The 55,578-nt window shown below is 68.5% G+C and carries 50 protein-coding genes, 2 tRNA genes and 1 other RNA gene (1 of these 53 only partly in view); 25 read left to right on the top strand and 28 right to left on the bottom strand.

Translation table 11 applies throughout. From position 1 onward, the window contains the following. A protein-coding gene (locus AC3WQR_RS06585; protein ID WP_062473098.1) for a superoxide dismutase crosses the window boundary here: on the bottom strand, positions 1-188 show its beginning. 451 nt of this gene lie to the left of the window's left edge; 188 of the gene's 639 nt are visible here — the first part of the coding sequence; it begins with the start codon at positions 186-188; its stop codon lies beyond the left edge, outside the window. A 251-nt stretch (positions 189-439) separates the two neighbouring features. On the opposite strand from AC3WQR_RS06585, the gene AC3WQR_RS06580 reads away from it, so the two are divergent. The 4 genes from AC3WQR_RS06580 to moeA are packed head-to-tail and all read left to right on the top strand — an operon-like array spanning position 440 to position 4,887. Further along, entirely contained in the window at positions 440-1,729 is a 1,290-nt protein-coding gene (locus AC3WQR_RS06580; RefSeq protein WP_492741494.1) for a serine hydrolase domain-containing protein, read from the top strand. 49 nt (positions 1,730-1,778) lie between these two features. Continuing rightward, on the top strand, positions 1,779-2,918 hold the full coding sequence (moaA, locus tag AC3WQR_RS06575) for a GTP 3',8-cyclase MoaA (RefSeq protein WP_492741493.1): 1,140 nt from the start codon (positions 1,779-1,781) through the stop codon (positions 2,916-2,918). Positions 2,919-2,929: 11 nt separating this feature from the next. Next, positions 2,930-3,574 (top strand): molybdenum cofactor guanylyltransferase MobA, encoded by a 645-nt coding sequence (gene mobA, locus AC3WQR_RS06570; RefSeq protein WP_492741491.1) that lies wholly within the window; start codon positions 2,930-2,932, stop codon positions 3,572-3,574. Continuing rightward, the gene (moeA, locus tag AC3WQR_RS06565) at positions 3,571-4,887 is read left to right on the top strand and encodes a molybdopterin molybdotransferase MoeA (RefSeq protein WP_492741490.1); all 1,317 of its coding nucleotides are present in this window, start codon (positions 3,571-3,573) and stop codon (positions 4,885-4,887) included. The genes mobA and moeA overlap by 4 nt, the downstream gene beginning before the upstream one ends. A 22-nt stretch (positions 4,888-4,909) precedes the next feature. Here the strand turns inward: moeA and rnhA are convergent, their stop codons facing one another. Next, the gene (rnhA, locus tag AC3WQR_RS06560) at positions 4,910-5,359 is read right to left on the bottom strand and encodes a ribonuclease HI (RefSeq protein WP_139704073.1); all 450 of its coding nucleotides are present in this window, start codon (positions 5,357-5,359) and stop codon (positions 4,910-4,912) included. 66 nt (positions 5,360-5,425) lie between these two features. Beyond that, positions 5,426-6,187 (bottom strand): class I SAM-dependent methyltransferase, encoded by a 762-nt coding sequence (locus AC3WQR_RS06555; protein WP_223301333.1) that lies wholly within the window; start codon positions 6,185-6,187, stop codon positions 5,426-5,428. On the opposite strand from AC3WQR_RS06555, the gene gloB reads away from it, so the two are divergent. The 3 genes from gloB to AC3WQR_RS06540 all read left to right on the top strand — a co-directional run bounded on the left by gloB (position 6,186) and on the right by AC3WQR_RS06540 (position 10,391). After that, the gene (gene gloB / locus AC3WQR_RS06550; RefSeq protein WP_492741489.1) at positions 6,186-6,965 is read left to right on the top strand and encodes a hydroxyacylglutathione hydrolase; all 780 of its coding nucleotides are present in this window, start codon (positions 6,186-6,188) and stop codon (positions 6,963-6,965) included. The genes AC3WQR_RS06555 and gloB overlap by 2 nt on opposite strands. Next, positions 6,962-8,566, top strand: coding sequence for a transglycosylase SLT domain-containing protein (locus AC3WQR_RS06545; protein ID WP_492741487.1), 1,605 nt, complete (start codon positions 6,962-6,964; stop codon positions 8,564-8,566). Before gloB ends, AC3WQR_RS06545 begins: the two co-directional genes overlap by 4 nt. Positions 8,567-8,630: 64 nt before the next feature. After that, on the top strand, positions 8,631-10,391 hold the full coding sequence (locus AC3WQR_RS06540; RefSeq protein ID WP_095950227.1) for a monovalent cation:proton antiporter-2 (CPA2) family protein: 1,761 nt from the start codon (positions 8,631-8,633) through the stop codon (positions 10,389-10,391). A gap of 27 nt (positions 10,392-10,418) precedes the next feature. On the opposite strand, the gene AC3WQR_RS06535 is transcribed toward AC3WQR_RS06540, so the two are convergent. From AC3WQR_RS06535 to dnaX, 7 genes are all read right to left on the bottom strand, one after another. Then, positions 10,419-11,252: an ABC transporter permease gene (locus AC3WQR_RS06535; RefSeq protein WP_062473112.1), complete on the bottom strand. Its 834-nt coding sequence runs from the start codon at positions 11,250-11,252 to the stop codon at positions 10,419-10,421. After that, on the bottom strand, positions 11,249-12,064 hold the full coding sequence (locus tag AC3WQR_RS06530) for an ABC transporter ATP-binding protein (protein ID WP_095745549.1): 816 nt from the start codon (positions 12,062-12,064) through the stop codon (positions 11,249-11,251). Before AC3WQR_RS06530 ends, AC3WQR_RS06535 begins: the two co-directional genes overlap by 4 nt. A 52-nt stretch (positions 12,065-12,116) precedes the next feature. Further along, positions 12,117-13,154: an ABC transporter substrate-binding protein gene (locus AC3WQR_RS06525; protein WP_062473116.1), complete on the bottom strand. Its 1,038-nt coding sequence runs from the start codon at positions 13,152-13,154 to the stop codon at positions 12,117-12,119. A gap of 138 nt (positions 13,155-13,292) precedes the next feature. Next, the gene (locus AC3WQR_RS06520; RefSeq protein WP_062473118.1) at positions 13,293-13,685 is read right to left on the bottom strand and encodes an MAPEG family protein; all 393 of its coding nucleotides are present in this window, start codon (positions 13,683-13,685) and stop codon (positions 13,293-13,295) included. Between the two features lie 51 nt (positions 13,686-13,736). Further along, positions 13,737-14,327, bottom strand: coding sequence for a recombination mediator RecR (gene recR / locus AC3WQR_RS06515; protein WP_062473120.1), 591 nt, complete (start codon positions 14,325-14,327; stop codon positions 13,737-13,739). A gap of 7 nt (positions 14,328-14,334) precedes the next feature. Next, a complete protein-coding gene (locus AC3WQR_RS06510; RefSeq protein WP_007836669.1) occupies positions 14,335-14,667 on the bottom strand; it encodes a YbaB/EbfC family nucleoid-associated protein in 333 nt (110 codons plus the stop codon). Positions 14,668-14,741: 74 nt separating this feature from the next. Further along, entirely contained in the window at positions 14,742-16,589 is a 1,848-nt protein-coding gene (gene dnaX / locus AC3WQR_RS06505) for a DNA polymerase III subunit gamma/tau (protein WP_492741484.1), read from the bottom strand. 114 nt (positions 16,590-16,703) lie between these two features. Between dnaX and ffs the strand changes: the two genes are divergently transcribed. Together ffs and AC3WQR_RS06495 are read left to right on the top strand one after the other, a co-directional pair. Continuing rightward, an RNA gene (ffs, locus tag AC3WQR_RS06500) (signal recognition particle sRNA small type) lies at positions 16,704-16,800 on the top strand. A 105-nt stretch (positions 16,801-16,905) separates the two neighbouring features. Next, positions 16,906-17,334, top strand: a complete 429-nt coding sequence (locus AC3WQR_RS06495) for a GNAT family N-acetyltransferase (protein WP_492741483.1) — start codon at positions 16,906-16,908, stop codon at positions 17,332-17,334. A gap of 12 nt (positions 17,335-17,346) precedes the next feature. On the opposite strand, the gene AC3WQR_RS06490 is transcribed toward AC3WQR_RS06495, so the two are convergent. From AC3WQR_RS06490 to AC3WQR_RS06480, 3 genes are read right to left on the bottom strand one after another with little or no spacing between them, the layout of a single operon-like run. After that, positions 17,347-18,585, bottom strand: a complete 1,239-nt coding sequence (locus AC3WQR_RS06490; protein WP_492741482.1) for a TIGR03862 family flavoprotein — start codon at positions 18,583-18,585, stop codon at positions 17,347-17,349. Beyond that, positions 18,582-21,854 (bottom strand): UvrD-helicase domain-containing protein, encoded by a 3,273-nt coding sequence (locus AC3WQR_RS06485; protein WP_492741481.1) that lies wholly within the window; start codon positions 21,852-21,854, stop codon positions 18,582-18,584. Before AC3WQR_RS06485 ends, AC3WQR_RS06490 begins: the two co-directional genes overlap by 4 nt. Beyond that, complete coding sequence (locus tag AC3WQR_RS06480; RefSeq protein ID WP_492741480.1) at positions 21,851-24,406, bottom strand: PD-(D/E)XK nuclease family protein; 2,556 nt, start codon at positions 24,404-24,406, stop codon at positions 21,851-21,853. The genes AC3WQR_RS06485 and AC3WQR_RS06480 overlap by 4 nt, the downstream gene beginning before the upstream one ends. A gap of 160 nt (positions 24,407-24,566) precedes the next feature. Here AC3WQR_RS06480 and trxA point away from each other — a divergent pair, with 160 nt between their 5' ends. After that, positions 24,567-24,899, top strand: a complete 333-nt coding sequence (trxA, locus tag AC3WQR_RS06475) for a thioredoxin TrxA (RefSeq protein WP_042578306.1) — start codon at positions 24,567-24,569, stop codon at positions 24,897-24,899. A 182-nt stretch (positions 24,900-25,081) separates the two neighbouring features. After that, the gene (rho, locus tag AC3WQR_RS06470) at positions 25,082-26,347 is read left to right on the top strand and encodes a transcription termination factor Rho (protein ID WP_062473130.1); all 1,266 of its coding nucleotides are present in this window, start codon (positions 25,082-25,084) and stop codon (positions 26,345-26,347) included. 54 nt (positions 26,348-26,401) lie between these two features. Here rho and AC3WQR_RS06465 read toward each other — a convergent pair whose 3' ends face one another. Next, positions 26,402-27,469 (bottom strand): oxidoreductase, encoded by a 1,068-nt coding sequence (locus AC3WQR_RS06465; protein WP_492741479.1) that lies wholly within the window; start codon positions 27,467-27,469, stop codon positions 26,402-26,404. Positions 27,470-27,666: 197 nt separating this feature from the next. Between AC3WQR_RS06465 and AC3WQR_RS06460 the strand changes: the two genes are divergently transcribed. The 3 genes from AC3WQR_RS06460 to AC3WQR_RS06450 all read left to right on the top strand — a co-directional run bounded on the left by AC3WQR_RS06460 (position 27,667) and on the right by AC3WQR_RS06450 (position 31,107). After that, entirely contained in the window at positions 27,667-27,927 is a 261-nt protein-coding gene (locus AC3WQR_RS06460) for a type B 50S ribosomal protein L31 (protein WP_056580149.1), read from the top strand. Positions 27,928-28,017: 90 nt separating this feature from the next. After that, positions 28,018-29,745 carry a hypothetical protein gene (locus AC3WQR_RS06455; RefSeq protein ID WP_492741478.1) on the top strand — a complete coding sequence of 576 codons (1,728 nt, stop codon included), beginning with the start codon at positions 28,018-28,020 and terminating at the stop codon, positions 29,743-29,745. A gap of 3 nt (positions 29,746-29,748) precedes the next feature. Then, positions 29,749-31,107 carry an MATE family efflux transporter gene (locus AC3WQR_RS06450; RefSeq protein ID WP_492727247.1) on the top strand — a complete coding sequence of 453 codons (1,359 nt, stop codon included), beginning with the start codon at positions 29,749-29,751 and terminating at the stop codon, positions 31,105-31,107. A 16-nt stretch (positions 31,108-31,123) separates the two neighbouring features. Here AC3WQR_RS06450 and phoR read toward each other — a convergent pair whose 3' ends face one another. Genes phoR through pstS form a run of 7 tightly spaced genes read right to left on the bottom strand, consistent with a single transcriptional unit; the run spans position 31,124 to position 37,787 of the window. Beyond that, entirely contained in the window at positions 31,124-32,461 is a 1,338-nt protein-coding gene (gene phoR / locus AC3WQR_RS06445; protein WP_492741477.1) for a phosphate regulon sensor histidine kinase PhoR, read from the bottom strand. Positions 32,462-32,505: 44 nt separating this feature from the next. Then, positions 32,506-33,198: a phosphate regulon transcriptional regulator PhoB gene (gene phoB, locus AC3WQR_RS06440; RefSeq protein ID WP_062473140.1), complete on the bottom strand. Its 693-nt coding sequence runs from the start codon at positions 33,196-33,198 to the stop codon at positions 32,506-32,508. A 31-nt stretch (positions 33,199-33,229) separates the two neighbouring features. After that, entirely contained in the window at positions 33,230-33,931 is a 702-nt protein-coding gene (phoU, locus tag AC3WQR_RS06435) for a phosphate signaling complex protein PhoU (RefSeq protein WP_062473142.1), read from the bottom strand. A gap of 16 nt (positions 33,932-33,947) precedes the next feature. Then, a complete protein-coding gene (pstB, locus tag AC3WQR_RS06430; protein ID WP_056580144.1) occupies positions 33,948-34,733 on the bottom strand; it encodes a phosphate ABC transporter ATP-binding protein PstB in 786 nt (261 codons plus the stop codon). Positions 34,734-34,750: 17 nt separating this feature from the next. Continuing rightward, positions 34,751-35,635, bottom strand: a complete 885-nt coding sequence (pstA, locus tag AC3WQR_RS06425) for a phosphate ABC transporter permease PstA (RefSeq protein ID WP_095950235.1) — start codon at positions 35,633-35,635, stop codon at positions 34,751-34,753. Beyond that, positions 35,632-36,714, bottom strand: a complete 1,083-nt coding sequence (pstC, locus tag AC3WQR_RS06420; RefSeq protein ID WP_307586803.1) for a phosphate ABC transporter permease subunit PstC — start codon at positions 36,712-36,714, stop codon at positions 35,632-35,634. Before pstC ends, pstA begins: the two co-directional genes overlap by 4 nt. Positions 36,715-36,752: 38 nt before the next feature. Next, positions 36,753-37,787: a phosphate ABC transporter substrate-binding protein PstS gene (gene pstS, locus AC3WQR_RS06415; protein ID WP_062473144.1), complete on the bottom strand. Its 1,035-nt coding sequence runs from the start codon at positions 37,785-37,787 to the stop codon at positions 36,753-36,755. A 249-nt stretch (positions 37,788-38,036) separates the two neighbouring features. Between pstS and AC3WQR_RS06410 the strand changes: the two genes are divergently transcribed. Then, entirely contained in the window at positions 38,037-39,557 is a 1,521-nt protein-coding gene (locus tag AC3WQR_RS06410; protein ID WP_095745557.1) for a Ppx/GppA phosphatase family protein, read from the top strand. Between the two features lie 6 nt (positions 39,558-39,563). Here the strand turns inward: AC3WQR_RS06410 and AC3WQR_RS06405 are convergent, their stop codons facing one another. The 4 genes from AC3WQR_RS06405 to AC3WQR_RS06390 all read right to left on the bottom strand — a co-directional run bounded on the left by AC3WQR_RS06405 (position 39,564) and on the right by AC3WQR_RS06390 (position 44,378). Then, positions 39,564-40,415, bottom strand: coding sequence for a hypothetical protein (locus AC3WQR_RS06405; RefSeq protein ID WP_492741475.1), 852 nt, complete (start codon positions 40,413-40,415; stop codon positions 39,564-39,566). Positions 40,416-40,643: 228 nt separating this feature from the next. Beyond that, entirely contained in the window at positions 40,644-41,105 is a 462-nt protein-coding gene (locus AC3WQR_RS06400) for a SixA phosphatase family protein (RefSeq protein WP_492741559.1), read from the bottom strand. Positions 41,106-41,136: 31 nt separating this feature from the next. After that, the gene (gene ppk1 / locus AC3WQR_RS06395) at positions 41,137-43,464 is read right to left on the bottom strand and encodes a polyphosphate kinase 1 (RefSeq protein ID WP_492741474.1); all 2,328 of its coding nucleotides are present in this window, start codon (positions 43,462-43,464) and stop codon (positions 41,137-41,139) included. Then, positions 43,461-44,378 carry a GNAT family N-acetyltransferase gene (locus AC3WQR_RS06390; RefSeq protein WP_307635617.1) on the bottom strand — a complete coding sequence of 306 codons (918 nt, stop codon included), beginning with the start codon at positions 44,376-44,378 and terminating at the stop codon, positions 43,461-43,463. Before AC3WQR_RS06390 ends, ppk1 begins: the two co-directional genes overlap by 4 nt. 158 nt (positions 44,379-44,536) lie before the next feature. Here AC3WQR_RS06390 and AC3WQR_RS06385 point away from each other — a divergent pair, with 158 nt between their 5' ends. The 7 genes from AC3WQR_RS06385 (at position 44,537) to AC3WQR_RS06355 (ending at position 49,314) form a co-directional block, all read left to right on the top strand. Then, positions 44,537-46,216, top strand: a complete 1,680-nt coding sequence (locus tag AC3WQR_RS06385) for an FAD-dependent oxidoreductase (RefSeq protein ID WP_492741473.1) — start codon at positions 44,537-44,539, stop codon at positions 46,214-46,216. A 26-nt stretch (positions 46,217-46,242) separates the two neighbouring features. Next, entirely contained in the window at positions 46,243-46,506 is a 264-nt protein-coding gene (locus AC3WQR_RS06380; protein ID WP_159276589.1) for a UBP-type zinc finger domain-containing protein, read from the top strand. 102 nt (positions 46,507-46,608) lie between these two features. Then, positions 46,609-47,313 (top strand): glutathione binding-like protein, encoded by a 705-nt coding sequence (locus tag AC3WQR_RS06375; protein WP_492741472.1) that lies wholly within the window; start codon positions 46,609-46,611, stop codon positions 47,311-47,313. Between the two features lie 35 nt (positions 47,314-47,348). Beyond that, positions 47,349-47,425, top strand: a tRNA-Pro gene (locus AC3WQR_RS06370). Between the two features lie 330 nt (positions 47,426-47,755). Beyond that, a complete protein-coding gene (locus AC3WQR_RS06365) occupies positions 47,756-47,941 on the top strand; it encodes a hypothetical protein (RefSeq protein WP_139140528.1) in 186 nt (61 codons plus the stop codon). Between the two features lie 559 nt (positions 47,942-48,500). Then, positions 48,501-48,577: transfer RNA gene (locus AC3WQR_RS06360), tRNA-Arg, on the top strand. Positions 48,578-49,026: 449 nt separating this feature from the next. Further along, complete coding sequence (locus AC3WQR_RS06355) at positions 49,027-49,314, top strand: hypothetical protein (protein WP_143599021.1); 288 nt, start codon at positions 49,027-49,029, stop codon at positions 49,312-49,314. 23 nt (positions 49,315-49,337) lie between these two features. On the opposite strand, the gene AC3WQR_RS06350 is transcribed toward AC3WQR_RS06355, so the two are convergent. Continuing rightward, a complete protein-coding gene (locus tag AC3WQR_RS06350) occupies positions 49,338-49,685 on the bottom strand; it encodes a hypothetical protein (RefSeq protein WP_492741471.1) in 348 nt (115 codons plus the stop codon). 188 nt (positions 49,686-49,873) lie between these two features. Between AC3WQR_RS06350 and AC3WQR_RS06345 the strand changes: the two genes are divergently transcribed. Next, positions 49,874-51,475, top strand: a complete 1,602-nt coding sequence (locus AC3WQR_RS06345; protein WP_492741470.1) for an MORN repeat-containing protein — start codon at positions 49,874-49,876, stop codon at positions 51,473-51,475. A gap of 52 nt (positions 51,476-51,527) precedes the next feature. Here AC3WQR_RS06345 and AC3WQR_RS06340 read toward each other — a convergent pair whose 3' ends face one another. Together AC3WQR_RS06340 and AC3WQR_RS06335 are read right to left on the bottom strand one after the other, a co-directional pair. Then, positions 51,528-52,067, bottom strand: coding sequence for a hypothetical protein (locus tag AC3WQR_RS06340; protein ID WP_492734803.1), 540 nt, complete (start codon positions 52,065-52,067; stop codon positions 51,528-51,530). Positions 52,068-52,144: 77 nt separating this feature from the next. Further along, positions 52,145-52,603 (bottom strand): hypothetical protein, encoded by a 459-nt coding sequence (locus AC3WQR_RS06335; RefSeq protein ID WP_492741468.1) that lies wholly within the window; start codon positions 52,601-52,603, stop codon positions 52,145-52,147. Positions 52,604-52,829: 226 nt separating this feature from the next. Here AC3WQR_RS06335 and AC3WQR_RS06330 point away from each other — a divergent pair, with 226 nt between their 5' ends. Continuing rightward, the gene (locus AC3WQR_RS06330; RefSeq protein WP_492741467.1) at positions 52,830-53,231 is read left to right on the top strand and encodes a hypothetical protein; all 402 of its coding nucleotides are present in this window, start codon (positions 52,830-52,832) and stop codon (positions 53,229-53,231) included. A gap of 179 nt (positions 53,232-53,410) precedes the next feature. Next, positions 53,411-55,390, top strand: coding sequence for a YadA family autotransporter adhesin (locus tag AC3WQR_RS06325; RefSeq protein ID WP_492741466.1), 1,980 nt, complete (start codon positions 53,411-53,413; stop codon positions 55,388-55,390). The last annotated feature ends 188 nt before the right edge of the window (positions 55,391-55,578 follow it).

Genomic DNA, 55,578 nt, shown 5'->3' with positions numbered 1-55,578 from the left:
AGTTCCTCGACACCGGCGATGAGGGCTTCGACCGGCGTGTCCGCAAGCGGCGTGTCTTTCAACGCCGCATTCAGGTTGTTCACGTAGGTCTGGTGGTGCTTGCCGTGGTGGATTTCCATCGTCTGCGCGTCGATGTGGGGTTCGAGCGCGTCGAAGGCATAGGGCAAGGCTGGCAGGGTGTACGGCACGGTTCGGAAGCTCCTTGTTGGAAGAGAGCCCTTTGCGTGGTGCTTGTGCTGCGTACTCAGGCGTTCAAATGATAGTAATTCTCATTGTCTGCGTCAAGATATCGGCACCATAGATGCCGCCAATCAGCCAGCTCGTCGCGTGCCGCCCTGCGGCCCATCCACCGATACACTGCCCCGCGACCGGTTCGAACGGACGGCGTCAAGACCGTCCTGCCGGTTCCATCCATCCACCACCGACGGAGACAACACGCATGACCTTCCTGAAGCGCCGCGCCCTGGTGCGCACGGCCTTGCTCGGCCTGAGCCTCGCCCTGCCGCTGCTCGCCACCGCCCAGTCGCTGCCCACCGCCCGGCCCGAGTCGGTGGGCCTCTCGAGCGAACGCCTGCAGAAGCTCACCGACGTGCTCAAGGCCGACGTGGCCGCCGGCAAGATCCCCGGCGCGGTGCTGCTGGTCGCGCGCCAGGGCAAGGTCGCGTGGTTCGAACCCGTCGGCAAGCTCGACGCGGCAGCCGGCACGCCGATGCCGCGTGACGGCATCTTCCGCATCTACTCGATGAGCAAGCCCATCACCACGGTCGCCGCGATGATGCTGGTGGAAGACGGTCGCATGAAGCTGGACGACCCGGTCGCGATGTACCTGCCCGAGTACGCCCGCATGACGGTGGGCATCGAGAAGCCCGGCGCCGACGGCAAGCCGGTGCTCGAGACCGTGCCCGCGCGCCGCCCGATCACCGTGCAGGACCTGATGCGCCACACCTCGGGCCTGACCTACGGTTTCTTCGGCCCGGGGCTGGTGAAACAGGCCTACAACACCGCCAACCTCGCGGAAGGCGATCCGACCAGCGCCGAGTTCTCGCAGCGCCTGGCCAAGCTGCCGCTGGCCTACCAGCCCGGCACGACCTGGGACTACAGCTACTCGACCGACATCCTGGGCCGCGTGGTCGAGGTGGTGTCGGGCCAGTCGCTGTACCAGTTCGAAAAGACGCGCCTGTTCGACCCGCTGGGCATGAAAGACACCACCTACTACGTGCCCGAGCCCGCGCGCCAGCCGCGCATCGCCGAGCCGCTGCCGAGCGATCGCAGCTTCGGCGTGGGGGCCGACCTGAACGACCCGCGCATCGTGCGCAAGTTCGAATCGGGCGGCGGCGGGCTGGTGTCGACCGCGTCCGACTACGCGCGCTTCCTGCAGATGCTGCTCAACGGCGGCACGCTCGACGGCACGCGCTACCTCGGCCCGCGCACGCTGGCGCTGATGACGACCGACCATTCGAACGCCGGCGCCGGCATCGTGCCCGGCCCGCTGTACCTGCCGGGCCCGGGCTACGGCTTCGGCCTGGGCTTCGCGGTGCGCCGCAACGACGGCGAGGCGCCCTACCCGTCCGGCGGCGGCGAGTACAACTGGGGCGGCGCGGGCGGCACCTACATGTGGGTCGATCCGAAGAACGAGCTGTTCGTCGTGCTGATGCTGCAATCGCCCAAGTACCGCACCCACTACCGAAGCCTCGCGCGCAACATGGTCTATGCAGCAGTGCTGAAGTAGCCCGCATGGCGCGCGGTCGCGGGCCATGGCGCAAAATCGGCATCGCCCCATGAAGAAAAGCAGCAGCACCGTCATTCCGATCGCTCAGGCCGCCCACGCCGTCGTGGCCGCGCCGGACATCGCCGTGCCCGCCACCGGCCTGCTGGCCGACCGGCTGGGCCGTCCGCTGACCGACCTGCGCATCAGCGTGACCGACCGCTGCAACTTCCGCTGCAGCTACTGCATGCCAAAGGACGTGTTCGACAAGGACTACCAGTACCTGCCGCACAGCGCCCTGTTGAGCTTCGAGGAAATCACGCGCCTGGCGCGCCTGTTCGCCTCGCACGGCGTGCACAAGATCCGCCTGACTGGCGGCGAGCCGCTGCTGCGCAAGCACATCGAGGGGCTCATCGCCCAACTGGCCGAGCTGCGCACGCCCGGCGGCGACCCGCTCGAGCTCACGCTCACCACCAACGGCTCGCTGCTGAAACGCAAGGCCGCCGCGCTGAAAGCCGCCGGCCTGCAGCGCGTGACCGTGAGCCTGGACAGCCTGGACGACGCCGTGTTCCGCCACATGAACGACGTCGACTTTCCGGTGGCCGACGTGCTGGCCGGCATCGACGCAGCCCTGGCGGCGGGCCTGGGCCCGATCAAGGTCAACATGGTGGTCAAGCGCGGCACCAACGAGCAGGAAATCTTGCCGATGGCGCGCTACTTCCGCGAGCACCACGGCGGCAAGGTCGTGCTGCGCTTCATCGAGTACATGGACGTCGGCGCCACCAACGGCTGGCGCATGGACGAGGTGCTGCCCTCGGCCGAGGTCATCGCCCGCATCGCAGCGGAGTTTCCGCTCGTGCCGCTCGAAGCCACCACGCCCGGCGAGACCGCCCAGCGCTGGGCCTATGCCGACGGCGGCGGCGAGATCGGCGTGATCAGCAGCGTGACCCAGGCCTTCTGCCACGACTGCAGCCGCGCGCGCCTGTCGACCGAGGGCAAGCTGTACCTGTGCCTGTTCGCCAGCCAGGGCCACGACCTGCGACCGATGCTGCGCGACGGCGCGAGCGACGGCGACATCGCCTCCGCCATCGGCCACATCTGGCAGGGCCGCGCCGACCGCTATTCCGAGCTGCGCGCGCTGCGCGGCCCCGACGACAGCGCCCCCGACGCGGCGGCGCCCCGGCGCGTCGAGATGAGCTACATCGGCGGATGAGGCCGCCAGCCATGGGTACCGCACCGGCCATCGCAGCGGCCGACATCACGGGCCTCGTGCTCGCCGGCGGGCGCGGCACCCGCATGGGCGGGGTCGACAAGGGCCTGCAGCTGCTCCAGGGCGAAGTGCTCGCCGCGCACGCCGTGCGGCGCCTGCACCCGCAGGTCGGCCGCGTACTGATCAATGCCAACCGGAATTTCGCCGCCTACGAAGCGCTGGGCGTGCCCGTGTTCGCCGACAGCGTGCCCGACCACCCCGGCCCGCTGGCCGGCATGCTGAGCGGACTCGAGCACTGCCCCACGCCCTGGCTGCTCACCGTGCCCTGCGACACGCCGCGCTTTCCGCCCGACCTGGCGGCGCGGCTGGCCGAAGCCCTGGCCGCCGAGGGCGCCCACGCGCGCATCGCCATGGCCGCCGCGCCCGAAACCGAGGCCGACGGCCGCACGGTGCTGCGCCGCCAGCCGGTGTTCTGCCTGCTGCACATCGAACTGCGTGACAGCCTGCGCCGCTTTGTCGAGGAAGGCGGCCGCAAGGTCGGCGCCTGGACCGCGCAGCACAACGCCCTGACCGTTCCCTTCGACCGCCCCGGCGACGCGCCCGACGCCTTCTTCAACGCGAACACGCTGGCCGACCTGCAGACGCTCGAACAGCCATGAGCCGCATCGCCGCCATCGCCGCCGACCTCGCGGACTACGACGCGGGCGACCTCGACGTCGACACCGTCGCCGCCTTTCTCGCGCGCCTCGTCGCGCCGCTGGCCGTGGCCGACGCCGAAGAGGTCGCGCTGCGCGACGCGCTCGGTCGCGTGCTGGCGGACGACCTCGTTTCGCCCGTGAGCGTGCCGCCGCACGACAACTCGGCCATGGACGGCTACGCCTTCGACGGCGCGCTGCTGCCGGCCGATGCGCCCATCGACCATTCGCTCACGCTGCGCGTGGCGGGCACGGCGCTGGCCGGCTCGGCCTGGCGCGGCACGCTCGGGCCGAACGACGCGGTGCGCATCATGACCGGCGCGATGATGCCGGCGGGCCTGGACACCGTGATCCCGCAGGAGTTCTGCAAGGTCGACGGCGACCAGGTCTGCTTTCCGGCCCGTGTGCTGGGTCGCGGCGACAACCGGCGCCTGGCCGGCGAAGACCTGATGCAGGGCCAGCCGGCACTGCGGCGCGGCGAGCGCCTGTCGCCGGCCGCGCTCGGCATGGTCGCCAGCCTCGGCCTGGCGCGCGTGACCGTGCGACGCCGGCTGCGCGTGGCGTACTTCTCGACCGGCGACGAAATCCTCTGCCTGGGCGACACGCCGCGCGAAGGCGCCGTGTACGACAGCAACCGCTACACGCTGTTCGGCCTGCTCACGCGGCTGGGCTGCGAGGTGGTCGACCTCGGCCTGGTGCACGACGACCCCGCCACGCTCGCGGCCACGCTGCAGCGCGCGGCGCACGAGGCCGATGCCATCGTCACCAGCGGTGGCGTGAGCGCAGGCGCGGCCGACCACACGCGCGACGTGATGCAGCAACTGGGCGACATGGCCTTCTGGCGGGTCGCGATGCGGCCCGGCCGGCCGCTGGCGGTGGGGCTGATTCCGCGTCCGCGCGAGGCCACGGCCACATCGGCCGTGCTGTTTGGACTGCCGGGCAATCCGGTGGCGGCGATGGTCGCGTTCCTGGCCTTCGTGCGGCCGGCGCTGCTGCGGCTGATGGGCTGCCACGACGCAGCCTGCGCCCCGCCCCCGCTGCTGCGCGCGCGCAGCGCCGGGCCCATCCGCAAGAAGCCGGGGCGCACCGAGTACCAGCGCGGCGTCGTGCGCCAGGTGCCGGGGTCGTTGCCCGAGGTGCGGGTGGCGGCGCACCAGGGTTCGGGCGTGCTGAGTTCGATGCTCGAGGCCAACGGGCTCGTGGTGCTGCCTCACGAGCAGGGCCATGTCGACGCCGGGCAAGAGGTCGACGTGATGGTCTTCGAAGGGCTGATCTAGCCCCTGGCCCTGCCGCCGACGATCAGATCCGGCCCAGGGCCTTGTCCACGCCCTTGTTGGCCAGCATGTCGGCCCGCTCGTTGCCCGGGTCGCCCGAGTGCCCCTTGACCCAGCGCCACTCGATCTGGTGGCCGCCTTCGGCCACCAGCTTGTCGAGCCGCTGCCAGAGCTCGACGTTCTTCACGGGCTGCTTGGTCGAGGTGAGCCAGCCCTTGGCCTTCCAGCCGCGAATCCACTCGGTGATGCCCATGCGCACGTACTGGCTGTCGAGGTACAGCAGCACCTTGCAGGGCCGCTTGAGCGCGGCGAGCCCTTCGATCACGGCCGTGAGTTCCATGCGGTTGTTGGTGGTGTTGAGTTCACCGCCGAACAGTTCCTTCTCGGTGGGCCCCGACTTGAGCCACGCGCCCCAGCCGCCCGGTCCCGGGTTGCCCTTGCACGCGCCATCGGTGTAGATCACGACTTCGTTCAAACTGACTGTTCCTTTTTTCTCTAGCGTCATGCGGGCGATGCCGCCCGCGTCCATGGATTCGTTCGTTCACTGCTTGCTGCGGTGCACCTTGCCCGCGATGGGCACCGGCGCCGTCGCCCGCGCGCCGCTGCGGCGCCAGTCGGCGCTCAGCAGGCGCATGCCGCGCACGCGCTTCACCGCCACCAGGAAGTAGGCGGCGCCGAAGATCGGCCACCAGCGCTCGCCGGCGGCGTCCATCCAGCGCGAGCGCTCCAGCCAGGCGTCGCTGCGCACCGCCGGCCGGTAGATGCCGAAGCGGCCCGACTCCACCTCGAAGCTCAACAGGCGCAGCCAGTCGCGCATGCGCCAATAGCCGATGAACTCGCCGGCCTCGGGCAGGAAGGTCTCGCCCAGGCCCAGCCGGCGGTACAGGTGCCCGCGGCGCTGCCGCAGGCCCCACAGGCTGGTCGGGTTCAGGCCGCAGATCACCACCCGCCCCTCGGGCACCAGCACCCGCTCGACCTCGCGCAGCGTGGCGTGCGGATCGGGACTGAGTTCCAAGGCGTGCGGCAGCACCACGAGATCGAGGCTGTTGGCCGCGAACGGCAAGGCGGCGAAATCGGTCACCAGCGTCGCCTTGCCGGCCCGCACCGGGTCGGTCAGGGCCAGCCAGCGGTGCGGCATGCGGTTGGCGCGCAGCCCGTCGACCTCGGCGGCCCCGAGCTGCAAGGCGTGGTAACCGAAAACATCGGCCACCGCCTCGTCGAACTGGGCCTGCTCCCAGGCCAGGAGGTAGCGGCCGGGGGGGGTCGCGAACCAATCCTGCAAACCTATAATTTGACCGCTCATGACCCTTGTTCCGCTGCCCGCTTTTGCTGACAACTACATCTGGATGCTGCACGACGGGCACCACGCCATCGTGGTGGACCCGGGCGATGCCCAACCGGTGTTCGATGCGTTGGCGCACCACAAGCTGCAGCTGGCCGCGATTCTAGTCACGCACCACCACCCCGATCACACGGGCGGCGTGGCCGCGCTGCATGCGTCCACGGGCGCGACGGTGTGGGGCCCGGCGCGCGAGCGCATCCCCGAGCCTTTCACACCGCTGGTGCAGGGCGACATCGCGCAGGCCCTGGGCCTGCGCTTCGAGGTCATCGACGTGCCGGGCCACACGGCCGGGCACATCGCCTACTTCCTGCCGGCCTCGGCCGCGCAGGGCCCCGTGCTGTTCTGCGGCGACACCCTTTTCTCCGGCGGCTGCGGCCGCCTGTTCGAGGGCACGCCCGCGCAGATGCTCGCCTCGCTCGACGCCCTGGCGGCGCTGCCCGGCGACACGCGCGTGTGCTGTGCGCACGAATACACACTTGCTAACCTGAAGTTCGCCCGCGCCGTGGAACCCGGCAACGACGAACTCACTCACTACAACGCGCATTGCGAAAGCCTGCGCGCACAGGGGCAGCCCACGCTGCCCTCGCAACTGGCGATCGAACGCCGGATCAACCCCTTTCTTCGCAGCCGCGAAGCCACCGTCCTTCGAGCAGTGCGGGCCCATGCCGAGCTTTCCGCGGATGCCGCCGAAGCCGAGGTGTTCGCCGCCCTGCGCCAATGGAAAAACGACTTCCGATGAAATTTATCGTTGCCACCTGCCTAGCAGGCTCCCTGGTACTCGCGGGCTGCGCGGGCACGGACAACAGCGCTTCTTCCTCCACCAACGCCAAGGCCGGCGCCTCTGCCGGCGGCACGGGCGCCCGCCCCTCGGGCAGCGCCACGCCCATCTATCCGCGTGACTCCAACCTCAGCCCGCTGACCAGCGGCCAGGCGCGTTCGCAGAGCGTGGTCACGCTGGCACCGCCGGCCGACATGTGGGACCGCATCCGCCGCGGTTTCAAGATGCCCAACCTCGAGAGCGACCTGGTGCGCGACCGCGAGCAGTGGTACGCCAGCCGGCCCGACTACATCCAGCGCATGACCGAGCGCTCGAACAAGTACATCTTCCACATCGTCGAGGAGCTCGAGCGCCGCAACATGCCGACCGAGCTGGCGCTGCTGCCGTACATCGAGAGCGCCTTCAACCCGCAGGCCGTGTCCAGCGCGCGCGCCGCCGGCATGTGGCAGTTCATGCCCGCCACCGGCACCGACTTCGACCTGAAGCAGAACATCTTCCGCGACGACCGCCGCGACGTGGTGGCCTCCACCCGCGCCGCGCTCGACTACCTGCAAAAGCTCTACGGCATGTTCGGCGACTGGCAGCTCGCGCTCGCCGCCTACAACTGGGGCGAAGGCAGCGTGGGACGCGCCATCGCCAAGAACCAGCGCCTGGGCCTGCCCACCACCTACAGCGACCTGTCCATGCCGGCCGAGACCCGGCTCTACGTGCCCAAGCTGCAGGCCGTGAAGAACATCGTGGCCAACCCGCAGGCCTTCAACGCCGAGCTGCCGCTGATCGCCAACCACCCCTACTTCCAGACCGTGCCGCTCACGCGCGACCTCGACGTGGAACTGGCGGCCAAGCTGGCCGACGTGCGCATCGAGGACTTCCGCGCGCTCAACCCCGCCGCCCACAAGCCCGTGCTGATCGCGGCCGGCACCTCCGAGATCCTGCTGCCCTGGGACAACGCAGCGGTCTTCAAACGCAACTTCGACGCCTACACGCAGGGCCAGTACGCCAGCTGGACCGCCTGGGTCGTGCCCACCACGATGACGGTGGCCGACGCCGCCCAGCGCTCGGGCATGAGCGAGTCGGACCTGCGCGCGCTCAACAACGTGCCGCCGCGCATGCTCATCAAGGCCGGCTCCACGCTGATCGTGCCGCGCGGCGCGCGCGTGAAGGAAGACGTGGCGGCGGTCGTGGCCGACGGCGGCCACCTGAGCTTCCAGCCCGAGATCATCACGCGCCGCACCACCGTCAAGGCCGGCCGCTCGGACAACGTGGCGAGCATCGCGCGCCGCTACAACCTCAAGCCCGCGGCCGTGGCCGACTGGAACGACGTCAACCCCAACCACGCCTTCAAGCGCGGCTACAGCGTGGTCGTGTACCTGCCGGTGCGCGCCACGCCCGCGGCGCGTGTCGGCTCGGGTGCAGCGCCCGCGCGCGGCCGGGGTGCGGCGGTGGTCACGTCCAAGCGCGGCGGCGCGCCGGTGAAGGCCGCCGCACGCGGCAGCAGCAGCGCCAAGCAGGCGGTGGTGCGCCAGCCGCGCGGCGGCACGCCGTCCAAGCGCAAGCGCTGATCCCTGCCCTGCCGGCGGGCGGTGCCGGGCCCGGACAAGAAAAGCGACATCAGGAGGACAGGCCATGGCAGTCGAAGGAAGCGCGGGCGATCTCATCAAGGTCGTCACGTTGTTGGGGGCCGCCGTCGTGGCCGTGCCGCTGTTCAAGCGGCTCGGGCTGGGCTCCGTGCTCGGCTACCTGGCGGCGGGCCTGGCCATCGGGCCCTTCGGCTTCGGCCTCTTCACCGATCCGCAGACCATCCTGCACACGGCCGAGCTCGGCGTCGTGATGTTCCTCTTCGTGATCGGGCTCGAGATGCGCCCGTCGCACCTGTGGAGCATGCGGCGCGACATCTTCGGCCTGGGCAGCCTGCAGGTGGTGGTGTGCGGCATCCTGCTGACCGGCGTGGGCATGGCCTTCGGTTTCCCGCTCGCCGTCTCGTTCGTGTGTGCGATGGGCTTCGTGCTCACCTCCACGGCCATCGTGATGCAGCTGCTTGGCGAGCGTGGCGACATCGCCGCGCCGCGCGGCCAGAAGATCGTCGCCGTGCTGCTCTTCGAAGACCTGCTGATCGTGCCGCTGCTGGCCATCGTCGCCTTCATCGCACCGGTGGATGCGGCGCAGCAGGCCATTGCACCTTCGCGCTGGATCGGCATCGGCATTGCCGTGGGTGCGCTCGCGGCGCTGGTGGCAGCCGGCATCTGGCTGCTCAATCCGCTGTTCCGCGTGCTCGCCAACTCCAAGGCGCGCGAGGTGATGACGGCCGCGGCACTGCTCGTGGTGCTGGGCGCGGCGCTGCTGATGCAGGTCGGCGGCCTGTCAATGGCCATGGGCGCTTTCCTGGCCGGCGTGCTGCTCTCCGAATCGACCTTCCGCCACCAGCTCGAAGCCGACATCGAACCCTTCCGCGGGCTGCTGCTCGGGCTGTTCTTCATCGGCGTGGGCATGTCGCTCGACCTCGCGGTGGTGGCGCAGAACTGGCAGCTCATCGTCGCGGGCGTGATCTCGATGATGGTGGTCAAGGCGCTGTGCATCTACGGCGTGGCGCGGCTCGCCAAGAGCTCGCCTGCCGACGCGCTCGACCGCGCCGTGCTGATGGCGCAGGGCGGCGAGTTCGCGTTCGTGCTGTTCTCGTCGGCGCTCGCCGCCAAGGTCATCAGCCCGACGGTCAATGCCAACATGACGGCGGTGGTCGTGCTGTCGATGGCGCTCACGCCGCTGGTGGTGCTGGCGCATCGCCGCTTCGCGCCCACCGCGCAGGCCTCGATGGAGGGCGTGGAGAAAGCCGAAGAACTGGCCGGCAACGTGCTCGTCATCGGCTTCGGCCGCTTCGGGCAGATCGCGATCCAGGGCGCGCTGGCGCGCGGTGCGTCGATCTCGATCATCGACAACGACACGCAGGTGATCCGCGACGCCGCCGACTTCGGCTTCAAGGTGTACTACGGCGACGGCGCACGCGCCGACGTGCTGCACGCGGCGGGCGCGCACAACGCCCGCGCGATCATGGTGTGCATCGACAACCGCGCCGTGGCCACGCGCATCGCCGAACACGTGAAGGCCGAGTTCCCGCATGCGCACCTGATGGTGCGCGCCTTCGACCGCGAGCATGCGGTGGAGCTCGTGAAGCTCGACGTCGACTACCAGATCCGCGAGACCTTCGAATCGGCCATGGCCTTCGGCCGCCAGGGCGTGGTCGCGCTGGGCGCCACGCCCGAGGAAGCCGACGAGGTGATCGACGACCTGCGCCGCCGCGACAAGGAACGGCTGGTGCTCGAGATGTCCGGCGGCCTCTTCGCGGGACGCGCGCTGGTGCAGGTCAACACCGAGACGCGCCAGACCCACTGAAGGCACTGAACGCGCTGAACGCGCGGCTCAGAGCTTCTCTGTCTCGCCGCTGCGCGGCTGCCACTTCATGAGCCGCTTCTCGATCAGGCCCACGAGCCCGTCGAGCGCCAGCGCGAAAGCCGTGAGCACCACGATGCCGGCGAAGACCGTGTTCACGTCGAAGGTACCCTCGGCCTGCAGGATCAGATAGCCCACGCCGCGCGCCGAGCCCAGGTACTCCCCCACCACCGCGCCGACGAAGGCCAGGCCCACGGAGGTGTGCAGGCTGGAGAACACCCAGCTCGTGGCGCTGGGCAGGTACACCGTGCGCAGCAGCTGCCGCTGGTTGGCGCCCAGCATCTTCGCGTTGGCCAGCACCACCGGGCTCACTTCGCGCACGCCCTGGTAGACGTTGAAGAACACGATGAAGAACACCAGCGTGACGGCCAGCGCCACCTTGCTCCAGATGCCCAGGCCGAACCACAGCGCGAAGATCGGCGCGAGGATCACGCGCGGCATCGAGTTGGCGGCCTTGATGTACGGATCGAGGATCAGGCTCGCCGTGGGCGCCAGCGCCAGCCACAGGCCGCAGCCCAGCCCGAGCGCCGTGCCGATACCGAAGGCCAGCACCGTTTCGAGCAGCGTCGTGCCCAGGTGGCGGTAGATGTCGGCGTTGCCCTTCAGGCCTTCGGGAAACAGCAGGTTCGGCGGCACCTCGAAGGGCAGGAACCAGCTCCAGATGCGCCCCGCCACCACGATCGGCTGGCCGAGGAAGAACGCGATCTGGTCGTTGCGCGAAGCAACGTGCCACAGCACCAGAATCACGGCGAGCAGCGCGAGCTGCCAGAAGCGCGCATGGCGTGCATCGAGGCGCGGCATCATGCGGCCTTCCTCAGTTGCTGCGCGTAGCCCTTGAGCACCTCGTCGCGCAGCACCTCCCAGATCTGGCGGTGCAGCTCCACGAAGCGCGGCTGCGTGCGCACCTCGGCCACGTCGCGCGGACGCGGCAGGTCGATCACGAACTCGCCGATCGGCCGCGTCGCCGGGCCGGCCGACAGCACCACCACGCGGTCGCTCATCGCAATCGCTTCGTCGAGGTCGTGCGTGATGAAGAGCACCGCCTTCTTCTTCGCGCTCCAGAGTTCGAGCACTTCGTTCTCCATCAGCTGCCGCGTCTGCACGTCGAGTGCGCTGAAGGGCTCGTCCATGAGGATGATGTCGGGGTCGAGCACCAGCGTCTGCGCCAGCGCGACGCGCTTGCGCATGCCGCCCGAGAGCTGGTGCGGATAGCGATCGCCGAAGCCCGAAAGGCCCACGCGCGAGAGCCACGCCTCGGCCTGCGCGTGCGCCTCGGCATCGGGCACGCCGCGGTACTGCAGCCCCACCTTCACGTTGTCGATGGCGCTGCGCCACGGCATCAGCGCCTCGGTCTGGAACATGTAGCCGGCGCGCTTGTTCACGCCCGTGAGCGGCTGGCCGAAGACCTTCACGCCGCCCGACGACGGCTCGAGCAGCCCCGCGCCCACGTTCAACAACGTCGACTTGCCGCAACCCGTGGGTCCGACCACCGAGACGAACTCGCCCGCGCCGATGCGCAGCGTGGTGTCGTCCACCGCCGTGTAGCGCTGGCCCGGGTCGTCCTTCGAAAGGAAGGTGCAGCGGATGGAAAGGAGTTCGAGTGCGTAGTCGGACATGGCGCTCCGGAAGAAAAAACCCGGCCGAAGCCGGGTTGCTGAACGTTCGCAATCAGGCTTTGAACCTGTCTTTCGCACGCTTTGCAAAATCGTTGGTGTAGGTCCTGGCGAGGTCGATCTTGTCGGCCTTGACCGAGGTGTCGAAGCTCGCGATGGCATTGAGCGCCGTCTTCGGCCCTTCGGCCGGCACGAGGCCGTCGGTGGCGATGGACTCGCGCACCTTGTCGAACGACGCGAGGTACAACGCGCGGTCGCCCAGCAGGTAGGTCTCGGGCACCGTCTTGATGATGTCGCCCGGCCCCGCCGTCTGCAGCCACTTGAGGCCGCGCACGATCGCGTTGGCCAGCGCCTGGCAGGTGTTGGGATGCTTCTGGATGAAGTCGATCGGCGCGTACAGGCAGGCCGCGGGCATCGGCCCGCCGAACACCTGCTCGGTGCCCTTGAGCGTGCGCGTGTCGCTGATGATCTTCACGTCGCCCTTCTGCTCCAGCATGGTCATCACCGGGTCGGTGTTGCTGATGGCGTCGATCTGACCCGAGCGCAGCGCGGTGAGCGCACCGGCCGCCACGCCCACGCCGATGAAGCTCACGTCGCTGGCCTTGAGGCCGCCGCGCGAGAGCACGAGGTTGGCCACCATGTTGGTCGAGGAGCCCGGCGCCGAGACGCCGATCTTCTTGCCCTTGAGGTCCTGGATGCCGGTGTAGCCCGCCATGTTCTTCGTCGACACGCCCACCGCGATCTGCGGTGCGCGGCCCTGCAGCACGAAGGCCTGGAAGAACTGGTTCTTGGCCTGCAGGTTGATCGTGTGTTCGTAGGCGCCCGAGCAGACATCGGCCGAGCCACCCACCACCGCTTGCAGTGCGCGCGCGCCGCCGGCGAAGTCGGAGATTTCCACTTCGAGCCCTTCGGCCTTGAAGTAGCCCAGCTGCTCGGAGATGGTGAGCGGCAGGTAGTAGAACGCCGCCTTGCCGCCCACCGCGATGGAGACCTTGGTTTTCTCCAGCTTGGCCTGCTGCGCAAAGACCCGCGGCAATGCAATCGCTGCGGCAGCGACTGCGGAGGCGGAGATGAGGGTTCTGCGATGAAGCATGGCACGGTCCTGCGGGCTCTGTGATTCTGGTGAACTGAATCGAGCTTAGGCGTGCGCCCTGTGGGCCTGCATCGGGGTCATCCCGTGCGGGTTTTCACGTAAGCACGAAGGCCTCCTGGAGAAGCCTTCGCCAAGGCGCTATCGCGCCAGAAAAAGTATCGCGATATTGACGAGGAACGCGAGTGCCCAGACCGCGCTGCGCGCGCTCGGCGCGCCGCGGATGTAGAGCGCGAGATAGATCACGCGCAGCACCACGTAGGCCACCGCGAGCATGTCGAGCCGCGCCTGTGCCACGCCGAGCTGGTGCGCGATGAGCACCGCGCCGATGAAGAACGGCAGGCCTTCGAAGCTGTTGGCCTGCGCGCTGTTGGCGCGTGCGCGCCAGCCGCTTTGCTTGGCGGCCCAGTCGCGCGGATGCATGTTGTCGCGCACGCCGAAGCTGCCCGCCTTCGCGATCCATGCCGCAAGGTACGGCAGCCCGCAGGCGATGAACACGCACCAGTAGGCGACGGTGAGCAGGGAGAAGGTCATGGTGACGACAACGAAGAGAAAGAACGAACGCGGCCTGCGTGAGGCCGCGCGTCAGCGGCGATCGACCAGCGCGTGCGCGATGGTGCCCAGGTCGACGTACTCGAGCTCGCTGCCGGCCGGCACGCCGCGCGCCAGACGCGTCACGGTGAGCCCGTGCTGCTTGAGCGCCTCGCCGATCACGTGCGCCGTGGCCTCGCCTTCGGCGGTAAAGTTGGTTGCGAGGATGACCTCGCTCACCGTGCCGTCGCGTGCGCGGTCGAACAGCTTCTGCAGGCCGATGTCCTTCGGCCCGATGCCGTCGAGCGGGCTGAGCTTGCCCATGAGCACGAAGTAGTAGCCGCGAAAGGCGCCCGTGCGTTCGAGCGCGGCCTGGTCGGCCGGCGTCTCGACCACGCACAGCTTGGTGCCGTCGCGCCGCGAGTCCATGCAGACATGGCAGATCGGCGCTTCGGTGAAGGTGTTGCACAGCTCGCAGTGCCGCACCTGGCCTGCCGCCTGCTGCAATGCGCGCGCGAGCAGCTGCGCGCCCTCGCGGTCGTGCTGCAGCAGGTGGAAGGCCATGCGCGAGGCCGACTTGACGCCGACACCGGGCAACCGGCGCAGCGCATCGACCAGCGCATCGAGCGAACTGGCGTCTGCCATGCCTCGCTTAGAACGGCAGCTTCATGCCGGGCGGGAGACCGGGCATGCCGGCCGTCAGCTTGCCCATCTTCTGCTCGCTGGTTTCCTCGGCCTTGCGCACGGCGGCGTTGAAGGCGGCAGCCACGAGGTCTTCGAGCATGTCCTTGTCGTCGGCCAGCAGGCTGGGGTCGATGGTGATGCGCTTGACGTCGTGCTTGCAGGTCATGACGACCTTGACGAGACCGGCGCCCGACTCGCCTTCGACCTCGATGTGCGCCAGTTCTTCCTGGGCCTTCTTGAGGTTGTCCTGCATTGCCTGCGCCTGCTTCATGAGGCCGGCCAGTTGTCCTTTGTTGAACATCGTTGGTCCTGTCTGTGATGGGTTGGTGATGGAAAGAATACGGGTCGAAAAATGCGGCGACTGCGGCGCCGGCTTCAGAGGGGCTTCAGCGATCCGGGAACAATCTTCGCATCGAAGTCGCGCATCAGCATCTGCACCTCGGGGTCGCTGCGGATGGCTTCCTCGGCCACCCGCTGGCGCTCGTCGGCCGCCTGCTTGTTGCGGCGCGCCGGGCTGTCGACCACGCCGCCGATCTCGATGGCCAGCCTCACATTGTGGCCGAGGCCCTGCAGCGCCGCCGTGAGCTTCTCGCGGCTGGACGGCTGGTTGAGGGTTTCGCGCTCGATGCGCAACATCCACTGGTCGGTGTCGCGCGCCACCAGCTGCGACTGCAGCGCCAGTTCGCGCGCCAGTGCCGCGACGCTTTCGGCGGCGACGAGCTGCATGACCGTGGCATGCCAGAAGTCGCCCTCTTCGCTCGGCGGGATCGGGGTGTAGGTGCTGCGCTGTTCTTCTTCGCGCGGCACGTCGCGCTGGCCGGGCGGCGGTTGCACGCGGATCGGCACGCCGACGACATGGGCTGCGGGGGCGTCGGACGCCTCTTGCGGGGCAGGCCGGGGCATGGGCTGGCGCTGCAGGGCATCGACCACCGCGAGCCGCTGGCCGGCCGGCGCAGGCTGCGCGGGCGGTTGCGAAGGCGCGGCAACGGGTGCCGGATCGGGCACCGAAGGCCGGGAAACCGGGGCGGCTTCACGCGCGGGAGCCCGCGGCGCGGCGCCACCGGCGTCATTCAGAGTTTTTTTTTCCGTGGAGGCCGTCGCGGCGGCCGCATGGGAAGGCTTGAAGGCCAACAGCCGCAGCAGCACCATGGTCAGCGCCGCGTACTCGTCGGGCGCCAGGCCCAGCTCGCCGCGCCCATGCAGGCACAGGCTGTACAGCAGCTGCGTCTCGTCGGCGGGCATCAGCGATGCCAGGCGCGCCGTGTCGGCCGCGTCGGGGTCGGTGGCCGCATCGGCCGATTCGGCGCGCGAGGGCACGGCCTGCAGCACGGCCATGGCCTGCAGCACCGCCGTCATTTCTTCGAGCGTGGACGCGGCGGACATGCCGTCGCGGCGCAGCGCCTCGGAGGTGTCGACCACGGTCTTGCCGTCGCCTTGTGCCAGCGCCTCGATCAGGCGGAACACATGGCCGCGATCGACGCTGCCGAGCATCTGGCGCACGCCGGTCTCGAGCAGCTCGCCGTTGCCGAAGGCGATGGCCTGGTCGGTGAGCGAGAGCGCGTCGCGCATCGAGCCACGCGCCGCGCGCGCCAGCAGGCGCAGCGCCTGCGGCTCGGCCGGCACCTGCTCGGTCTGCAGCACGCTGGTGAGATGTTCGAGCACCGTCTCGGGCGCCATCGGCCGCAGGTTGAACTGCAGGCAGCGCGACAGCACCGTGACCGGCACCTTCTGCGGATCGGTCGTGGCCAGCACGAACTTGAGGTACTCGGGCGGCTCCTCGAGCGTCTTGAGCATCGCGTTGAACGCGGTGTTCGTGAGCATGTGCACTTCGTCGATCATGAAGACCTTGAAGCGCCCCTGCACCGGCTTGTAGACCGCCTGTTCGAGCAGCGACTGCACTTCGTCCACGCCGCGGTTGGAGGCCGCGTCGAGCTCGGTGTAGTCGACGAAGCGGCCCGAATCGATGTCCTGGCAGGCCTGGCACACGCCGCAGGGCGTGGCCGTGATGCCGCCCTGCCCGTCCGGGCCCTGGCAGTTGAGCGACTTGGCCAGGATGCGCGACACCGTGGTCTTGCCCACGCCCCGCGTCCCGGTGAACAGATAGGCGTGGTGCAGGCGCTGCGTCGTCAGCGCGTTTTCCAGCGCCTGGACCACATGCCCCTGACCGACCATCTCACCGAAGGTTTTCGGACGGAACTTGCGAGCGAGCACGAGATAAGACATTGCGGGCATTCTAAAAGGCGCGGCGGGGGTCACTTCACGCTTGTTTCCCATCCACCGTCGAAATGATTCACGCCCCGGCCAAGGGGGCAAATCCGCGCGGTTAGAATGCAGGCTGACGGGCCTCCCTGCATGGTGAAGTGGCCAACCGGGTCAGGTGGGGAACCAAGCAGCCCTAACTGCGTAGTCAGTGCCAGGGGTAAGGCTCGTCAACCTAACATCCAGAAGCCGTGAGTTCCTTTGCAGAGAACTTACGCGCCGTGTCCAGGGGTTACCGACCCCGGACACCTCAAATTCCCAGAACTTCGCGCAGCCATCCATGAACTTGGACATCCGGCCCGCCCGCCTCAGTGATCTCGAAGCGTTGGTGCGCCTCGACACCGTGGCCGCGCACGATGCGCGCCGCGCCGTGCAGATCAAGGGCTGGATCGAGGATCGCTTCTGCCATGTGATCGAGGTGGATGGCGAGGTCGCCGCCTACGGCGTCCTGCACCACCACTTCTTCGACTGCGGCTTCATCGAGATGCTGATGGTCGGCGAGCAATTTCGCCGCAGGCGGCTCGGCCTGCGACTCATCGATCACTTCCAGTCGATCTGCGAACGCCCCAAGCTCTTCACCTCCACGAACCGCTCCAACGCGGCGATGCACTCGCTGCTGAAAGAAGCCGGGTTCAGAGAGAGCGGCCACATCGAGAACCTCGATGCGGATGACCCCGAGCAGGTGTTCTTCTGGCCCTGCGAGCGCTGAGCAGGCCTGCGGCTATAGCCCCAGCCGCTGGATCGCGCCGCGCGCCGCAGCCGCGCCGCTGGCCATCGCTGCCGTGAGCAGGTAGCCGCCGGTCGGCGCTTCCCAGTCGAGCATCTCCCCTGCCGCGAACACGCCGGGCAGCGCCGTCGCCATCAGGGCCGGATCGAGCGCATCGAAGCGCACGCCGCCCGCGGTGCTGATCGCCTCGTCGACCGGCCGCGTCGCGACCAGCTTCAGCGGCACCGCCTTGATGGTGGCCGCCAGTTGCGCCGGGTCCTGCATCGCTTCCTTGCTCAGCGCTTCGTGCAGCACGCCCGCCTTGATGCCCTCGATGCCGAGACGGCTCTTGAGGTGGCTGCTCAGCGAGCGAGCGCCGCGTGGATGCTTCACCGCGGCGAGCACCTGTTCGGCGCTGCGGTCGGGCAGCAGGTCAAGCAGCAGCGTCGCACTGCCGTTCGCTGCGATCTCGTCGCGCAGCAGCGCCGACGCCGCATAGACCAGGCTGCCTTCGATGCCCGTGGCCGTGGCGACGAATTCGCCCTTGCGCGCGAAATGGCGCCCTTGGCTGTCGGTGAAGGCGATCGCGACCGACTTGAAGGGCTGCCCCGCGAAGCGGCTCGAGAAATGCTCGCTCCAGCCTGCGCCGTCGAAGCCGCAATTGGCGGGCAGCAACGGTGCCACCGCCACGCCCTGCGCCTGCAGCCACGGTGCCCACGCGCCGTCGGAGCCCAGGCGCGCCCAGCTCGCGCCGCCCAGGGCCAGCACCACGGCATCGGCCTTGGCGGTGACCTCGCCCGCCGGCGTCGCGAAGCGCAGCGCGCTCGCATCGAAGGCCGCGTCGCCCACCCAGCGATGCCGCATGTGGAACTGCACGCCCGCGGCGCGCAGGCGATGCAGCCAGGCGCGCAGCAAGGGCGCGGCCTTCATGTCGGTCGGGAACACGCGGCCCGAGGTGCCGACGAAGGTCTCGATGCCCAGCCCGGCCGCCCACTCGCGGGCCTGTTGCGGACCGAAAACCGCGAGCAACGGCTCGAGTTGCGCGCGGCGCTCGCCGAAGCGGGTCACGAACACCTCGAAGGGCTCCGAGTGCGTGAGGTTGAGGCCGCCGCGGCCGGCCAGCAAAAACTTGCGGCCCACCGAGGGCATCGCGTCGTACACGTGCACCTGCGCGCCGGACGCGCTCAGTACTTCGGCCGCAATCAGGCCGGCAGGTCCGCCGCCGATGACAGCGACGGTAGAAGAAACAGTCATTCGAGATTCACCAGTTCGCCCTGCCCGGTCAGGAACGCGGCGCGCACCGTGGCACCGGGGTAGGCATGTTGCACGGCAGCGCGGTAGCGCTGCATCTGTGCGATCAGGGCCGCGTCCCGTTCGGGGCGCGCGGCCGATTTGTAGTCGAGGATCCACCATGCGCCGGTGGCGCGCTCGCGCACCAGCCGGTCGATGCGCAAGGTATCGCCCTCGTGGACCAGCGTGACTTCGTTGCCATGCCAGTCGATGCTGCGATCGTCCCACACCCAGGCCCCGGCGCCCGCGCGGATGCGCTGGGCCAGCGCCGCGGCGCCGCGCGCCTGCTGCGGATCGAGCATGAATTCGCGCGCAGCCGCCCGCACATGGGCCGGTGGCAAGGCTTCGCCGGGCACCGCCCATTCGAGCAGCCGGTGCATGGCCTGGCCGAACGCGGCGGCGCGCGCGTCGACCGTGGCGTCTTGCGTCTTTTTCTTTTCGGGCGGCGCACCGATTGCAGCCACGAGCGGCGCGGGCAGGCGCTTCATCGCGAAGGTGCCCACCCCGGTCTCGCCGGCGGCGGACGCTTCGACCAGCGGCTCGTCGGCCTCGGTCGGCTCGCACAGCGGCTCCAGCCGCGCCCACCAGCTGCCCTCGTTGGCGCGCGACGGCTTCACCGACGACAGCACCAGCCGCTCGCGCGCCCGCGTGGTCGCCACGTAGAGCCCGTTGAGTTCTTCGCGGTGGCGCGCGCGCTGCTCCTCTTCGAGCAACGCGGCGGCGCAGGCCGGCGGGGTCTTCTCGCTGGCCAGGAACACGAAGCGCGTCGGCGCGCTGTCGCTGCCCTTCCACTCGACCAGCACGCCCATGGTCTGCGCGCGCGGCGGTGGCGCGTCGCAGTCGAGCATCAGCACGGTATCGGCTTCGAGGCCCTTGGCGCCGTGCACGGTCAGCAGCTGCACCGCCTCGGGCGCGGCCACGGTGGGCGCGCGCACGCCGCCCGCGCGCAAGGCGCGCACCAGGGCATAAGGCGTCGCGAAGCGCGCACCGTCGATGTCGAGCGACGCGGCGACCAGCCCGCGCAGGTTCGCCAGCGCGCTCTGGCGCAAGGCCGCCGGCACGGCGGCGCCGAACTTCGCGAGCACGTCGCCATCGTGAAAGATCGCGTCCAGCGCGTCGTGCGGCGGCATCGCCATCAGCCAGCGCTGCCAGCGGCGCAGCTGCACGCCCGCCTCGGTCAGCACGGGCGGCAGGCCTTCGCCCTTCTGGATCAGCGAGAACCAGCTGGCCACCGGCGTCTCGCGCTGGCAACGGGCCAGCTGCACCAGCGTGTCGTCGTCGATGCCGAACAGCGGCGACTTGAGCGCACGCGCCAGCGACAGGTCGTGCGCGGGCGACACCAGCGCGTCGAGCAGCGCGACCACGTCCTGCACCTCGGGCGCGTCGTTCAGGTCGTTCTTCTCGGGCTGCTGCACGGGGATGTGGCGGCGGCGCAGCGCGTCCTGCATGGCCGACAGCCGACTGCGGCGGCGCGCCAGCACCATGATCTGGCGCGGCGGCGTGCCGTCGGCGATGCGTTGCGCGACCCAGCGCGCGGCCTGTTCGCATTCCTTCTGCAGCAGTTGCTCTTCGGGCAGCACGCGCGGCGTGACGAGGCTGTCGCGCCAGTGCAGCATGCCGTCGTCGGCCGGCACGGCGGCCGCCGTGGTGTCGAGCGCGTCGCGGTCGATGGCGGGCAGCTTCAGCAGCTCGCCGTCGTCGCCGCGCTCGGTGGTGTGGGCGCGGTAGCCGTCGAACTCGCCAACCGCCTGCGCGGCCAGCATCGCGCTGTTGACGAGGCCAACCACGGCGCGCGCGTTGCGGTGCGTGTGGTCGCAGTTGAGCCGTTCGCCGCCGAGCCCTTCGCGCACGAACTTCTTGGCGGCGATGAACACCTGCGGCTCGGCGCGGCGGAAGCGGTAGATGCTCTGCTTGGGGTCGCCCACGATGAACACGCGCGGCGCACTGCTGCCCGCACCCGTGTAGGCGCTGAGCCAGCCGTAGAGCGCCTGCCACTGCAGCGGGTTGGTGTCCTGGAACTCGTCGATCAGCAGGTGCGCGACGCGCGCGTCGAGCCGCTCCTGCACCCAGCCCGACAGCGCCGACTGGCCCAAGAGCAGCTGCGCGGCCTGCTCGACGTCGTTCATGTCGACCCAGCCGTGCGCGCGCTTGACCTCGCCGAAGGCGGTGATCAGCAGGCGCGTGAGCCGCGTCATGCGCTGCTGGTAGAGCCAGGCCGCGTGCTGCGCCTGCGCCGCGCACAGCAGCTGCAGTTCGGTCTCGGCCTCTTGCGCCGCGGGGAATTTCTGCAGGTTCTTGGTGAGCCGGTCTTCGGTGGCGACGAAGAAGGTCTTGCGCAGCACGGCGAGCGCATCGGTCAGCGCATCGGTCGCGGGCTCACTGGTGCCGAACACGTCGATGATGGCTTCGGCCGCCTTCTGCGGTGTCTTGTTGGCCTCGCGGCCGAGGGCGGCGGCGCGGTCGAGCCAACGACGGCGCACGGCCTCGCCGCGCAACGCGTCGGTCGGCACCTCCAACCCCTGCAGGGCCGGGTACAGCACGTCGAACGGCGTCACCGCATCCTGGGGGTCGGACAGCGAGAACTCGACCCGCTTCGACAGCGCTTCGCCCAACGCCTTCGCCGTCTGAGAGCGGCCGTGCGTGGCGACGACCGCGTAGTAGTCGGCCAGCGCGCGCGCGTCGCCGGTCACAGCCTCGAAGAACGGACGCCAGGTGTGGTTGCGCGCCTCGGCATCGTCTTCGAGCAGCTCGTAGTTCGCGGGCAGTCCCAGTTCGCGCAGCACGGCGAGCGGCGCGTTGCGCAGCAGGCCCGCGAACCACGCGTGGAAGGTGCGGAACTGCACCGGGCGCCCGCCTTCGAGCAGCCGCCGGTAGAGCCCCTGCAGGCGCGGCACGGCCGCCTGCGCGGCCTCGGGGGTCATGCCGCGCATCACGAGTTCGCGCTGCGAAGCGGCGGGATCGAGTTCGGCGAACAGCGCGAGCCATTGGTCGAGCCGCTCGCGCATTTCGCCGGCTGCCTTCTTGGTGAAAGTGATGGCCAGGATCTCGTGCGGCTCGCAGGCGGAATCGCCCTCTTCGAGCAGCGCGCGCACGATGCGCGACACCAGCATCCATGTCTTGCCGGCGCCCGCGCAGGCCTCGACCGCGACCGAGCGCCGCGGATCGCAGGCGACGGTGTAGAAGGCCTCGCGCGCGACGTGCCGGCCGTTGTGTTCGTAGGCAGCGCCGTTCATGGCGTGACCTCCCAGAAATCCTTGCGGCACAGGCCGCGCGCGGCGCAGAAATCGCAGACGCTGCCCTCGCCCAGCGGCGGCAGCGGCGCGCCCTGCGCGATGCGCGCGAAGTCGTCGATGATGCCGGCGACCAGCGCATCGCGCGCCTCGACCACGGCGGGCTGCTCGACGGTCTGCGTGCCGGACGACTTCTCGCCCACGTTGACGTAGGCCGCTCGCAAGGTGTCGTCAGCCACCAGCGCCGCGTAGAAGGCGAGCTGCGTGTCCTCGGTCGGGTCCTTCACGCGCTCCTTGGTGACGGAGGCGGTCTCGGTCTTGTAGTCGATCACGAAGGGCTGGCCGTCGGCCGTGCGGTCGACGCGGTCGAGCCGGCCGACCAGCCGCAGGGTGCCCAGGGGCTGCTCTTTCCAGGGCTCGGCCTCGACGAAGACCGCCCCGTCTGCTTCATGTTTCGCGAGCCAGTCGAGGTAGCCGTCGCGCACCGCCGGCCACGCGGCGGCGAAGGGCAGGAACTCGGCGTCGGAGTAGCCGAGCGTCTGCGTGACATCGCGCGCAGTGTCGGCGAGCAGCGTGGCGCGCGCTTGCGCATCGCTTGTCGGCGCGTCGCGCAAGGTCTCGTGGAACTGCCCGAGCACCGCGTGCAGCCAGTTGCCGAAGTCGCGCTTGTCGACCTCGGCATCGAGCTCATCGGCGGTGCGCAGGCCCAGCTGGCGCAGCGCGAAGAAGCGATAGGGACAGCGGCGCAGGTCTTCGTAGACGCTGGTCGACACATTCGTGAGCGGCAGCAGCGCGCCCGAGGGCGTGGGCCGCAGGGTCGGTGTGACGGCGACGTCGCGCGGCGTGCGCGGATCGACGCCCGGCTGCAGCGCGTGGGCGAGCTGCAGGGCCTGCACCAGCGGGCTCGGCCGCACGGGCTCGCCGCTGGCGTCGGAATGGCGCCAGACCAGGTCGCAGTTCGGGTTGCGCGTGGCCATGGCCCAGGCCGCGCGCTGCGCGGTCTCCAGCACCTCGCGCGAGGCCAGCCCCAAGTCGAGGCGCTGCGCCGCGCTCCAGTGGCCCGGCGGCTCGGGCGACGCGGGCATGCGGCGGTCGTCGCAGCCGGGAATGACGACGGCGCCGAAGACGCGGCCCAGCAGCTGGTACATCGGCAGCACGGACACCTTGGGCGCCTCGTCGCCGGCGGGCGGCACGAAGCTGGCGTCTTCGAGCACGTCGCGCGCCCAGGCCGTGAACTCGGCCAGGCTGTGGCGCCCGCCGGGAAATTCGTCTTCCTCGCCATGCGCGTCGGCATCGAGCCAGAGGGCGGCGATCACCTTGGCGCCCGCGAAGTCGGCGGCGAGCGCGTCCCACTGCTCGCCGGCCGTCAGCAGCTCGCGCAGTGCGCGGTGCCACTCGGCCAGGGAGCGCGCGCGCGCCATCGGGGCGCGGCGGGCTTCGATGGTGGCGGTGAACGTGCGCAGGCCTTCGTCCTGCGGCTTGTCGCTGCGCGCGATCAACGCGCACCAGGCCTGCCAGTCGCGCACGCCTTCGCGCCGCAGGCGCATTTCGAGCGACTGCACGGCGAACCCATCGACCTCGGCGCCGCTCTTGAGCCATTCGAGCACCTGGTCGGTGGCTGCGTCGTGCGCGCAAGCGCGCAAGGCACTCATCAGCGTGGCGGCGGCGCGCGTGGTGGACAGCTTCCAGCCGGTTTCGTCGTGCGTGACGATGCCCTGGGTGCTCAGCTGCGCACTGATGCGGCGGGTGAGCGCGCGGTCGGTGGCGACGAGCGCGACCGGCGCGCGACCCTCGGCCAGATGCTGCAGCACGCAGGCGGCGGCCAGCTGGGCCTCGTCCTCGGGGTCGAGCGCCACGTGCGCGTGGGCCGCAGACGGCGGGGCATCGGCGGGCACGAGCGGAATGCGGATCGCGCGGTCGCCCCACAGCGCGCACAGGGCCTGCGTGAGCGGATCGGTTTGGAAGCCTTCGAGCACGATCAGCGCATCGGCCTGCGTGCGCGCCGCGTCGCGCAGCAGCACGTCGGTGGCGTAGCCCGAGTTCGCGGCCCAGGCCACGGCGACGCGGATCAGCGCGCTCTCGATGCGGAACCACTCCGACTCGCTGCCTGCATCGGCCACCTTGGACGCCCCCTGGGCCCAGTCGCCGCCCCGCACCTCAGGCGCCACGGCGGATGCCAGCGGCGCCAGCTGGTAGGCCAGCTCGACCACGCGCCCCGCGAGCGCGAAGCGTTCGGCCTGGAAGCCCGATTGCGCGAGCAGGCCCTGGGCCGTGACCAGGTCGCGCGCCATGTCGAAGGCGATGTCGTAGCCGGACGGCAGGAACCCACCCGCGCTGCGCGCCCAGTTGTGCGTGGTCTCGAACCGCGGCACGAAGCCCGGGCTGCCGCAGCGCGCCCACATGCCGCGCGCGACCGCCATCAGCTGCGCATACGGCACCAGCACCACGGTGCGCGCCGCATGCAGCTGCCGTTCGCCGAGCGCGCGCACGATCCGCGCGACGACGCCGTCGGCGGGATCGCACCACAGGGCCTGGACGGGGTGGCCTTCGTTCATGTTCTATCGAGGGGGTTGAGGGGGTCGGCGGCAGGGCCGCAAAGGGCTTTGGCTATCGCCGCCATAGCCGGGCCGCATGGCACGTCACCCCTTGGTTTCTGTCACAATGACCAGCACTTTAGCTGCACCGAAACTCTCTCTGCGCACAAGGACACATCACATGGCCAGCGAACTGATCAAACACATCTCCGATTCTTCCTTCGAGGCCGACGTGCTCAAGTCCAGCCAGCCGGTTCTGGTCGACTACTGGGCCGAATGGTGCGGTCCCTGCAAGATGATCGCCCCGATCCTGGACGAAGTCTCGGCCACCTACGAAGGCAAGCTGCAGATCGCCAAGCTCAACGTCGACGAGAACCGCGACATCCCCGCCAAGTTCGGCATTCGCGGCATCCCCACGCTGATGCTGTTCAAGGACGGCCAGCTGGCCGCCACCAAGGTCGGCGCCATGAGCAAGGCGCAACTCACGGCCTTCATCGACCAGCAACTCGCCTGATGCATTTCTTCCGGCCAGCGCGCAATGCGTTGGCCGGGGCGATTTTCCTGTCATAATCGCCCTCAGTTCACCGGGCCTTTCATCAGGCAACCGGTTCGAGTTCCCCGGTTCGTGAGGCAGTTCTTGCCCCACATCAAACCTCCCCCCGTTCCCGATTCGATTACCCCTCCAGGGGTCGTTCCATGCACTTAAACGAACTCAAGGCACTCCACGTGTCTGAAGTCTTCAAGCAGGCTGAGGCGCTTGAGATCGAAAACATCGGCCGCATGCGCAAGCAAGAGCTGATGTTCGCGATCATCAAGAAGCGCGCCAAGGCCGGCGAACAGGTCTTCGCCGACGGTGTGCTCGAAATCCTGCCCGACGGCTTCGGCTTCCTGCGCAGCCCCGACACCAGCTTCACGGCCAGCACCGACGACATCTACATCTCGCCCAGCCAGGTGCGGCGCTTCAACCTGCACACCGGCGACATGATCGAAGGCGAAGTGCGCACGCCCAAGGACGGCGAGCGCTACTTCGCACTGACCAAGCTGGACAAGGTCAACGACGGCGCACCCGAAGCCAACAAGCACAAGGTGATGTTCGAGAACCTGACGCCGCTGTTCCCCAAGGAACAGATGAAGCTGGAACGCGAAGGCGTCAAGGGCGAAGAGAACCTCACCGGCCGCATCATCGACATCATCGCCCCCATCGGCAAAGGCCAGCGCGCCCTGCTCGTGGCGCCGCCCAAGAGCGGCAAGACGGTGATGATGCAGCACATCGCCCACGCGATCAGCGCCAACTACCCCGACGTGCACATGATGGTGCTGCTCGTGGACGAGCGCCCTGAAGAAGTGACCGAAATGCAGCGCACGGTGAAGGGCGAAGTCATTGCTTCGACCTTCGACGAGCCCGCAGCGCGCCACGTGCACGTCGCCGAAATGGTGATCGAGCGCGCCAAGCGCCTGGTCGAACTCAAGAAGGACGTGGTGATCCTGCTGGACTCGATCACGCGCCTGGCCCGCGCCTACAACAACGTCGTGCCCTCGTCGGGCAAGGTGCTGACCGGCGGTGTCGACTCCAACGCGCTGCAGCGTCCCAAGCGCTTCCTGGGCGCCGCGCGCAACGTGGAAGAAGGCGGCTCGCTGACCATCATCGGCACCGCGCTGATCGACACCGGCAGCCGCATGGACGAAGTGATCTTCGAAGAGTTCAAGGGCACCGGCAACTCCGAAATCCACCTGGACCGCCGCCTGTACGAAAAGCGCGTGTTCCCCTCGATCCAGCTCAACCGCAGCGGCACGCGCCGCGAGGAACTGCTGCTGGCCCCCGAGATCCTGCAGAAGACCCGCATCCTGCGCCAGCTCATGTACAACATGGACGAGATCGAGTCGATGGAGCTGATGCTCAAGAACATGAAGGCGACCAAGACCAATGTCGAGTTCTTCGACATGATGCGTCGCGGCGGCTGAGCGTCAGGCCCTTCCGCAAAAGCGCGTTGGCCCTCACGGGTCAACGCGCTTTTTTCATGGGCGCTCGATGCGGATGGCGCGGCCTTCGGCGGCGCTCTGGCGGCCGATGTCGAGCAGTTCCATCAGCGCGACGGCCTGCGCGGGTGGCACGGGATTGGGCCCCTTGCCGAGGATCGCATCGCGGACCGCCGCGTAGTAGGCGACGTAGTTGCCGGCCTGCATCGGCACCGCGCGAAAGTGCGGGGCGCCGTCGCTGCCCGTCAGCGTGAGTTCGCCGTCGAGCGGATCGCCCCCCCACCCTTCCGCCGGCGGCCGCTGGCCGGCGCGCAGCGCGTCTTCCTGCGTGTCGACGCCGTGCTTGACGTAGCTCCCGCGCGTGCCGTGCACGATGTAGCGCGGCGCCGCATGGGCCGCGAGCGTCGTGGCGTGCAGCACCACGCGCAAAGGCGCATGAGGGCCGCTCTCGTAGCGCAGCACGGCGTGGAAATAGTCTTCGACCCGCGCGCCGTCGCGCAAAGCGGCCGTGTCGAGCTGCAGCGTGTCGGGCCGACCGAACAGCTGCACGGCCTGGTCGAGCAGGTGCGAACCCAGGTCCACCCACAGGCCCGCGCCCGGCACAGGCTGCTCCCGCCAGCGCTCGCGAACCTCGGGACGGAAGCGGTCGAAATGCGACTCCAGGTACACCGGGCGCCCCAGATCGCCAGACGCCAGGACCTGCTGGAGCGTCAGGAAATCGGCGTCGAAACGCCGGTTCTGGTAGACCGAGAGCACGCGATTGTTGCGATATGACAACAACTCGAGCTCTCGCGCTTCGGCCACGTCGAGCGTGAAAGGCTTGTCGACCACCACGTGCTTGCCCGCCTCCAGCGCCGCTTTGGCCACGGGATGATGCTGGGCATTGGGCGTCGCCACCACCACGAGGTCGATGTCCGCCCGGGCCACCAGCGCAGCCACGTCGGGCACCACGGCCACGCTGGGCCAGTCGGCATGCACCTTGTGCGGCTGCGAGCTCGCCACGGCCGCCAGTTCGAGTCCCGGAACGGCCGAGAGCACCGGCGCGTGGAAGGTCTGGCCGGCGAAACCGTAGCCGACAAGGCCGGCGCGAAGGGGTGTAGAAGTCATGGGAGGGCCCGGTTTGCTCGCAATTGGGGCAGTATGCGATAATCATGGGCTCCGCGAAAAGTGCGGCTGGGCACGTCGCCCGGCTTCCTTGGCCTTCACTTCACGTCAAGACCTCAGGGCGGCGCGCCAGATTGCTGGCACGCTGGTGGCTCTCGCATCGACCGCGCATTGATTCCAACAGCGCAAAAGGAAACACCATGGCAAAAGAAGGCATCCACCCGAATTACCGCGAAGTTCTGTTCGTCGACATGTCGAACGGCTTCAAGTTCGTGACCCGTTCGTGCGCGAACACCAAGGAAATGGGCAAGACCGACGACGGCCGCGAGCTGCCCCTGTTCAAGCTCGACACCACGAGCGAATCGCACCCCTTCTACACCGGCACGCAAAAGTCGGTGGACAACATGGGTGGTCGCGTCGAGAAGTTCCGCAACCGCTTCGGCAAGACCGCTGCCAAGTAATCAGGCACGCGCTCTGGCGTCGAGGGCAGCCCGGTTTACCGCGCTGCCCTTTTTCTTTCCAATCACCCCTTCGCCTCTTCCGCCTCGCCCTTGAACCAGCCGACCCCCGCGATCGTTGCCCAGAATGCCGTACGCCGGCTGCCGCGCGTCGCGTTGCTGCTGCTGTGCGCAGCCTACCTGCTGCCGGGCCTGCTCGGCCGGGGCCCCTGGAAGAGCGCCGACATCACGGCCTTCGGCTACATGGCCGAGCTGGCCCGCAGCACCGAGGGCATCGCCCGCTGGTTCGACCCGCTGCTTCTGGGCATGCGCCCCGAGACCCCCGCGCTGATCCCGTACTGGATCGGCGCCTGGGCGATCCAGCTCGCCCCGTCGTGGGTCAACCCCGACCTGGCCGTGCGCTTCGTGTTCGCGCTGATGCTGTGGGGCACCTTCACCGCGACCTGGTACGCCGTCTATTACCTCGCCCGCACCCCGCGCGCGCAGCCCGTGGCCTTTGCCTTCGGCGGCGAGGCGCGCCCGACCGACTACGCCCGCGCCATCGCCGATGGCGGCCTGCTGGCGCTGATCGCCTCGCTGGGCCTGGCCCAGCTGGGGCATGAAACCACGCCCGCGCTGGCGCAGCTGTACTTCGCCTCGCACCTGTTCTATGGCGTCGCCGCACTGCCCTACCGCCGCGTCGGCCCGGTGATCGCACTCGTGGTCGGCACCCTCGGCATGACGCTGAGCGGCGGGCCGACGGTCGGCCTCGCGCTGGCGATCGGCAGCGCCGTGTACATGGCCTACGAACGCCACCAGCGCGCCACCCGTGCAGCGGAAGGCTACAGCGACGACGAGAGCCCCGGCTTCACCCTGCCCGCCCTGCTGACGATGCTCGGCATCACCGTGCTGGCCGCCGCGCTGGTCTTCGGCCTGGGCCTGGCGCAATGGAAGATCACGCTGGGCCACTCGCTGCTGTCCGACGTGCGCAGCCAGGCCAAGCTGCTGCTGTGGTTCACCTGGCCGGTCTGGCCGCTCGCGATCTGGACCCTCTGGCGCTGGCGCCGCCAGTGGCTCGAGCGCCACGTGGCGCTGCCGCTGTGGTTCGCGCTGGTGCCGCTGGCCGCCACCTGGACCACCGACTTCTCCGACCGCTCGCTGCTGCTGGCCCTGCCCGCCTTCGCCACGCTGGCGGCCTTCGCGCTGCCGACCTTCCGGCGCAGCGCCGCGGCGCTGATCGACTGGTTCAACGTGCTGTTCTTCAGCGGCCTGGCCGTGCTCGGCTGGATGTACTGGATCGCCATGCTGACCGGCGCGCCGCGCAAGCCGGCCGCCAGCGTGGCGCGGCTGGTGCCGGGCTTCGTGGCCGAGTTCTCGCCGGTCGCCTTCGTGCTCGCCCTGGCCGCCACGCTGGCCTGGTGCTGGCTGGTGCGCTGGCGCACCGGGCGCCATCGCGCCGCGCTCTGGAAGACGTTGGTGCTGCCGGCCGGCGGCACCGCGCTGTGCTGGATGCTGCTGATGACGCTGTGGCTGCCGTCCATCGACTACGCGCGCAGCTACGTCCCGCAGGTGCGCGCCGTGACCGAGCGCATCGGCCATCCGCGCTGCGTCGCCGAGCTGGCGCTGAGCCGGCCGCACGTCGCGGCGCTGCGCCACCACGGCAACCTCAACCTGCAGCCGCTGCTGCTGGGCAACGACTGCCCGTGGCTGCTCGTGAGCCCCGACACCATCGAGCGGCTGCACACCATCATCCCGCTGGAACAGTGGCGCTTCAGCGGCACCCTGCGCCGTCCCAGCAGCCCCGCGGACGACCTGCTGCTCTACGAAAAGATCGTGCGCTGACCCGTGAGCAGCAGCACGCACGGGAACGAACGCGGACTCATCGCACGGCACGCCGGCACGGTGCTGATCGGCCAGCTGGCCGTGATGGCCTTCGGCGTGGCCGACACCATCATCGCGGGCCGCTATTCCGAAGGCGCCCTGGCCGCGCTGTCGGTGGGCGCCGCCATCTTCGTCAGCGTGTATGTCTCGCTGATGGGCGTGCTGCAGGCGCTGCTGCCGGTGTGGGCCGAACTGCACGGCGCCAACCGGGGCAGCGAGATCGGCCGCTCGGTGCGCCAGTCGCTCTACCTCGCAGCCATCGCCGTCGTGGTCGGCATGACCGTGCTGCTGCTGCCCGGCGCCGCGCTGCGCTGGACGCAGGTGCCCGCCGACATGCGCGGCGAGGTCGAGGCCTACCTCGCGGTGCTGGCCTTTGCGCTGGCGCCCGCCCTGCTCTTTCGTCTCTTCAGCACGCTGAACCAGAGCCTGGGCAAGCCCAAGCTCGTGACCTGGCTGCAGCTGGCTTCGCTGCTCGTGAAGCTGCCGCTGTCGGTCTGGTTCACCTTCGGCGGCGCCGGCCTGCCGGCGATGGGGCTGGTGGGCTGCGCCTGGGCCACGCTGTGCGTGAACTGGGCCATGCTCGGCTGCGCGGTCTGGCTGCTGCGCCACGGCGCGTTCTACCGCGGCTACCAGCTGTGGGAGCGCATCGAGGCGCCCGACTGGCGCCAGATCCGACTGTTCGCGCGGCTGGGCGTGCCCGGCGGCCTCGCGGTGCTGGTGGAAGTGACCTCGTTCACGCTGATGGCGCTCTTCATCGCGCGCCTGGGCACCGCGGCCGCGGCCGCGCACCAGATCGCCTCGAACCTGCTGGCCGTGGCCTACATGACGCCGCTGTCGCTCGCCATCGCAACCAGCGCGCGCGTGAGCTTCTGGCTCGGTGCCGGCGACACCGTCCGGGCGCGCCATGCCTGCCGGCTGGGCTTCGAGCTCACCGCGCTGTTCGCGCTGCTCTATGCCGGCGCGATGGCCGTGTTCCGCACGCAACTCGCCAACGTGTACTCCGACAACCCCGCCGTGATCGCGATGGCGGCGGCGCTGCTGACCACCGTGGCGCTGTATCACATCGCCGATGCGTTCCAGACGCTGTGCGTCTTCGTGCTGCGCTGCTACCGCGTGACGCTGGCGCCGCTGGTCATCTACTGCGCGATGCTCTGGGGCATGGGCCTGGGCGGCAGCTACCTGCTGGCCTACCGCGGCCTGGGGCCGTGGCCGGCCATGCAGTCGCCACTGGCCTTCTGGCTCATGAGCGCCGCGGCGCTGGCGCTCACCGCGCTGTTGTTCGTCGCGCTGCTGCGCTGGACGATGAAGGCGCGGGCCCGCTGAAGGCCACGCGACTCGCTTACTTGGTCATCACGCGCGCTTCGCGCACGCGCGTCGCCGGGAACAGCAGCGCGAAGCGGCTGCCCTTGCCCACGGTGCTTTCGATGCGCAGCTCGGTACCGTGGCGCTGCGCGATGTGCTTCACGATCGCCAGCCCGAGCCCCGTGCCGCCGGTTTCGCGCGAGCGGCTGCGGTCGATGCGATAGAAGCGCTCGGTGAGCCGCGGAATGTGCTCGGCGGCAATGCCCGGCCCCGTGTCGCGCACGGCGTATTCGCCGCGCCCGTCAGGCAGCACCCGCCAGGTCACCACCACCTCACCGCCGCCGGGCGTGTAGCGGATGGCGTTGCTCACGAGGTTCGACATCGCGCTCTGCAGTTCGGTCGGCGCGCCCGACAGCTCGGACTCGGCCTCGGACGTGAACGTGAGCCGGTGCCCCTGCGGCGTGAGCCGGCCCGACAGGCCACGCCCCTCGTCTTCGCACTGCGCCAGCAGCGCGCGCATGCGCACCCACTGGTTGCCCGACGGCGCCGCGCTGCCTTCCAGCCGCGACAGCGTCAGCAGGTCGTTCACCAGCGTTTCCATGCGATGCGACTGCTGCCCCATCAGCGACAGGTAGCGCGTGCGCTCGTCGGCATCCAGCGGCAGGTTCTGCAGCGTCTCGACAAAGCCCGCCAGCACCGTGAGCGGCGTGCGGATCTCGTGCGACACGTTGGCCACGAAGTCGCGCCGCATCGCCTCGGCCTGCTCCAGCGCCGTGATGTCACGCGTGAGCAGCATGCGCCGGTTGCCGGCGTAGGGATGCACCTGCACCGACAGCCGCACCGGATGGCCGCGATGCTGTGCATGCACGAGACCGGGCGCATCGATGACGACGTCGCGGCTGTAGTTCCACGAGGCCAGGTAGGCCACGAACGCCGGGTCGCGCACGAGGTTCGCCAGGTGCTGCAGCAGGTCGCGCTCGGCATCGATGCCGAACTGGCCCGCCGCCGTCTGGTTGCACCACTCGATGCGGCCCTGCTCGTCGAGCAGCACAACGCCGTTGGGCGACGCCTGGATCGCGGCCAGGAACTCCTGCAGCCGGTCTTCGGCCTGCCGGGTCTGTTGTTCGCGGTCGCGCAGCAGCTTGCGGATGCGCTCCGAAAGCTCGCCCCACACGCCCGGCCCGCGCGACGGCAGCCCGGCCGCGTCGTTGCGCAGCACGCGCAGCAGGCGTTCGGCGCGCCAGGCATCGAAGCCCAGCCAGAGCACCGCGCCCAGCCAGGCGCCCAGCCAGCCGTACTTCCAGCCGAAAAGGCCGACAGCGCCCGCCGCAATTACGAGGGACGCTATTAAAAACATAGCAATACGAAAAGGCATGGCGGGCGATTATCCGCGCCCGCCGCCGAGGCTCACGGCGCTGCTCACACCGTGACTTGGGCCGTCAGCCGGTAACCCGCTCCGCGAACGGTTTCCACCATCGGCGCGGCCACGCCCAGCGACTCACGCAGGCGCTTGACGTGCACGTCGACCGTGCGTTCCTCGATGTAGACGTGGTCGCCCCACACCTTGTCCAGCAGCTGCGCGCGGCTGTGCACGCGCTCGGCATGCTGCATCAGGTAGGCCAGCAGCTTGAACTCGGTCGGGCCGACCTTCAGCGCCCCGCCCTGCCAAGTGACGCGGTGGGTGGAGGTGTCGAGGGCCAGTTCGCCGATCTCGACACGCTCGGTCACCACCTCGGGCGCACGGCGGCGCAGCACGGCGCGGATGCGCGCCAGCATTTCCTGGGTGGAGAACGGCTTGGTGATGTAGTCGTCGGCACCGGCATCGAGGCCGGCGACCTTGTCGGGCTCATCGCCGCGCGCCGTGAGCATCAGGATCGGGATGGCCTTGGTGCGCGGGTCTTTGCGCCACTGGCGCGCGAGCTGCAGGCCGCTCTGGCCCGGCAGCATCCAGTCGAGCAGGATCAGGTCCGGCAGGAAGGCGTCGATTTCACGCTGGGCAGCAGCACCGTCTTCGGACCAGATCGGCTCGAAGCCGTTGTGGCGCAGGTTGACGGCGATCAGCTCGGCGATCGAGGATTCGTCTTCGACGATCAGGACTCTTGGTTTCTTCATGCGTTATGGGGAGTCTTTGCGGCGACGGTCGTCACTGCAATGCCGACTCGATTTCCTCCATCGAAGTGTGCCGCACATCGGCGCCCTTGACGATGTAGATGATGAACTCGGCGATGTTCTTGGCGTGGTCGCCGATGCGTTCGATGGCCTTGGCCAGGAACAGCAGGTCCAGGCTGGCGGAGATGGTGCGCGGGTCTTCCATCATGTAGGTGACCAGCTTGCGCACGAAGCCGTCGAACTCCTTGTCGATGAGGTCGTCGTCCTTGAGGATCGACAGCGCGGCGGCCGTGTCCAGGCGCGCGAAGGCGTCCAGCGCGGTGCGCAGCAGGTTCGAGGCCAGGTCGGCGGCAATGCGCAGCTCGGTGGTGGGCAGCTGGCGGGCCGATCCGCTCTCGATGATCGACTTGACCATGCGCGCGATCTTGTTGGCCTCGTCGCCCACGCGCTCCAGATTGGCGGTGGTCTTGCTGATGGCGATCAAGAGGCGCAGGTCGCGTGCCGTGGGCTGGCGACGGGCGATGATCGACGACAGCTCGCGGTCGATCTCGATCTCCATCGCGTTGACGCGGTGCTCGGTCTCCATCACGCGGTCGGCGGCTTCGGCGTCGAACTGCAGCAGGGCGTACACGGCCTGGTGAATCTGCGACTCGACCATGCCGCCGAGCTCCATCACGCGCGACGAGACGCCGTTGAGTTCGCTGTCGAACTGGCTGGAAAGGTGTTTCTCGGTCATGGTGTTTCCTTTGACTTCAACCGAAGCGGCCGGTGATGTAGTCCTCGGTCTCCTTGCGCTGCGGCTTGAAGAACATCTGTTCGGTGGCACCGAACTCGATCAGGTCGCCGAGGTACATGTAGGCGGTGTAGTCGCTGCAGCGGGCGGCTTGCTGCATGTTGTGGGTCACGATGACCACGGTGTACTCGTTTTTCAGCTCGGCGATCAACTCTTCGATCTTCGCTGTCGAGATCGGGTCGAGTGCGGAGCACGGTTCGTCGAGCAGCAGCACTTCGGGCTTGATCGCGATGCCGCGTGCAATGCACAGACGCTGCTGCTGGCCGCCGGAGAGACCCGAGCCGCTTTGCTGCAGCTTGTCGCGCACTTCGGTCCACAGGGCGGCCTTCTTCAGGGCCCACTCGACGCGGTCGTCCATTTCGCTGGCCGAGAGATTTTCGAACAGCTTCACGCCGAAGGCGATGTTGTCGTAGATCGACATCGGGAACGGCGTGGGCTTCTGGAACACCATGCCGACCTTGGCGCGGATCAGCGCCACATCCTGCTTGGACGTGAGCAGGTTCTCGCCGTCCAGCGCAATGGTGCCTTCGGCGCGCTGCTCGGGGTACAGCTCGAACATGCGGTTGAAGGTGCGCAGCAGGGTCGACTTGCCGCAGCCCGACGGGCCGATGAAGGCCGTGACCTTGTTCTCGGGGATCTCGAGGTTGATGCCCTTGAGCGCGTGGAACTTGCCGTAGTAGAAGTTCAGGTCCTTGACCGAGATCTTCGAGCGCGACGGTTGTTGTTGTGCGACGGTGTTTGGCATGTTGGCGCCTTCTTGATTTAGTGTTTGTTGCGCGTCAGCACGCGCGCCAGGATGTTGAGGGCAAGCACGGCGACGGTGATCAGGAACACACCGGCCCAGGCCAGTTGTTGCCAGTTCTCGTACGGGCTCATGGCGAACTTGAAGATCGTGACCGGCAGGCTGGCCATCGGCTGGCTCACGTCGGCGGTCCAGAACTGGTTGTTCAGCGCGGTGAAGAGCAGCGGCGCGGTCTCGCCGGCGATGCGGGCCACGGCCAGCAGCACACCTGTGACCACACCGGCGCGCGCGGCGCGCAGCGTGATGCTCAGAATGACCTTCCACTTCGGCGTGCCCAAAGCGTAGGCCGCTTCGCGCAGGCCCGGCGGCACCAGCTGCAGCATGTTCTCGGTGGTGCGGATCACCACCGGAATCACGATGAGCGCCAGCGACAGTGCGCCAGCCAGGCCCGAGAAGGTCTTGAAGTAGGCCACCACCACGGCGTAGACGAACAGGCCGATCACGATCGAGGGCGCCGACAGCAGGATGTCGTTGACGAAGCGCGTGATCGAGGCCAGCAGGCCCTTGGGGTTGTACTCGGCCAGGTAGATGCCGGCCATGATGCCGATGGGCGTGCCCACGAAGGTCGCCAGCATCACCATCACGAACGAACCGAAGATGGCGTTGGCGATGCCGCCCGCCTCGTTCGGCGGCGGCGTCATCTCGGTGAAGGTGGCGAGCGCCAGGCCGCCCACGCCCTGGCGCAGCGTTTCCCAGAGGATCCACACGAGCCAGAACACGCCGAACGCCATCGCGGCGAGCGACAGCGTGAGCGCGATCTTGTTGACGCGATTGCGCGCGGCGAACTTCGCCTGGCGCGTCTCTGCCAGGGTCTTGGCGTTGATCAGGTTTTGCGCGGTGCTCACGACTTGGTTCCTTCGCTCTTCTTCATCTGGGCCAGCAGCATCTTCGAGAGCGACAGCACGACGAAGGTGATGAAGAACAGCACGAGGCCGAGGTACATCAGCGCGGCCTGGTGCAGGCCCGCGCCGGCTTCGGCGAATTCATTGGCCAGGGCCGAGGTGATGCTGTTGGCCGCCTCGAACACGGACAGGGAGTTGAGCTGGTTCATGTTGCCGATCACGAACGTGACGGCCATGGTCTCGCCCAGTGCGCGGCCCAGGCCGAGCATGATGCCGCCGATCACGCCGGCCTTGGTGTAGGGCAGCACGACCTTGGAGACGACTTCCCAGGTGGTGGAGCCCAGGCCGTAGGCCGACTCCTTGAGCAGCGCGGGCGTCACTTCGAACACGTCGCGCATCACCGAGGCGATGAACGGAATGATCATGATGGCCAGGATGATGCCGGCCGACAAAATGCCGATGCCCACGGGCGGGCCGGACACCAGGGCACCGAGGTACGGCACGCCGGCCAGCAGCTTTTGCAGCGGCTGCTGCACCCACGTGGAAAGAATGGGGCCGAAGACCAGCAGGCCCCACATGCCGTACACGATGGACGGCACGGCAGCCAGCAGTTCGATGGCGGTGCCCAGCGGGCGCTTGAGCCAGTTGGGCGAGAGTTCGGTCAGGAACAGCGCGATGCCGAAGCTCACCGGCACGGCGATCACCAGTGCGATGAACGAGGTGGCCAGCGTGCCGTAGATCATCACGAGGCCGCCGTACTCGTCCTTCACCGGGTCCCACACGCTGCTCGTGAGGAAGCCGAGGCCGTACTTCGAAATGGCGGGCCAGGCGCCGGCGACGAGCGACAGCAGGATGCCGATCAGCATCGCGAGCGTCAGCAGCGCGGCGCCCTTGGCGGCCCAGCCGAAGAGGCGGTCGGCCATGGGGCCGGAACGTGCCGCCTTGACGGGCGGCGGAGGAGCGGCGGAGGTGCGCGCGCGCTCGGCCGCGAGGTCGAGGGAGGCGGCAGCAGGGAGGGTGGATGACACGGGTCGCTCCGGCAAAGACGAAAGCGGCGCGTCCTGGAGCGAAGAGTTGCTCATGGGCGCGCCGTCCTGGAGGGTGGATGAAGGGTTGCTTCTTACTTGAACGCGACCGGCTTGCCCGATGCGTCCTTCACTTCACCCCATGCCTTGGCAATGGTGGCCTTCACGGCGTCGGGCATCGGCACGTAGTCCAGCTCGTCGGCCGTCTTGTCGCCGCCCTTGTAGGCCCAGTCGAAGAACTTCAGCACGGTGGTGGCGCTGGCGGGCTTGTCCTGCACCTTGTGCATCAGGATGAAGGTGGCGCCGGTGATGGGCCACGAATCCTTACCGGCCTGGTTGGTCAGCACCTGGTAGAAGCTCTTGTTCCAGTCGGCACCGGCGGCGGCGGCCTTGAAGGCGCTGTCGTCGGGCGAGACGAACGTGCCGGCGGCGTTCTGCAGCTGGGCGTAGGTCATCTTGTTCTGCTTGACGTAGGCGTACTCGACGTAGCCGATCGAGTTGGGCAGGCGGTTCACGAAAGCGGCGACGCCTTCGTTGCCCTTGCCACCCGCGCCGGTGGGCCAGTTCACGGCCGTGCCTTCGCCGACCTTGCTCTTCCACTCGGCGTTGACCTTGCTCAGGTAGTTGGTGAACAGGAAGCTGGTGCCCGAACCGTCGGCGCGGCGAACCGGGGCGATGGCGGCGTCAGGCAGGGCCAGCGACGCGTTCAGTGCCTTGATGGCGGGGTCGTTCCACTTGGTGATCTTGCCCAGGTAGATGTCGCCCAGCACCTGGCCGTTGAGCTTCAGCTCGCCCGGCTTGATGCCGGGGATGTTCACCACGGGGATCACGCCGCCGATGACGGTGGGGAACTGCATCAGGCCCTTGGCTTGCAGTTCGTCGTCCTTCAGGGGAGCGTCCGAAGCGCCGAAATCGACGGTCTTGGCTTCGATCTGCTTGAGGCCGGCACCCGAGCCGACCGACTGGTAGTTGATCTTGACGCCGGTGGCCTTGTTGAAGTCGGAAGCCCACTTGGCGTACAGCGGTGCGGGGAAGCTGGCGCCGGCGCCGGTCACGTCTTGTGCGAAGGCGGAAATGGAGAACAGCGCGGTCACGAGGCCGGCGGTTGCAAATTTGAACGTCGTTTTCATAAAGCTTCCTTGAGAAGTAAGAAGTAGTCCCTTTGGGGGCTCGAACGGACTCTAAAAAGCTTTTGTGACATCGATGTGACACCCCTTCTGTCGAGGGAAAATGCCGCTGCGCCACCCCTGTTGTGTGTGACGCTGTCACACAACCGTCATTCACCCCGCCTAACCTCCAGCCCTCGCCGTGACGTGACTTGGGAGGCGGCGCCTGCTGTCACGGCGCTACGATCAGAGAACCGCCCTCTTCACTACAACATGCAAAACGGCACCCGCCTCGCAGCGGTCGATCTCGGCTCGAACAGCTTCAGGCTGGAAATCGGCCAGGTCGACCACGGACAGATCCACCGCACCGAGTACCTCAAGGAAACCGTGCGCCAGGGCAACGGCCTGGACAGCGCCCGCAACCTCACGACCGAAGCCATGCAGCGCGGCTGGGACGCCCTCGCCCGCTTCGGGGAGCGGCTGGCCGGCTTCAAGCGCTCGCAGGTGCGCGCCGTGGCCACCCAGACCCTGCGCGAAGCGCGCAACCGCGAAGAGTTCCTGTTGCGCGCGCGCACCATCCTGGGCTTCGGCATCGACGTGATCCCGGGCCGGGAAGAAGCCCGCCTGATCTACCAGGGCGTGGCACACCACCTGCCGCACACCGACGCCTCCGACCAGGAACGCCGCCTCGTCATCGACATCGGCGGGCGCTCCACCGAAATGATCATCGGCCACGCCCTCGAGGCCGAGCGCATGGAGTCGTACCGCGTGGGCAGCGTCGCCTGGTCGATGAAGCATTTCGGCGAAGGCCAGTTCACCGCCCCCGCCTTCCGCGCCGCCGAAGTCGCGGCCAAGGCCGTGCTGGACGACGCGCTCTCCAGCTACACCCGCGACCAGTGGGACGTGGCCTACGGCGCCTCCGGCACCATCGGCGCGGTGGGCGACGTGCTCGCTGCCGCCGGCGGCGAGGCTGGCCTGGTCACGCGCGAGGGCCTCGACTGGCTGCTCGACCGCCTGCTCAAGGCCGGCAGCATCGACAAGCTGCGCATCGACGGCATGCGCGAAGACCGCAAGGCCGTGATCGGCGGCGGCCTGAGCGTGCTGCGCGCGGTGTTCGACCTGCTCGACATCCAGGAAATGAAGGTCGCCCAGGGCGCCCTGCGCCACGGCGTGCTCTACGAGTTGCTCGAACGCGACGAGAGCGTGGCCGACATGCGCAGCGCCACCGTGGCGCGGCTCGCCACCCGCTTCGCGGTCGACCCGGCGCAGGCCAAGCGCGTGAGCGACACCGCCGCCGCGCTGTTCGTGCAGCTCGCCCCCGCCGCGCGCGGCGGCAGCACCTCGAGCCGCGCCGGGCGCGCACTGCGCAAGCTCGGCTGGGCCGCACAGCTGCACGAGATCGGCGCGCTGGTCTCGCACAGCGACTACCACAAGCACGGCGCCTACATCCTCGACAACACCGATGCGCCGGGCTTTGCAGTGAACGAACTGCATGCCCTCGGCCAGCTGGTGCTGGGCCAGCGCGGCAAGCTGCGCAAGCTCGAAGCCTCGCTGGACGACGAGACCTTCGTGATGCAGCTGCTGGCGCTGCGCCTGGCGGTGATCCTGTGCCACGCGCGCCGCGATCCCGAGCCGCAGGCGCTGAACCTCGCGGCACTCGGCGCCAGGGCCTTCACGATCGCCTGCGCGCCCGACTGGGCCGAGATGTACCCGCAGTCGGCGCACCTCCTGCGCGAGGAAGTGCTGGCCTGGCAAAAGACCGGCAACTGGCGCGTGGAACTCAGCGGCGCCTGAGCCGTTTCACTTCGTGTCGATGCCGGCCGTCTGCGTGACTGCCGCAGCGCTGGCCTTGCGCGGCTCGTCTTCCCCGAACAGGCTGACATAGGCCGGCTGCACGATCTGGTCGAGCCCGCGCTTCAACCCTTCGCGAGCGCCTGCGGTGTCCTTGAGCAGGCCGTCGTACAGGAGATAGGTCGGCTCGCTCACGTCGGCGACCTGCAACGTCTGGCCCACGACGGACTGCTTCTCGTCCCTGAGCAACTGCTCCACCCAGACGTACGGCTTGAAGCTCGATGTCGCATCGGCCGCGCCATAAGACGTCGTGATCCGCAAGATCAATGTGCTGTAGCCGGGCGTCGGCTGGAGTTCCTGCACCTGCATCTGCGCGTGCTCTCCGGTCGCGCGGAAGAAAGGCGTCAGCTTCACCTCGCGGCCACTGTCCCGCAGGCGCGCCGCCAGTCGCTCTGCGAACTGCCTGTTCAGCCCCATGGTCACTCCGCTGTTCTTCACTGCGGCCGTGAACTCCTTGCTGCGCTGGTCGGTCCGGGCGGCCATCGTCAGTCGGCTGTTGGTATCGACGGAGATGGCCACCAGTGCAGCGAGGGGTCCCAGAAACCCTGCGAAGCCCGTCAGCCCCGACCCGCCGCCATCCGTGACGATCAGTTGGTCTTCCTGGTTGTAGATGAGCTCGACCTTCTCGATCGACCGGGCGACATCGTGACGGGTCGGCGCCACAGGCGCGGCGGTGTTCGTCGCGCACCCCGACAGCAGGGCTGCGGCAACAAGCAGAAAAATCAGCGCCTTCAACCGCATGTCCGCGTCTGCACGCAGCATGTTCATGAAGCTTCCTGGCAGTGTGTTGAGCGGTTTCATGCGTCTTCCCCAGTGATGTGGTCGACCGGCACCGCTTCTTTCCCGCATCGGCGTCAAAAGCACGCTGCCGTGGAGTCACACTGTAGAAATTACGCCGCGCTCGCGCATGAGTGCTTCGCCCCTTTTTCCGGGAGACAAGCGCCCTGCCACCTCTGCCCGCGACCGTGACAAAGCGCCTGTCCGCAAGCGCCAGGCAGGGGTATTCGCCGCGGAGGACCGCTGTAGCAGCTAGAGAAGCTCGGGCGCCTGCACCGTCACGACGACGGTCTGCACGTCGCCGTCGCGCTCGCGGGTGCGGATCCACCACAGCGAGCCCTTGCGCACCGGGCAGCTGTCCTGCTTCAGGCCGAGCAGCATCGAGATGGCCTGGCCCAGCGAGGGCTGGTGGCCGATCACCAGCACCACCGACTTGCCGTTGGGCCAGCCCGTGGCGGCCAGCAGTGCGTCGGGGGTGGTGTCGGGCGACAGCTCGGAGCGCAGCTTGTACTTGCGGCCCAGCGCGAGCGCGGTCTGCTCGCAGCGGCGCGCCGGGCTGCACACGATGCGCGTGCCGTCGGGCAGCTGCCGGTCGAGCCAGATGGCCATGCGCTTGGCCTGCTTTTCGCCGCGCGGGGTGAGCGAGCGCTGCATGTCGTCACACCCTTCGGTCCAGTCCTCGGCTTCGGCGTGACGCCAGAAGATCAAGTCCATGCTCATCGTCTTTCGAACTTCTTCTTCAATTTCAATTGCCGGACGCATCACGGTGGTTTCCTCGTGATGCATAGCGGCCCATCAAGGCGGCCTGGGCGCCATGCGCTTCGATCGCGGGGGACGCACCCGCCTCGCCGGGGTGGGTGTCATGGTCGACACGCCGGTAGATGCCGTCGCCGCCCAGGTCCCAGGCGTCGCGCCCATCGTGCAGGTAAGCCACCAGGCACTCGTCGATGAGGCGCTGGCGCAGGTTGGGGTCAGTCACGGGCCAGGCCAGCTCGATGCGCCGCATCATGTTGCGGTTCATCCAGTCGGCGCTCGACAGGTACAGCGACTCGTCCTCGCCATGGCGGAAATAGAACACGCGCGAATGCTCGAGGAAGCGACCGATCACCGAGCGCACGCGCACGTTGTCGGTGAGCCCCGGCACCTGCGCCGGCAGCGTGCAGGCGCCGCGCACGATGAGGTCGATCTTCACGCCCTTCTGCCCCGCGCGGATGAGCGCGCCGATGATCTCTTCGTCGGTCAACGCGTTCATCTTGGCGACGATGCGCGTGGGCTCGCCGCTGGCGGCGGCCTGCCCCAGCGCATCGATGCGCGCGACCAGGTTCTTGTGCAGGTCGAAGGGCGCGAGCCACATGCGGTTGAGCTTGGGCAGGCGGCTCTGGCTGGCCATGTGGACGAACACGGCCTCCATGTCGGCCGTGAGCGCCGGGTCGGCCGTGAGGTGGCTGATGTCGGTGTACAGCCGCGCCGTGCGCGGGTTGTAGTTGCCGGTGGACAGGTGGCCGTAGCGGCGCAGTTGCTTGCCCTCGCGGCGCGTCACCAGCAGCATCTTGGCGTGGGTTTTCAGGCCCACCACGCCGTACACCACCTGCGCGCCGATCGACTCGAGCATCTCGGCCCAGTTGATGTTGGCCTCTTCGTCGAAGCGCGCCTTCAGCTCGACCACCACCGTCACTTCCTTGCCGCGGCGCACGGCTTCACGCAGCAGGTCCATGAGCTCGGAGTCGGCGCCGGTGCGGTAGATGGTCTGCTTGATAGCGAGCACCTGCGGGTCGAGCACCGACTCGCGCAGGAACGCGAGCACGCCGTCGAAGCTCTCGAAGGGCTGGTGGATCAGCACGTCGCCGCGCTGCAGCCGCTCGAAGAACGACTGGGCGGGCGACAGCGTGACGGGGAACGACGGCGCGTACGGAGGAAAGCGCAGCTGCGGCTCGCCGATCAGGTCGATGAGCTGCGTGAGCCGCGCCAGGTTCACCGGCCCGTGCACGCGGTACAGCGCCTGCGGCGGCAGGTTGAACTGCGCCAGCAGGAAGCTCGCGAGCGATTCGGCGCAGCTCGCCGACACCTCCAGCCGCACGGCCTGCCCATAGTGGCGGTGCTGCAGGCCCTGGCGCAGCGCGGTGCGCAGGTTCTTGACGTCTTCCTCGTCGACCGCGAGGTCGGAGTGGCGCGTCACGCGGAACTGCGAGAAGTCGCCCACCTCGCGCCCCGGGAACATGCTGGCCAGGTGCGCGCGCACCACGCTCGACAGCGCCACGAACAGCGTCTTGCCGTCCGACACCTTGGCCGGCATCTTGATCAGGCGCGGCAGCACGCGCGGCAGCTTGACGATCTGGATCGGGTTCTCGCGGCCGAAGGCGTCCTTGCCGCCCAGGCGCACGATGAAGTTCAGCGACTTGTTGGCCACCTGCGGGAACGGGTGCGCCGGGTCGAGCCCCACGGGGATCAGCAGCGGGCGCACTTCGCGCTCGAAATACTCGCTGACCCACTTGCGCTGGGCCGGGTTGCGTTCGCCGTGCGACACGATGTGGATGCCGTGCGTGGCAAAGGTCGGCATCAGCTCGTCGTTGTACAGCGCGTACTGGCGCGCCACGAGCGCATGGGCCGCTTCAGACAGGCGTTCGAAAGACTCGACCGTGTAGGTGCCCTTGCGATCACCGGCACTGCCCGCGCTCAGGTGCGGTGCGGCGCGGACTTCGAAGAACTCGTCGAGGTTCGACGACACGATGCACAGGTAGCGCAGCCGTTCGATCAGCGGCACTTCGGGCCGGTGGGCCCAGTCGAGCACGCGCTCGTTGAACGAGAGGATGCTGTGGTCGCGGTCCAGCAACGCGAACGAAGACGCTTCGCCGGCGCGCGACGGGTCAGCGGAGAGGGAGGGCATGGGCACTGATTCTGGAGCAAGCGGCACGGGAGAACACGACGGCTGAAATATGACAGTGTCAACTTCGTCCGTGACAGTTCCATGACATTCGCGTGACGCACCCTGCCCCACAGAGAGCGAACCTGACACATTCGGCGACAGCGAAGCAGCGTGCGGCCCGGCGTCGGGCCGGATGGCCGCCGGCTTCATGCGCCGAGGAAGTGCTTGCGGTAGCGCGCCGGCAGGTCGTCGATGCGCATCAGCATCGGCAGGTCGGCGGTGTTGAAGTCCGGGTCCCAGGCCGGCGCGCCGAGCACCTTGGCGCCCAGGCGCAGGTAACCCTTGATGAGCGCGGGCGGTTCCACGTCGAGCGCGCTGTCGAGCCGCTCGACCGGCAGCGGCAGGCGCGGCTGCACCTGGTACTGGATCGGCGCCAGGTGGCTAGCCGAGAGCTGGCGCCAGATGCTGGCCGCTGCGTCGCCGCTGGTCACGCCGTTGTGCGACATCGGGATGCTCGCGCAGCCGATCATGGTGTCGAGCTTGTTGCGGTGCATGAAGCCGGCGAGCGCGCCCCACAGCGCGAGGATCACGCCGCCCTGGCGGTGCTCGGCGTGCACGCAGCTGCGGCCCAGCTCGACCATGCGCTCGCGCAGGTCGCGCAGGCGGGTCAGGTCGAACTCGGTGTCGCTGTAGGTGCTGCCGACGCGGCGCGCCTGCGCGGGGGTCAGCACGCGGTAGGTGCCGATGACCTGGCCGGTGAGTTCGTCGCGCACCAGCAGGTGTTCGCAGAAGTCGTCGAACAGGTCGATGTCGTGGCCGGCCAGCGGCGTGGTGAGGCGCGCGCCCATCTCGCCGACGAACACGTCGTGACGCAGGCGTTGCGCGGCGCGCACGTCATCCAGATGACGCGCCCAGCTCACCGTGATGCCCGGCTTGGCTTCGACCACCGGCGGCACGATGACGGCCAGCGGCGCCTCGGGCACCGCCGTGCGGGTGGCCAGTGCGGCGACGGTGGCGGCGGCGGCAGCAGCAACGGCGGGGGTTCCGGCCGCGGGTGCGGGCCACAAGGCTGCGCGCAGTCCGAGCTGCGAGAGCGGAAACGTCGGGTTCGGCAGTTCTTTCATGGGAAATCCCTTTCTGCTGACCGAGTCTGGACACGCGCAATGAAACCGGCATGTCAGCGGCGTGGCAGACACATGACGTTGTTACAACGCGCGCCACGCCCGTTTCAGGGTCGCTTCGGCGTCTAATGCGGGGCATTCGCGACACGGAGTTCGACCCCATGGCCACCGACGCACCAGGCGCCCCCAACAGCCGCCTGCACCAGACTTTCCCCGTCCTCAGTGACGCCGAGATGGCACGCATCGCCAGCTTCGGCAGCGTGCAGCGCTTTGCGCGCGGCGAGCGGCTGTTCACCGCCGGCGAGACCGGCGCCGGCATGTTCGTGCTGCTCAAGGGCGTGGTCGCCGTCACGCAGCGCGACGGCCTCGGCCATGTGGTGCCGATCGCACGCCAGGGGCCGGGCGAGTTCCTCGCCGAGGTCGGCCAACTGAGCGGGCGCCCTGCCCTGGTCGACGGCCATGCGGACGAAGAAGTCGAGGCGCTGGTCGTGCCGCCGGACCGCCTGCGCGCGCTGCTGGTGGCCGAGGCCGACCTGGGCGAGCGCATCACCCGCGCGCTGATCCTGCGGCGCGTGGCGCTGATCGAATCAGGCGCGGCCGGGCCGGTGCTGATCGGCCGGCCGGATTCACCCGAGATGGCGCGGCTGGAGAACTTCCTGCGCCGCAACGGCCATCCTTATCACCTGGTCGATGCGGCCGCCGATGCCGATGCCGCCGCGCTGCTCGCCCAATACGGTCCCGACAAATTACTGGCTGTCTGCCCCGACGGCTCGGTGCTGGTCAACCCGAGCGACGAAGGCCTTGCGCGCTGCCTCGGCATGGTCGACACCGCGGCGCGCGACGAGCTCTACGACGTGGCCGTGGTCGGCGCCGGGCCGGCTGGCCTCGCGACCGCCGTGTATGCGGCCTCCGAAGGGCTGCGCGTGATCGTGCTCGACTGCCGTGCCTTCGGCGGACAGGCCGGCGCCAGCGCGCGCATCGAGAACTACTTGGGCTTTCCGACCGGCATCTCGGGACAGGCGCTGGCGGGCCGCGCGTTCGTGCAGGCGCAGAAGTTCGGCGTCGAGATGCTGATCCCGGCGCAGGTCGCGGCGCTCGACTGCTCGCGCGAGAACGCGCGGGACAGCCTGGCGCTGAAGCTCACCGACGGCCGCACGATCAGCGCGCGCACGGTGGTCATTGCGAGCGGCGCGCGCTACCGCCGCCCCGGCGTGCCGCGCCTGGCCGAGTTCGAAGGCCGCGGCATCTGGTACTGGGCCTCGGCCATCGAAGCGAAGATCTGCGCGCAGCAGGAAGTGGCGCTGGTGGGCGGCGGCAACTCGGCGGGCCAGGCGGCGGTGTTCCTGTCGCGCCATGCGGCCAAGGTCAACGTGCTGGTGCGCGGGCCGTCGCTGGCGGCCAGCATGTCGCGCTACCTCATCGACCGCATCGAGGCCACGCCCAACATCTCGCTGCAACCGCACACCGAGCTCGTGCGGCTGCACGGCGCGCCCGAAGAAGGCCTGACGGGCGCCACGTGGCGCTGCCACACCTCGGGCCAGGAGCACGACTGCCCCGCGCGCAACATCTTCCTGTTCGTCGGCGCGGAGCCCGAGACCTCATGGCTCGAAGGCTGCGGCGTGTCGGTCGACAAGCACGGCTTCGTGCTGACCGGCCCGGCCGCGAGCAGCGGCTTTCCGGCGCGCCCGGCCACGGCGCTCGAATCGAGCGTGTCGGGCGTGTTCGCGGTGGGCGATGTGCGCTCGGGCTCGGTCAAGCGCGTGGGCGGCGCGATCGGCGAAGGCGCCGCGGTGGTGGCGCTCATTCACCAGCATTTGTCGTCGGCCTCGGCCGTGGCCTGAACCATTCTTCTTGTCCTGAGACACCCATGCCCATCCACGCCTGCGAACACGTTCCCGCCGACCTCGCCCAACCGCACGCGCCCCGCGGCTGCGAAGACTGCCTGAAGACCGGCGACACCTGGGTGCACCTGCGCCTGTGCGTGCACTGCGGCCATGTGGGCTGCTGCGACTCCTCGAAGAACCGCCACGCCACGAAACATGCGCGGGCCGAAGGGCATCCGGTGATCCAGTCGATCGAGCCCGGCGAACACTGGATGTGGTGCAACGCACACGAGCGGCAGGTGGGGTGACCGGACGGCCGAACGGCCAATGCCCGCACCCGCACGCGACCGCAGGGGCGTGTATATGCTGCCGTTCTCCCGTCACAACCCTCTCACTCCGGAGCCCGCGACATGCCCGCATCGCCCATCGAGGTCTATTCCTGGCCCACGCCGAACGGCCACAAGATTCACATCATGCTCGAGGAGTGCGGCCTGCCGTACCACGCGCACCCCGTGAACATCGGCACCGGCGACCAGTTCGCACCCGAGTTCCTGAAGATCAGCCCGAACAACAAGATCCCCGCCATCACCGATCCCGACGGACCGGACGGCCAGCCGATCTCGCTGTTCGAATCGGGCGCCATCCTCGTGTACCTCGCGGGCAAGACCGGCAAGTTCCTGCCCACGGGCGACCGCGAGCGCTACGACGTGCTGCAGTGGCTCATGTTCCAGATGGGCGGCGTCGGTCCGATGCTCGGCCAGGCGCACCACTTTCGCATCTACGCGCCCGAGAAGATCGCCTATGCCGTCGACCGCTACACCAACGAGGCCCGGCGCCTGTACGGCGTGATCGACCGACAGCTGTCCAAGCACAAGTTCATCGCCGGCACGAGCTATTCGATTGCCGACATCGCCATCTTCCCGTGGCTGCGCAGCTGGGAGAACCAGGGCATCACCCTCACCGACTACCCGCACCTGAAGGCCTGGTTCGACGGCGTCGCCGCGCGCCCCGCCGTGCAGCGCGGCGTGAAAGTGCTGGCCGACCTGCGCCGTCCCATCACCGATGACAAGGCGCGCGAGATCCTTTTTGGCAAGACACAGTACGAGAAGCGCTGAGCGGCCTCTTATTCGGGCTAGAATGGAAGGCTTGGCGGGGTGTAGCGCAGCCTGGTAGCGCATCTGGTTTGGGACCAGAGGGTCGAAGGTTCGAATCCTTTCGCCCCGACCAAAAGAAAAGTGAAAGCCTGCAACGATGAAAGTCGTTGCAGGCTTTTTTCTTTTCCGGGCCGCGCGCGATCGCCGCGAATCTCACCGCCCTTTAGACGTTTCGTAGCACGACCCACGGCTTTCCGTACATCAGGCAACGCCGCTGCCTTGTTGTTACACCGTCAAGACAACCTTTTTCTTAAGGAACTACCCGCGAGGCCCTCGGCGCTCACGCAGAATCGAGCCAATCGTGATCGTGTTTACAAAGTAAGCGGAATTGCGTTTACAAAGCCGAAGAGCTGAGTCAGGGATGGACGTCGCAACAGAACCCTCACCCCTGGACCCTTTTCCGATGCTGAATTACTTTTCCCGCTGTTCTTGCGGCCTCAGGCATCTCGCACGCATCGAGCGCCGGCCATGGATGCGACTCTTCTCGAGCCTGCGCTTCTACCAATGCAGCGCCTGCGGAAAGAAGCAACTGGCGTCCGAACGCGCGGTGAACGACGCGGTCTGGAAGTACCGCTCGGAAAACGTCTGACGCCCCTTCGGCCCCAGCGATCCACAGAGGCATCGGGCGGGCGAAACGCCGTCCTTAGCAATCTGTTGCGCGTGCAGTCCTTTCGCTGCATGCCTTGCGCCCCCACAGAATCGAACGCGGGTGCTTCACGGTTGCGCAAACCGCGAAGCAGCGTCGGGGAAAGAGTGTCGACACCTTCCCGGTTTGAACTCTTCTGTGATGCTGCTGAATCTGTTTCTCCGATGTTCCTGCGGCCTGGCTGGCCTTCGCCGCATCGAGCGGCGAACCTGGATGAGGATGCTGCCGGCCCTCAGGTTCTACCGGTGCAGCACCTGCGGCAAGAAGCAGCTCGTGTCGAAGCAGGCCGCCGAGACCGCCAAGGTGTCGTCCCGCGCCGGCCCCGCCCTTTCCCCCTCTCAACGACCGCCGCCGAAGGCGTCGTACATGGAGGGATGTAGGTAGAATCCGCGCTTCCCCGGTCAGAGGCAGAAGCGTCCAGACCGTTGATTTTTCGGGTCTGTTGCCGCCTCACCGGCGGCCCGAGGACCGAAGGCTCCGGCCATCGCTTCTCAACCGGAATCTGCCCGTAGCTCAGTTGGATAGAGCACCTGCCTTCTAAGCAGGTTGTCGGGGGTTCGATCCCCTCCGGGCAGGCCATTTGCGTCTCTAACCGCAACGGGTTTCTCCAACTTTTGCGCAGTTGCTCCGGCCCCGAAGAGCTGGCGGGGGATTTGGTCGACAGCGACTGGCTCACCATGGTCTGCTGCGTCGTCTACCCCATCGCCTTCCCCGATGACCCTCGGCATATCGCCAGACTGGCGCACGCTGTCCTTGCGCTCGGAAGGACAACGCACAGAGCACGCATGCGCGAGCTACCGTCCAGTCGACGCACTTGCTGCCGACGGATGCGGCGGTAGGTTTAACCCGCCCGTCGCCTGCTCGCTCCCTCGCGGTACAGCCCCTCCGATCTCTCCCAAGACTGCCCAGTCATCCTCCGAAAGGTGATCGCTGCCGTGCTACCGGTATCCGTTGACTCCCACAAATGCGGTATTTGGTTTGCAAAATGGCATGGATAGATTCGGGTCTTCCACCACGAGGAGACGTCGATGAATTACAAGAGCCCGCTATTGGCATTCGGCCTTTTTCTGTACGCCGCCCTTGCGAGCGCCAATGAAGCGCAGCGCGCATGCGGGGACTTCGACAGCGCCGTCATGACAACGCGCGCGCAATGCCAGCGCGAGCGAACACAGGACGACAGAGAGTACTGCGCAGCCACCAAGCTCAAGCGCGCCCAAGACGCACACGCCACGTGCCTTGTTCGATTCAACACCCGGGGAGCGGGATCCGTTCAAGAAGCCAGGGAGCGCTCAAATCGTATCCGGCGGGAACCCTGAGGCGAAATAACGCTTGCAATTCATCATTGACCAAACAGGGTTTTATAGGAGTTCACATGATTCGATTTTCTCTCGCCATCTTGCTGGCATTCGTCTCCTCTCATGCACTCGCCAGCAATTGGACGACATCCATGGACAACAAAAGAAAATGTGAAACTGCCGCTCATGAGGCTGAGAAGAATCGCCGACCGATGGCGGCCAACCATTACAAGCAATGCGCCAAGGACTTTCAGACTGCTGCCCAATATTTTCGGGAGAATGACCAGGCGTACAACGGGAAAACGGCTTTTCAGCGTGGGCTTGACCAATACAACCGGGGGAACATGCAATAGCCAATATGCCTCGGTGCGCTGATCGAGAAGATCGGCCACCAGACTGAGTTCAGTGGCCCAATTTTTCTCTCCTCTCCTCAGGACCACCCTTGCCCGCCGTCGTGCGGGCTTTTTCTTGGCCAGCGCAGTCGCAGCCCACTGGTTTCCGTGGACTCCCACAAAAGAGGTATTTCGCTTGCAAATCGAGCGACTAGATTCGGCTGGTCTCAAATCGAGGGGATGACGCCATGACGATAAAGACCACCGCGCAAGAACCTAACGCCACCTCCCACCGCCGAGGTCGGGATGGCCTCTTGCACGCAATCCGGATCCCCACCCACTTCCTGTCGGTGCTCGTCCTCTCGGCCTGTGTACTGGCTGTTCCTGCGGACGCTCGGGCTCAAGTCAATCCCGAGATCGCCAACTGCGCCGAGCTCAAGGACGAGGCCACAGTCACCCAGGCCGATCTCTGCGCCGCGCATGTCGGCTGCCGCTTCGTGCTGAACGTGCAGAAGACCTGCGCACGCGCCAAGAGCTACCTGGAGCGGCTGCAGGCGGCCATTGGCGAAGGCACGCGCACGCTGCTGTTCGGCTATCGCAAGGAAGTCACACCCGATGCCATCTTCACGGCAGAGCTGAACAGCGAGGAGCGCAGCAACGAGCGTGCGCTGGGCGCCCGACCCGACGTCCAGCCCCGCGCACAGGACATCGGCAACCGCGTGCGCGATGCAGGCACCGGCGATACCCTGAGCGGCAATGGCAAGAACGGCACCACCTGGGTCTATTACGGCCAGACCCGGGACGGCCAGGAAGAAGGCGCCGGCACGACGATCTTTTCCAGCGGCGAGATCCAGCGCGGCCAGTACCGGCAAGGCGAGAGGCAGGGGGCATTCGACGTCCTGCACCCCACCGGCGACCGGTTCGTGGGCGAGTATGTGAACGGCAAGCGTGTCGGCGCGGGCGCGTACGGCTTCAAGAACGGCGCCACCCTGGTCGGCCGCTGGACCGACACAGGCGCCGTGCAGGGCACCTTCACGCGCGCCGACGGCTCACGCTTCGAAGGCCTGCGCGTGGACGGCAAGCCCGCGCAGGGCCGCGAGTACCGCGCCGACGGGTCGCTATCCGAGGAAGGCCGCTACGACAAGGGCGTGCTGTCGGTAGGCGCGCGCATCGACACCGAGGGCAACCGGATCGATGTCAACCTGCCGCGCGACCGCGAGGCCGCCGCACGCGCCGAAGCAGAAAAGAACCGGCTCGCGGCCGAAGCCGAACAGCAGCGCAAACGCGAGCAGGCGGCCCAGGCCGAACAGCAATTCCGAACCAGCCTGCAGACGATGAACCCAGGCCAGCTGTTCGCCCGCGCCGACGAGCTGAACGCCCAGGGCGACCGCGCCCGCGCGCGCGAAGTGCAGCGCACCTTGATGAGCCGCTTCCCCGACCATCCGCTGGCGGCCACGACGGCGCGGCAGATGACGGGTGAGTCGGGTGGCAGCACGGCCGCGGGTGGAGGCTCGTCGTCCGCGGGCACGGCCAACGCGGCCAGCCGCCCTGCCGGGACGCGCCTTTCCAGCCAGACCTGCGAAGCCATGAAGCAGTCGGTCATCGCGACGAAGGTCGCACCCAATGCCTCGATCACCGCCAGCCAGGAAACGGTGATGTTCATGACGAAGACCGTGCTGGACATGATCGCCGCCAACTGCCCCACCGAGCCCGGCGTGACACCCGCCCAGATCGCCGCGGAACGCCAGACGCGCCAGCAGCAATACGCTGCCGCCGAGAACGCCTGCAATGCCGTGCAATCCGGGGGGCGCCGGTGCGTTGCGCAGAATCATTTCGGCCCCGGCCGTTGACGCCTGCGAGCGCAGGCCTCACGGCCTCACGCGCAGCCGCTTTTCGCGGGCCTCAGCACCTTGCCCTGAACTGCTGATCCCGGGCCTCCTTGCGTTGCTCCGCAATCCAGGATTGCGTCGCGCCACTCTGCGGTTGCCGCGCCAAACGGTCGTAGTGGGCCACCCGCTCGTTGAAGTGCGCACAGCGCGACGTGTCGCCACTGGTGCCCGTCACGCCCGGTGACGTCGCACCGCGTTGTTGCGCGGCCTGTTGCTGGACCGCATAGCCCTGCCGGGTTTGCCGGTCGGCCATCTCCACCTGCTGCTCCCACGGCAATCCTGCCGGGACCGGCTCGATGCGCTCGACCAGCGCGCCCCGCTCGCGGCAGTGATTCGGCGACCAGAAACGCCCTCCGCTGTTGCTGACGCAGAGAAACACCTGGGACGCACCTGCGGCCTCGAGATTGCGCACCGGCGGCGACACGTCGACCACGCGGCCACCGCTGCCGCCACACGGCTCACCGCTGTACTGGTTGCCGCATCGATAGACCTGCTGGGCATGGGCCATGCCGCTGGCGATCAGGAGAAGGCTGGCGAGGAAGGTGAGGCGCATGGACGCGATGGTAGTAGCGATGCCTCGCAGTGCACAGGTCATCGACGCCGGCCGCGCCGATGCACCGCGCGCCCCCGTCACACGCCGGCCTTGGCGCCCGCTGGACGCAACGCCTCTCGCGCACGGGCGGAGAGCGGCACGCGCTCGGGCAGCAGCGCCAGCGCCTGCGCCCCGCGCGCCGCAGTGCCCAAATTGGCCACGAAGGTCCGCCGCGCGTCGTGGAACTCGAAGATCAGGTTGAAGGTGCCATAGGCCTCGCGCACATCGACCTGGCGGATGTCCGCGAAGGGCCGCTCGCGCTGGCGCAGCACGCGGTACACCAGCTGCTCGCTTTCGATGCGCAAGACAGGGTTCAGGCTGTTGGTCGCCAGCGCCACCCACGGCAGTCCGCGCAGGCCGGTGAAGGTGGCCACGACGGGCACCGCGCCGCCCTTGATTGCAAGGGGCGCAGCCCCCGCCCGGGGCGCCTTGGGCGTACGGAGCTTCTTCCAGAGCCAGTAGAGGAACCAGAACGACAGCCCTTGAAGGACGATCACTCCGACGGTCCCCAGGACGGTCATCCAATCCATCTGCACGTCGCCTTCCTCTGTGACACAAGCCCGGGCCCTCCCCCGGCAAGGCGCCATTAAAGCAGAGGGCTCCACGCGCCAGATGCGCGCCGTCTGTCATTTGAATTCTGGATTCAATACTGTATATTTAAACAGTATTCTCAAGGAATCCACATGCCGAAGAACGCATCCCAGTCCACCGCGTGGGTGAACCATGACCCAAGCTGAACTCTTCTTCCCCCGGCCGGCAGCGCCGCCCTCGCCCCTCTTCCACTTCCACGAGCCCGTCACCGCTGCGGTCGCGCTCGAAGACACCGAGGACGAGCCGCGTGACGCCTTTTCCGCCAAGCTGATCGACTACCCCCACTCGTCGGCCGACGCAGTCAGGGTTGCGGAGCAACGCTTCCGGCGCGAACTCGAAAAGCAGCTGGGCGCCGACGTGCTGCCGGCGATGCGCGCGTTCCAGAACGCCAGCGAGTCGAGCGACACCGACCTCACCAAGGGCGAACTCGCGCTGGCCGCGCGCTGGGTCAAGGCCTACGACGCCGCGCGCACGGCGGGCTTTCGCGACCTGGGCGATACCGACGAGGCGTACTTCGAAGTCAAGGCGATCTAGCACCCTGGCGAGGGCTCGTACCAGTTTTCGGTGATGGCTCCCTCGAGGGCAAAAAGACACACTTCGACGCGTTTGTCTTGTTTGCTTTCACAGGGGAAGAGTCCATGCCGATCCACGTCCACATCCACGGTGTCCATGGACAACCATCGCGCGTCCGCGCACTTCAGCACCTGACTGCCGTGGCCTTGCTGGTTGCCGGCAGTGCCCATGCGGCCGGCCTGGTCCACGGCAACGTGGGCAATGTGGGCGCGGTGCAGTCGGGTGGATTCGGCGGTGTCGGCGGAGGTGCCGCCTCGACCTCCGGCGACGGTGCGACAGCGCTGGGTGCGGGCGGCGATGGTGGCGTGGGAACGTCCGGCGGGACCGGCGGCACAGGAGGGGCCGGCGCCAGCGCCACCGCAAGCGGCACGACGGCCATCGGAGGCGGAGGCACCGGTGGAGAGGGCAGCGCAGGCGGCACGGGCGGCGCCGGAGGACGTGGCGCACAGGCATCGACCAGCGGGGCCATCGCGCTCGGCGCGGGAGGCACCGGCGCTAGCGGTTGCTGCGGCTTTCCCCCCCCGTCGGGCGGCAGCGGCGCACAGGCATCGGGCAACGCCGCCGTCGCCATCGGCAGCGCCTTGGGCTCCCAACAGGGCGCCCAGGCCTCCGGCAACGGCAGCACGGCCATCGGCGGCGCGAGCGACACAGCCTCGGGCGCCGCAGCACTGGCCGCGGGCGGCGTGGCGATCGGCTCGGGCAGCCGGGTCGCGAACGGTGCGAACGGCGGCGTGGCCATCGGCGCGAACTCGGTCGCCACATCGGCCAACACCGTGTCTTTCGGCAACGCGGGACAGACGCGCGGCCTCGTGAACGTGAGCGCCGGCGCGGTGAACGCCACCAGCACCGATGCCGTCAACGGCGGCCAGCTGTACACCGTGCGGCAGGCCGCGGACACCGCACAGGCCGCGGCCTCCGCGGCCAATGGCACGGCCGTCCTCGCCAGGGACGCCGCGAGCGCGGCGCAAGGTACCGCCAACACCGCCCTGGGCGCCGCGCAAACCGCGCAGGCGGGCGTCGCCACCGCGCAGGCCGCGGCGGCGGCCGCCCAGGGCACGGCCAACACCGCAACCACGGCCGCAGCCACGGCCCAGGGCACCGCCAACACGGCCCTCGGCGCGGCGCAAGGTGCGCAAGCCAGCGCCACGGATGCCAAGGCCACCGCCGTCGCTGCGCAAGGCACGGCCAACACCGCACTGGGCGTGGCGAACAACTCCGTGCAGTACGGCGCGGGCGGTGCCCAGGTCGCGCTGAACGCCAACGGCGGCGCCGGCACCACGCTGAGCAACGTGCGCGCGGGCGTCGCCGCCACCGATGCCGCCAACGTCGGCCAGCTGCAGCAGGTGCAGCAAGGCGCGCTGACCACGGCCAATACCTTCACGATGCAGCAGATCGCCGCCTTGCAGGGTGTCATGAACCAGGCGCTGTCCAACGGACTGTGCAGCTTCAGCGGCGGCAACGTGACCTGCGGCACCGGCACGCAGGCCACGGGCACGGGCGCCACGGCGCTGGGCACCAACGCCACTGCTAACGGCGACAACACCACGGCGATGGGCAACGGGGCACAGGCGCGCTACGCGGGCTCGGTGGCGATCGGCGCGGGCGCGAAGGCGCTGGCCGATCCGACGACCGCCGTCGGCAACGACGCCGTCGCCACGGGCAACAACGCGGTGGCACTGGGCGCCAACACGCTGGCCGCGGGATCGAACTCGGTCGCCCTCGGCCAGGGCTCCGTGGCCACGCGCGACAACTCGGTGTCGGTGGGCAATGCCGCCACCGGCCAGACGCGCAGCATCGCCAACGTGGCGCCCGGCGTGCTGCCCACCGACGCGGTCAACCTGCAGCAGGCACAGCAGCTGACGGCGGCCGCGGTGTCGGAGGCGCGCAGCTTCGCGGCCAAGGGCGTGGCCGCGGCGATGGCGATGGGCGACGCGCCGATGCCGTCCGCACCGGGCAAGACCAGCTGGGCCGCGCAGCTGGCGAACTACAAGGGCCACTCCGCGATGGGTGCCAGCGTCGTGCACCGCCTCGCGACGGACATGCCGCTGGCGCTCTCCGCCGGGGTCAGCGGGTCGAACGGATCGGTGGGCGTGCGCGTGGGGCTCAAGGGCGAGTTCTGACGCGACGGCGCAGCCCGCCCGCCGCGCATAAGAAAACACGAAAAACGTATTTCCCAGCGACGGCATGGCGCGGGCACAGTCCCACGCCTGTATCGCTCTTTTTCCGGCGCGCCCTCGGGGCCGCCCGGCTCTCCATGGCATCCATCCACGACACGCCGACGCGCCCCGCCGCGCCCACGGCCCCCGCC

This window comes from Variovorax sp. FW305-3-2-15-B-LB1, from assembly GCF_058787635.1.
The sequence above is the reverse complement of the archived record's forward strand: the minus strand, read 5'-3'. Positions and strand labels throughout refer to the sequence as shown.

Excerpts from the sequence above, each read along its gene's own strand:
- AC3WQR_RS06580 (WP_492741494.1), top strand. The coding sequence starts at position 440 with ATGACCTTCCTGAAGCGCCGCGCCCTGGTGCGCACGGCCTTGCTCGGC.
- moaA (WP_492741493.1), top strand. The coding sequence starts at position 1,779 with ATGAAGAAAAGCAGCAGCACCGTCATTCCGATCGCTCAGGCCGCCCAC.
- mobA (WP_492741491.1), top strand. The coding sequence starts at position 2,930 with ATGGGTACCGCACCGGCCATCGCAGCGGCCGACATCACGGGCCTCGTG.
- moeA (WP_492741490.1), top strand. The coding sequence starts at position 3,571 with ATGAGCCGCATCGCCGCCATCGCCGCCGACCTCGCGGACTACGACGCG.
- gloB (WP_492741489.1), top strand. The coding sequence starts at position 6,186 with ATGACCCTTGTTCCGCTGCCCGCTTTTGCTGACAACTACATCTGGATG.
- AC3WQR_RS06555 (WP_223301333.1), bottom strand. The coding sequence starts at position 6,187 with ATGAGCGGTCAAATTATAGGTTTGCAGGATTGGTTCGCGACCCCCCCC.
- AC3WQR_RS06545 (WP_492741487.1), top strand. The coding sequence starts at position 6,962 with ATGAAATTTATCGTTGCCACCTGCCTAGCAGGCTCCCTGGTACTCGCG.
- AC3WQR_RS06540 (WP_095950227.1), top strand. The coding sequence starts at position 8,631 with ATGGCAGTCGAAGGAAGCGCGGGCGATCTCATCAAGGTCGTCACGTTG.
- AC3WQR_RS06535 (WP_062473112.1), bottom strand. The coding sequence starts at position 11,252 with ATGATGCCGCGCCTCGATGCACGCCATGCGCGCTTCTGGCAGCTCGCG.
- AC3WQR_RS06530 (WP_095745549.1), bottom strand. The coding sequence starts at position 12,064 with ATGTCCGACTACGCACTCGAACTCCTTTCCATCCGCTGCACCTTCCTT.
- AC3WQR_RS06525 (WP_062473116.1), bottom strand. The coding sequence starts at position 13,154 with ATGCTTCATCGCAGAACCCTCATCTCCGCCTCCGCAGTCGCTGCCGCA.
- AC3WQR_RS06520 (WP_062473118.1), bottom strand. The coding sequence starts at position 13,685 with ATGACCTTCTCCCTGCTCACCGTCGCCTACTGGTGCGTGTTCATCGCC.
- recR (WP_062473120.1), bottom strand. The coding sequence starts at position 14,327 with ATGGCAGACGCCAGTTCGCTCGATGCGCTGGTCGATGCGCTGCGCCGG.
- AC3WQR_RS06510 (WP_007836669.1), bottom strand. The coding sequence starts at position 14,667 with ATGTTCAACAAAGGACAACTGGCCGGCCTCATGAAGCAGGCGCAGGCA.
- dnaX (WP_492741484.1), bottom strand. The coding sequence starts at position 16,589 with ATGTCTTATCTCGTGCTCGCTCGCAAGTTCCGTCCGAAAACCTTCGGT.
- AC3WQR_RS06495 (WP_492741483.1), top strand. The coding sequence starts at position 16,906 with ATGAACTTGGACATCCGGCCCGCCCGCCTCAGTGATCTCGAAGCGTTG.
- AC3WQR_RS06490 (WP_492741482.1), bottom strand. The coding sequence starts at position 18,585 with ATGACTGTTTCTTCTACCGTCGCTGTCATCGGCGGCGGACCTGCCGGC.
- AC3WQR_RS06485 (WP_492741481.1), bottom strand. The coding sequence starts at position 21,854 with ATGAACGGCGCTGCCTACGAACACAACGGCCGGCACGTCGCGCGCGAG.
- AC3WQR_RS06480 (WP_492741480.1), bottom strand. The coding sequence starts at position 24,406 with ATGAACGAAGGCCACCCCGTCCAGGCCCTGTGGTGCGATCCCGCCGAC.
- trxA (WP_042578306.1), top strand. The coding sequence starts at position 24,567 with ATGGCCAGCGAACTGATCAAACACATCTCCGATTCTTCCTTCGAGGCC.
- rho (WP_062473130.1), top strand. The coding sequence starts at position 25,082 with ATGCACTTAAACGAACTCAAGGCACTCCACGTGTCTGAAGTCTTCAAG.
- AC3WQR_RS06465 (WP_492741479.1), bottom strand. The coding sequence starts at position 27,469 with ATGACTTCTACACCCCTTCGCGCCGGCCTTGTCGGCTACGGTTTCGCC.
- AC3WQR_RS06460 (WP_056580149.1), top strand. The coding sequence starts at position 27,667 with ATGGCAAAAGAAGGCATCCACCCGAATTACCGCGAAGTTCTGTTCGTC.
- phoR (WP_492741477.1), bottom strand. The coding sequence starts at position 32,461 with ATGCCTTTTCGTATTGCTATGTTTTTAATAGCGTCCCTCGTAATTGCG.
- phoB (WP_062473140.1), bottom strand. The coding sequence starts at position 33,198 with ATGAAGAAACCAAGAGTCCTGATCGTCGAAGACGAATCCTCGATCGCC.
- phoU (WP_062473142.1), bottom strand. The coding sequence starts at position 33,931 with ATGACCGAGAAACACCTTTCCAGCCAGTTCGACAGCGAACTCAACGGC.
- pstB (WP_056580144.1), bottom strand. The coding sequence starts at position 34,733 with ATGCCAAACACCGTCGCACAACAACAACCGTCGCGCTCGAAGATCTCG.
- pstC (WP_307586803.1), bottom strand. The coding sequence starts at position 36,714 with ATGAGCAACTCTTCGCTCCAGGACGCGCCGCTTTCGTCTTTGCCGGAG.
- pstS (WP_062473144.1), bottom strand. The coding sequence starts at position 37,787 with ATGAAAACGACGTTCAAATTTGCAACCGCCGGCCTCGTGACCGCGCTG.
- AC3WQR_RS06410 (WP_095745557.1), top strand. The coding sequence starts at position 38,037 with ATGCAAAACGGCACCCGCCTCGCAGCGGTCGATCTCGGCTCGAACAGC.
- AC3WQR_RS06405 (WP_492741475.1), bottom strand. The coding sequence starts at position 40,415 with ATGAAACCGCTCAACACACTGCCAGGAAGCTTCATGAACATGCTGCGT.
- AC3WQR_RS06400 (WP_492741559.1), bottom strand. The coding sequence starts at position 41,105 with ATGGACTTGATCTTCTGGCGTCACGCCGAAGCCGAGGACTGGACCGAA.
- ppk1 (WP_492741474.1), bottom strand. The coding sequence starts at position 43,464 with ATGAAGCCGGCGGCCATCCGGCCCGACGCCGGGCCGCACGCTGCTTCG.
- AC3WQR_RS06390 (WP_307635617.1), bottom strand. The coding sequence starts at position 44,378 with ATGAAAGAACTGCCGAACCCGACGTTTCCGCTCTCGCAGCTCGGACTG.
- AC3WQR_RS06385 (WP_492741473.1), top strand. The coding sequence starts at position 44,537 with ATGGCCACCGACGCACCAGGCGCCCCCAACAGCCGCCTGCACCAGACT.
- AC3WQR_RS06380 (WP_159276589.1), top strand. The coding sequence starts at position 46,243 with ATGCCCATCCACGCCTGCGAACACGTTCCCGCCGACCTCGCCCAACCG.
- AC3WQR_RS06375 (WP_492741472.1), top strand. The coding sequence starts at position 46,609 with ATGCCCGCATCGCCCATCGAGGTCTATTCCTGGCCCACGCCGAACGGC.
- AC3WQR_RS06365 (WP_139140528.1), top strand. The coding sequence starts at position 47,756 with ATGCTGAATTACTTTTCCCGCTGTTCTTGCGGCCTCAGGCATCTCGCA.
- AC3WQR_RS06355 (WP_143599021.1), top strand. The coding sequence starts at position 49,027 with ATGAATTACAAGAGCCCGCTATTGGCATTCGGCCTTTTTCTGTACGCC.
- AC3WQR_RS06345 (WP_492741470.1), top strand. The coding sequence starts at position 49,874 with ATGACGATAAAGACCACCGCGCAAGAACCTAACGCCACCTCCCACCGC.
- AC3WQR_RS06340 (WP_492734803.1), bottom strand. The coding sequence starts at position 52,067 with ATGCGCCTCACCTTCCTCGCCAGCCTTCTCCTGATCGCCAGCGGCATG.
- AC3WQR_RS06330 (WP_492741467.1), top strand. The coding sequence starts at position 52,830 with ATGACCCAAGCTGAACTCTTCTTCCCCCGGCCGGCAGCGCCGCCCTCG.